This is a genomic window from Amycolatopsis sp. NPDC059021, from assembly GCF_042739895.1.
Lineage (GTDB): Bacteria > Actinomycetota > Actinomycetes > Mycobacteriales > Pseudonocardiaceae > Amycolatopsis.
This window is the reverse complement of sequence record NZ_JBHYIQ010000055.1, coordinates 1-52149: the sequence shown is the minus strand read 5'-3', so window position 1 is coordinate 52149 and position 52149 is coordinate 1. Positions and strand designations below refer to the sequence as shown.

Annotated in this window: 40 protein-coding genes; 18 read left to right on the top strand and 22 right to left on the bottom strand. The window is 70.6% G+C overall.

The window, feature by feature from the left end; genetic code table 11:
- Positions 1 to 194: 194 nt before the first annotated feature.
- The 3 genes from ACFWX1_RS28685 to ACFWX1_RS28675 are packed head-to-tail and all read right to left on the bottom strand — an operon-like array spanning position 195 to position 4035.
- Complete coding sequence (locus ACFWX1_RS28685; RefSeq protein ID WP_378392482.1) at positions 195 to 1391, bottom strand: MFS transporter; 1197 nt, start codon at positions 1389 to 1391, stop codon at positions 195 to 197.
- Positions 1388 to 2590 carry an alpha/beta hydrolase gene (locus ACFWX1_RS28680; RefSeq protein ID WP_378392480.1) on the bottom strand — a complete coding sequence of 401 codons (1203 nt, stop codon included), beginning with the start codon at positions 2588 to 2590 and terminating at the stop codon, positions 1388 to 1390. Before ACFWX1_RS28680 ends, ACFWX1_RS28685 begins: the two co-directional genes overlap by 4 nt.
- Positions 2587 to 4035, bottom strand: coding sequence for an AMP-binding protein (locus ACFWX1_RS28675; protein ID WP_378392478.1), 1449 nt, complete (start codon positions 4033 to 4035; stop codon positions 2587 to 2589). Before ACFWX1_RS28675 ends, ACFWX1_RS28680 begins: the two co-directional genes overlap by 4 nt.
- Before the next feature lie 135 nt (positions 4036 to 4170).
- Here ACFWX1_RS28675 and ACFWX1_RS28670 point away from each other — a divergent pair, with 135 nt between their 5' ends.
- Both ACFWX1_RS28670 and ACFWX1_RS28665 read left to right on the top strand, forming a co-directional pair.
- Positions 4171 to 5295: a PucR family transcriptional regulator gene (locus tag ACFWX1_RS28670; protein ID WP_378392476.1), complete on the top strand. Its 1125-nt coding sequence runs from the start codon at positions 4171 to 4173 to the stop codon at positions 5293 to 5295.
- Positions 5296 to 5575: 280 nt separating this feature from the next.
- Entirely contained in the window at positions 5576 to 7678 is a 2103-nt protein-coding gene (locus ACFWX1_RS28665) for an MMPL family transporter (protein ID WP_378392474.1), read from the top strand.
- Here the strand turns inward: ACFWX1_RS28665 and ACFWX1_RS28660 are convergent.
- On the bottom strand, positions 7598 to 8941 hold the full coding sequence (locus ACFWX1_RS28660; protein WP_378392472.1) for an MFS transporter: 1344 nt from the start codon (positions 8939 to 8941) through the stop codon (positions 7598 to 7600). The genes ACFWX1_RS28665 and ACFWX1_RS28660 overlap by 81 nt on opposite strands.
- Before the next feature lie 130 nt (positions 8942 to 9071).
- On the opposite strand from ACFWX1_RS28660, the gene ACFWX1_RS28655 reads away from it, so the two are divergent.
- The 4 genes from ACFWX1_RS28655 (at position 9072) to ACFWX1_RS28640 (ending at position 21245) form a co-directional block, all read left to right on the top strand.
- Positions 9072 to 9962 (top strand): alpha/beta hydrolase, encoded by an 891-nt coding sequence (locus ACFWX1_RS28655; protein ID WP_378392470.1) that lies wholly within the window; start codon positions 9072 to 9074, stop codon positions 9960 to 9962.
- A 420-nt stretch (positions 9963 to 10382) separates the two neighbouring features.
- Positions 10383 to 12113, top strand: a complete 1731-nt coding sequence (locus ACFWX1_RS28650; RefSeq protein WP_378392468.1) for a fatty acyl-AMP ligase — start codon at positions 10383 to 10385, stop codon at positions 12111 to 12113.
- Positions 12110 to 18559 carry a beta-ketoacyl synthase N-terminal-like domain-containing protein gene (locus ACFWX1_RS28645; RefSeq protein ID WP_378392466.1) on the top strand — a complete coding sequence of 2150 codons (6450 nt, stop codon included), beginning with the start codon at positions 12110 to 12112 and terminating at the stop codon, positions 18557 to 18559. Before ACFWX1_RS28650 ends, ACFWX1_RS28645 begins: the two co-directional genes overlap by 4 nt.
- 376 nt (positions 18560 to 18935) lie before the next feature.
- Entirely contained in the window at positions 18936 to 21245 is a 2310-nt protein-coding gene (locus tag ACFWX1_RS28640) for an ATP-binding protein (protein ID WP_378392464.1), read from the top strand.
- On the opposite strand, the gene ACFWX1_RS28635 is transcribed toward ACFWX1_RS28640, so the two are convergent.
- The 3 genes from ACFWX1_RS28635 to ACFWX1_RS28625 form a co-directional block, all read right to left on the bottom strand.
- Positions 21240 to 22439 carry a helix-turn-helix domain-containing protein gene (locus tag ACFWX1_RS28635; protein WP_378392463.1) on the bottom strand — a complete coding sequence of 400 codons (1200 nt, stop codon included), beginning with the start codon at positions 22437 to 22439 and terminating at the stop codon, positions 21240 to 21242. The genes ACFWX1_RS28640 and ACFWX1_RS28635 overlap by 6 nt on opposite strands.
- Before the next feature lie 124 nt (positions 22440 to 22563).
- On the bottom strand, positions 22564 to 23622 hold the full coding sequence (locus tag ACFWX1_RS28630; protein ID WP_378392461.1) for a S1 family peptidase: 1059 nt from the start codon (positions 23620 to 23622) through the stop codon (positions 22564 to 22566).
- Between the two features lie 185 nt (positions 23623 to 23807).
- Positions 23808 to 24683 (bottom strand): phosphotransferase family protein, encoded by an 876-nt coding sequence (locus ACFWX1_RS28625; RefSeq protein ID WP_378392459.1) that lies wholly within the window; start codon positions 24681 to 24683, stop codon positions 23808 to 23810.
- Positions 24684 to 24947: 264 nt separating this feature from the next.
- Between ACFWX1_RS28625 and ACFWX1_RS28620 the strand changes: the two genes are divergently transcribed.
- Positions 24948 to 25865 (top strand): nitroreductase/quinone reductase family protein, encoded by a 918-nt coding sequence (locus ACFWX1_RS28620; protein WP_378392457.1) that lies wholly within the window; start codon positions 24948 to 24950, stop codon positions 25863 to 25865.
- Positions 25866 to 25890: 25 nt separating this feature from the next.
- Here ACFWX1_RS28620 and ACFWX1_RS28615 read toward each other — a convergent pair whose 3' ends face one another.
- Complete coding sequence (locus tag ACFWX1_RS28615) at positions 25891 to 26349, bottom strand: MarR family winged helix-turn-helix transcriptional regulator (protein WP_378392455.1); 459 nt, start codon at positions 26347 to 26349, stop codon at positions 25891 to 25893.
- Positions 26350 to 26504: 155 nt separating this feature from the next.
- On the opposite strand from ACFWX1_RS28615, the gene ACFWX1_RS28610 reads away from it, so the two are divergent.
- Positions 26505 to 27335 (top strand): oxidoreductase, encoded by an 831-nt coding sequence (locus ACFWX1_RS28610; protein WP_378392453.1) that lies wholly within the window; start codon positions 26505 to 26507, stop codon positions 27333 to 27335.
- On the opposite strand, the gene ACFWX1_RS28605 is transcribed toward ACFWX1_RS28610, so the two are convergent.
- Entirely contained in the window at positions 27329 to 28591 is a 1263-nt protein-coding gene (locus ACFWX1_RS28605) for a transcriptional regulator (protein WP_378392451.1), read from the bottom strand. The two genes, ACFWX1_RS28610 and ACFWX1_RS28605, sit on opposite strands and share 7 nt — an antisense overlap.
- Before the next feature lie 152 nt (positions 28592 to 28743).
- On the opposite strand from ACFWX1_RS28605, the gene ACFWX1_RS28600 reads away from it, so the two are divergent.
- The 4 genes from ACFWX1_RS28600 (at position 28744) to ACFWX1_RS28585 (ending at position 33210) form a co-directional block, all read left to right on the top strand.
- Complete coding sequence (locus tag ACFWX1_RS28600) at positions 28744 to 30552, top strand: NAD(P)-binding domain-containing protein (protein WP_378392449.1); 1809 nt, start codon at positions 28744 to 28746, stop codon at positions 30550 to 30552.
- 70 nt (positions 30553 to 30622) lie between these two features.
- Positions 30623 to 31246, top strand: coding sequence for a TetR/AcrR family transcriptional regulator (locus ACFWX1_RS28595; RefSeq protein WP_378392447.1), 624 nt, complete (start codon positions 30623 to 30625; stop codon positions 31244 to 31246).
- A gap of 46 nt (positions 31247 to 31292) precedes the next feature.
- Positions 31293 to 32828, top strand: a complete 1536-nt coding sequence (locus tag ACFWX1_RS28590; protein WP_378392445.1) for an FAD-dependent monooxygenase — start codon at positions 31293 to 31295, stop codon at positions 32826 to 32828.
- 139 nt (positions 32829 to 32967) lie between these two features.
- Entirely contained in the window at positions 32968 to 33210 is a 243-nt protein-coding gene (locus tag ACFWX1_RS28585) for a hypothetical protein (protein ID WP_378392443.1), read from the top strand.
- A 111-nt stretch (positions 33211 to 33321) separates the two neighbouring features.
- Here the strand turns inward: ACFWX1_RS28585 and ACFWX1_RS28580 are convergent, their stop codons facing one another.
- From ACFWX1_RS28580 to ACFWX1_RS28550, 7 genes are all read right to left on the bottom strand, one after another.
- Positions 33322 to 34578: a peptidase S8/S53 subtilisin kexin sedolisin gene (locus ACFWX1_RS28580; RefSeq protein ID WP_378392441.1), complete on the bottom strand. Its 1257-nt coding sequence runs from the start codon at positions 34576 to 34578 to the stop codon at positions 33322 to 33324.
- A gap of 195 nt (positions 34579 to 34773) precedes the next feature.
- Positions 34774 to 36162 carry an MFS transporter gene (locus ACFWX1_RS28575; protein ID WP_378392439.1) on the bottom strand — a complete coding sequence of 463 codons (1389 nt, stop codon included), beginning with the start codon at positions 36160 to 36162 and terminating at the stop codon, positions 34774 to 34776.
- Between the two features lie 180 nt (positions 36163 to 36342).
- A complete protein-coding gene (locus ACFWX1_RS28570; RefSeq protein WP_378392437.1) occupies positions 36343 to 37161 on the bottom strand; it encodes a hypothetical protein in 819 nt (272 codons plus the stop codon).
- A complete protein-coding gene (locus ACFWX1_RS28565) occupies positions 37161 to 37787 on the bottom strand; it encodes a papain-like cysteine protease family protein (protein ID WP_378392435.1) in 627 nt (208 codons plus the stop codon). Before ACFWX1_RS28565 ends, ACFWX1_RS28570 begins: the two co-directional genes overlap by 1 nt.
- A gap of 111 nt (positions 37788 to 37898) precedes the next feature.
- Positions 37899 to 38906, bottom strand: coding sequence for a LysR substrate-binding domain-containing protein (locus ACFWX1_RS28560; RefSeq protein WP_378392433.1), 1008 nt, complete (start codon positions 38904 to 38906; stop codon positions 37899 to 37901).
- Positions 38907 to 38973: 67 nt separating this feature from the next.
- Positions 38974 to 39702 (bottom strand): hypothetical protein, encoded by a 729-nt coding sequence (locus ACFWX1_RS28555; protein WP_378392431.1) that lies wholly within the window; start codon positions 39700 to 39702, stop codon positions 38974 to 38976.
- A gap of 45 nt (positions 39703 to 39747) precedes the next feature.
- Positions 39748 to 40185, bottom strand: coding sequence for a hypothetical protein (locus tag ACFWX1_RS28550; RefSeq protein ID WP_378392429.1), 438 nt, complete (start codon positions 40183 to 40185; stop codon positions 39748 to 39750).
- Between the two features lie 207 nt (positions 40186 to 40392).
- Between ACFWX1_RS28550 and ACFWX1_RS28545 the strand changes: the two genes are divergently transcribed.
- Positions 40393 to 40788: a ribonuclease domain-containing protein gene (locus ACFWX1_RS28545; RefSeq protein ID WP_378392427.1), complete on the top strand. Its 396-nt coding sequence runs from the start codon at positions 40393 to 40395 to the stop codon at positions 40786 to 40788.
- 64 nt (positions 40789 to 40852) lie between these two features.
- Entirely contained in the window at positions 40853 to 41515 is a 663-nt protein-coding gene (locus ACFWX1_RS28540) for a YdcF family protein (RefSeq protein ID WP_378392425.1), read from the top strand.
- A 13-nt stretch (positions 41516 to 41528) separates the two neighbouring features.
- On the opposite strand, the gene ACFWX1_RS28535 is transcribed toward ACFWX1_RS28540, so the two are convergent.
- Positions 41529 to 42404 carry a sigma-70 family RNA polymerase sigma factor gene (locus ACFWX1_RS28535; protein WP_378392423.1) on the bottom strand — a complete coding sequence of 292 codons (876 nt, stop codon included), beginning with the start codon at positions 42402 to 42404 and terminating at the stop codon, positions 41529 to 41531.
- Between the two features lie 68 nt (positions 42405 to 42472).
- Here ACFWX1_RS28535 and ACFWX1_RS28530 point away from each other — a divergent pair, with 68 nt between their 5' ends.
- On the top strand, positions 42473 to 43201 hold the full coding sequence (locus ACFWX1_RS28530; protein WP_378392421.1) for an FMN-dependent NADH-azoreductase: 729 nt from the start codon (positions 42473 to 42475) through the stop codon (positions 43199 to 43201).
- Here ACFWX1_RS28530 and ACFWX1_RS28525 read toward each other — a convergent pair.
- On the bottom strand, positions 43196 to 44395 hold the full coding sequence (locus tag ACFWX1_RS28525; RefSeq protein WP_378392419.1) for an MFS transporter: 1200 nt from the start codon (positions 44393 to 44395) through the stop codon (positions 43196 to 43198). The genes ACFWX1_RS28530 and ACFWX1_RS28525 overlap by 6 nt on opposite strands.
- Before the next feature lie 63 nt (positions 44396 to 44458).
- Here ACFWX1_RS28525 and ACFWX1_RS28520 point away from each other — a divergent pair, with 63 nt between their 5' ends.
- The gene (locus tag ACFWX1_RS28520) at positions 44459 to 44827 is read left to right on the top strand and encodes a MerR family transcriptional regulator (RefSeq protein WP_378392417.1); all 369 of its coding nucleotides are present in this window, start codon (positions 44459 to 44461) and stop codon (positions 44825 to 44827) included.
- Here the strand turns inward: ACFWX1_RS28520 and ACFWX1_RS28515 are convergent.
- From ACFWX1_RS28515 to mdlC, 4 genes are all read right to left on the bottom strand, one after another.
- A complete protein-coding gene (locus ACFWX1_RS28515; RefSeq protein WP_378392415.1) occupies positions 44817 to 45914 on the bottom strand; it encodes a calcium:proton antiporter in 1098 nt (365 codons plus the stop codon). The genes ACFWX1_RS28520 and ACFWX1_RS28515 overlap by 11 nt on opposite strands.
- Before the next feature lie 67 nt (positions 45915 to 45981).
- The gene (locus ACFWX1_RS28510) at positions 45982 to 47217 is read right to left on the bottom strand and encodes an MFS transporter (RefSeq protein WP_378392413.1); all 1236 of its coding nucleotides are present in this window, start codon (positions 47215 to 47217) and stop codon (positions 45982 to 45984) included.
- Positions 47218 to 47255: 38 nt separating this feature from the next.
- Positions 47256 to 48713 carry a benzaldehyde dehydrogenase gene (locus ACFWX1_RS28505; protein ID WP_378392411.1) on the bottom strand — a complete coding sequence of 486 codons (1458 nt, stop codon included), beginning with the start codon at positions 48711 to 48713 and terminating at the stop codon, positions 47256 to 47258.
- Positions 48714 to 48715: 2 nt separating this feature from the next.
- Entirely contained in the window at positions 48716 to 50296 is a 1581-nt protein-coding gene (gene mdlC, locus ACFWX1_RS28500) for a benzoylformate decarboxylase (RefSeq protein WP_378392409.1), read from the bottom strand.
- Positions 50297 to 50393: 97 nt separating this feature from the next.
- On the opposite strand from mdlC, the gene ACFWX1_RS28495 reads away from it, so the two are divergent.
- Both ACFWX1_RS28495 and ACFWX1_RS28490 read left to right on the top strand, forming a co-directional pair.
- The gene (locus tag ACFWX1_RS28495) at positions 50394 to 51302 is read left to right on the top strand and encodes a LysR family transcriptional regulator (protein WP_378392407.1); all 909 of its coding nucleotides are present in this window, start codon (positions 50394 to 50396) and stop codon (positions 51300 to 51302) included.
- Positions 51303 to 51531: 229 nt separating this feature from the next.
- A complete protein-coding gene (locus tag ACFWX1_RS28490) occupies positions 51532 to 51849 on the top strand; it encodes a hypothetical protein (RefSeq protein ID WP_378392405.1) in 318 nt (105 codons plus the stop codon).
- Positions 51850 to 52149 lie beyond the last annotated feature (300 nt).

The following is a 52149-nucleotide window of genomic DNA, read 5'->3' as shown; positions in this document are numbered from 1 at the left end:
GGGTTCTTGGGTGATATCCTGTCGTCCGGGGGCGTCGCGGGGGCGCCCCGCGGAGTTATGTCCGTCGGCGACGCCCACGGGCGGCCTCGCGCACGTCGCCGCGGTGCTAAGTGTCCTTTGTAGACCGATGTCCGGCGAAGGGAACATCCGTGGCGTCCAGCGCTCTGAAGGCCCCCTTCAGAGCGTTCCGGGAATCACCGCACGGACCGCACCGGGGCGATCGCCGCCGCCCCTGCGAGCGCGCAGGCCGCGGCGAGCAGGTAGAGCGGTGAGTAGCCGCCGAGCTCGGCGATCACCACGCCCGCGATGGCCGGGGCGAGCGCTTGCGGGGCGGTGTTGGCGAGGTTGACGACGCCGAGGTCGCGCGCGTGCGCGTGGGCCGCGGGCAGTACCTGGGTGATGAGCGCGTTGTCCACGGCCAGGTAGACGCCGTAGCCCACGCCCATCAACGCGGCCGCGAACAGCGCGGCGGAGAACGTGTGCGCCAGCGAAAGCACCACCATCGCGGCGGCGACCACGGCCGAGGAGACCACGACGAACGGCTTCCGCAGTCCGCTGCGGTCCGACCACCGGCCCGCGACGACGCTGGTGAGCAGGATCCCGGCGGTGTAGACGACGATCAGCAGGAACACCGCCCGCGCCGGGTCCTCGTGGTGGACGACGTCGCGCAGGTAGTACAGCAGGTACAGCGTGCCGACGGCGTTGGCGAGCTGGATGCCGAGGCGGCAGCCGAAGGCCCAGCCGAGGTCGTGGGTGAACTTCGGCAGCCCGGCGGGGCCGTGCTCGAGCTTCGGCGTGTCCGTCGGCAGGAGCACGAAGGGGACGATGAGGATCAGCAGCAGTCCCGCCAGCAGGCAGTACCCGGCGACCCGGCCGGTCACCACCGAACTCACCAGAAAACTGCCCAGTATCAACGAAAGCGGCAGCGGAAGCCCGACGAACGCCGACACCACACCGCGTTGCCGCACCGGCACGAGATCAGGCACGGACGCGGTGAGCGCGGCGTACATCGCGTTGGTGCCCGCCTGCACCACGCACCAGGTCAGCGCCACACCGAGGATCGTGTGCTGGAAGCCGAGCAGCACGAGCCCGGCGGCACACACCAGGCCGCTGCCCAGCACCCACGGCCGCCGCCTGCCGAACCGCGAGGCCGTGCGGTCCGACAGCGCGCCCGCGACCGGGCACACCACCATGGAGAGCACCGCGGCGACGGCGGTGATCCAGCCGAGGTTCGCCACCTTGCGCGCCGGGTCGATCGCCTCGATCTGCAACGGCAGCAGCACCTGGATCGGCGTGAGCACCGCGATCGACATCCCGAGCGTCGCGGCCGACAGCGCGGCGATCCACCCGGGACGGACCGGCGCCGTCGGTTCGGTCACGACGCCGGTCATCGGATCTTCACCCACGCGGTGCCGTTGCGGTCGCCGAGCCGCAACGAGAACGACAGACGTCCTTCGCGGTCGGCCAGTACCGTGCCGGGCCGGGTACCCGAAGGATCTTCGACGTGGACGGTGTAGCGCAGGCCCGGCTCGTACCAGGCCGCCGTGCGCACCCGCGCCGTCCCGCTGCCGGTGAGCGCGAAACCTTCTCTGTCTACATGGGACAACGCCGAGAATTCCCGGTGGGAACGGGAAAAGGTCACCGTCCAGTCCCATACGGCGAACTCGGGTTCGGCCGAGGTGTAGGAGAACGGGTCCGGGGCGGACGGCGGGTCGGCGAGGGCCTCGGCCAGCAAGGGGACCGTCGCACGGAGGTCGTCTATCCACTGTGGCCAGTCGTGGACACCGCGCCGGTGGTGCCAGTGGTGGCCGATGCCCAGTGTGCCGAGTTTCCGGTGCATCCGCACCGACTGGTGGTACACGATCGCCTCCACCGGGTCGGGGCGGCGGTGCTCCCGCTCGGCGGGCATCCCGTTGCCGGTGCGCACGGCCAGCGTCATGCCCCGCAGGTTCTCCGCCAGATCCCACGGGTTGTGCGCGCGCCAGCGGGTCGCGCGGGTGAGCCGGTCGCCCCAGATCGCCCCGAAGCCGCCGCCGTCCCGCCGCGCCGCGATCTCGGTGATCCACGAGTACCGGTTCGTGTCGAGTACTCCGGAGAAACTCGCCGCCGCCACGAAAAGGTCCGGATGCCTTGCCGCGTAGGAGAACGCGCCGAACCCGCCCATGGAAAGACCCGCCGCCGCCCGTCCTTCGCGGCGCGCGATGGTGCGGAACGTGGCGTCGATCCACGGCAGCAGTTCGCCGAGATGGTAGGTCTCCCAGCGAGGCGTGCCGAGGCGGCCGGGTTTTTCCCAGTCCGAGTAGAAGCCGTTGCGGGCGTCCGGCATGACGACGATCAGCGGGAACTTCTCGGTCGTTTCGGCCGCCTCGCCCTTGTCCGTCCACGAGCGGTAGTCGTCGTCCCCGCCGTGCAGCAGGTAGAGCACCGGGAAGCGCCGATGGGTGTCCACTGTGTACTCGGCGGGGAAGAGGATGCGCAGGCTGGTCCGTCCGCCGACCGCCGCCGAGTCCACTGTGTACTCCACGAGCCGTGACCCCAGTGCCTGGCGGGAAACGACGGTCAGCCCGGTCCGCGTGGGCGCGGCCGTCACCGGTACGTGGCCAGGCGTTCGGCGCGCACGGCCGCGCGGCGGACCTTGCCCGCGTCGTCCCGTAGCGGCTCGTCCACCCGCTCGAAGCCACGAGGTAGCTTGTACGGTGCCAGCCGGGACTTGAGGTGTTCGAGCAGCGCCACCTCGTCGAGTGGCCCGTCGGTCTGCACCACGGCGTGCACGATGTTGCCGTAGTCCTCGTCGGGAAGCCCGATCACGCAGCTGGACAGGACCGACGGATGCTCGTCGAGCGCCGCCTCGACCTCGGCGGGGAACACGTTCGCGCCGCCGACCAGGATCATGTCCGGTTTGCGGTCGGCGAGGTAGAGATAGCCGTCGGCGTCGAACCGGCCGACGTCGCCCTGGGATTCCCAGCCGCCGGGCAGCGTCGTCGCGGTGTCGCCGAGATACCGGTAGGTCGCGGGCGCGCCGGGCGTGGACCGCATCCAGATTTCACCGGTCTCGCCGGCCGGGACGTCGCGGTGTTCGTCGTCGAGCACCCGGATTTCGCCCAGCGCCACCTTGCCGACGCTGCCGGGATGCGCGAGCCATTCCTCGCCGGTGATCAGGGTCCCCGCCTGCGCCTCGGTGCTCGCGTACAGCTCGTGCAGGCGCTGCGGGCCGATCCAGTCGAGCCACGCCTGCTTCAGCCAGACCGGGCACGGCGCGGCGCCGTGCAGCACGACCCGCAGGCTCGACAGATCGGCCGCGTCCCGCTCGGCCTCGGGCAGCCGCCACATCCGGTGCATCATCGTCGGCACCAGGAAAACCCAGTCCACGCGGTACTTTTCGATGGCACGCAAGGCTTCCGCCGCATCGAACCTCGGCAGCACCACGACATGGTTTCCGGTGAACAACGCCGACGCGGACATCATGAACGGCGCGTTGTGATACAGCGGCCCGGCGGCCAGATGCACGCCGTCCGGCGTCATCCCGAACAACGCCGCTACTCCGGCCAGGACATCGGCGTACGCGGCTTCTCCGGCGACGATGATCTTCGGACGGCCGGTGCTGCCACCGGACGCGGGCGCCTTCCACGGACCGGGTTCGACGGCGGGGAGCGGTGCGTGGTTCTCCGGCGGGGTGAACCCCGGTGGCACGTGCCGCCGTCCCGCCACCTCGGGCCCGACGACGAGTGCCGGATCGGCGAGCGCGAGCACGGCCTCCAGTTCGGCCGCCGGGAGCCGGTAGGACAGCGGCTGCGGGGTGGCGCCGAGCTTCCACGTCGCGAGCGCGGCGAGCACGAACTCGATCCCGTTGGGCAGCGCGATGGTCACCAGTGAGCCCGCACCGACCCCGAGATCCGCGTACGCGTGTGCGAGCGCGGTGCTGCGCAGGTCGAGTTCGCGGCGGCTCAGCGTCCGGCCCCCGCAGGTGAGCGCGGCGCGGCCGGGGTCGGCGGCGGTGAGGTCGGCGAGGCGGGCGGCCAGGGTCGTGCGGTCCATGCGGTCAAACTCCCCATCGTCACGTCGTCGTATCCTCCCGCCGATCATCGTCAGAATGGGATTTTGTGACAATGAAACCCGGGCAACGTTGGACCCGAGGTGCGTTTCCCCGCCCTTTCGCTGGAGGTTTCCACTATGACGGCTCCCGCACTGGACGAGCTGCTCGGCGATCCCGCGCGGCTCGACGCGATCGTCGGCCGGCTCGTCGCCCGCATCCGCGAGACGGTGCCCGAGTACGCCGCCGTCACCGACGAGGCGCTGCGGTCGGGGAACCGGCGCATCGTCGCCACAGCGCTGGCGCACCTGCGTGAGCATCGGCTGCCCGACGCGGCCGAACTGCGGGAAATCACCGAGATCGGGGTCGCGCGGGCGAGGCAGGGCGTCAGCCTCGCCGCGGTGCTCGCCGCCTACCGCGTCGCGGGGGAGGCCTGCTGGGATCTGATCGAGGCGCGGGCGCGGGAACACGGCGCGGACGACGCGGCGCTGCTCGCCACGCTGGGCCTGGTGTGGCGCTGGCTGGACGTCGTCACGGTCGCGGCGGCGACCGCGCATCACGAGGTCCAGCTGCGGGTCGCGCGGGAGGACGAACAGCGGATCGGGGACTCCCTGCGGGCGCTGCTCGCGCCGACGACGTCCCCGGCGTCGAGCCGCGCGCACCTCGTCGGTCTCGGCCTCGACCCGGACGGCAGGTACGCGGCGGTGCGCGGCAGGCTGGCGCCGGGCGTCACGGTGTCCGTGCTGCGGGAGTCGGCGCCCTCGGGGGCGGTGCTGGCCGCGGTCGGCAGGGAGGACGTGGCGGGCGTGCTCGCCGCCGGGGTGTCGCTGGAGACGTCGCTCGGTACGTTCGGGATCGGGCCGCTCGGCCCGCCCGAGGAGCTGCACCTGTCTGCACGCTCGGCGGGCAGGGCGCTGGCGGCGGCGTTCCGGCTCGGCATGGGCGGGACCCACGAACTCGCGACGTTACGGCTCGCGGCCGTCGCCTCCGCCGACGAGGAGCTGACCGCCATTCTCGCCGAGCGGCTGCTGAAACCCTTGCGGGACAAGGGACGTTACGGTATGGACATCTGGAGTTCGGTCGTCGGCTACCTGGAACACGGACTGCGGATCGACGAGGCCGCCGCCGCGTCGCCGGTGCACCCCAACACCTTGCGACGCAGGCTCGCCCACTTCGCCGAGTTCACCGGCGCGGATCTGCGCGACCCGGCGGACATCGCCGAGCTGTGGTGGCTCGTCCGGCTGGGCCGCACCCCGGCGCACTGACCCGCACGGGTGGGTGAGAGCCGGACCACAGCGTGTGATATTCACAGTTTCACAGTCGGCGTACTTGCTGGTGAAAGACCTGGCAGAGTGCGCTAAACGGAGTGCGCCGGTGACCGGGATGGGTACTCCCGTACCGGTCTGGGCGGGGAAACTTCCCGCTCGCAAGGTGCTGGCTGGTTGCTTGCCGCCGCACGCACCTGGTGAGCTGTGGCCTGTACGGGCGTCCCATTCTTGCAGTACTTCTCCGCCAACGCTTTCCGAGCTTCCCCGAGGTACTCCCATGAGTCTGCGGCTGGCCAACAAGAACGAGACCGGTGCCGGGCCCACGCGGGTGCGGCGGCGCTGGCTGCTCCCCGCGATCATCGCGCTCGCATGGCTGGCGTTCGGGGTGCTCGGCGGGAGTTTCCCCGGGCTGCTTTCGGAAGTGCAGACGAACGACGGCGCGTCGTTCCTGCCCGCAGGTGCCGAAGCGACCGAGGTCGCCCATCTGCAGGAACGCTTCGCCGGCGGCAAGATCCAGCCCGCGCTGGTCGTGTACAGCAGGGACACCGGCATCACCGGGGCCGACCGGGACGCGATCGCGCGTTCGGCGACGGCCGTGGGGAAGCTCGGCGGGCTCGCGGGCCCGGTCAGTCCGCCCATCGACTCCGACGACAAGAAGGCCGTCCAGCTGGTCGTCCCGGTGTCCGGTGTGGACGGTTTCGCCGCCGGGAAGACCGTGCGGGAGATGCGGGACGTCGTCCACGCCACGACGCCGCTGGGGCTGTCCGTCGCGATCACCGGGCCGGGCGGGTTCAACGCCGACTTCAGCGAGGTGTTCGGTGGCATCGACGGGAAGCTGCTGGTCATCACCGCGATCGCGGTGGTGGCGATCCTCGTGCTGGTCTACCGCAGCCCGCTGCTGCCCATCGTCGTGCTGGCCAGCGCCGGGTTCGCGCTGATCGCCGCGTCGGCGGTGGTCTACCCGCTGGCCAAGCACGGCGCGCTGACCCTCAACGGGCAGACGCAGGGCATCCTGTTCATCCTGGTTTTCGGCGCCTCGACCGATTACGCGCTCCTTCTGGTGGCGCGATATCGGGAGGAACTGGCCCGCAGAGACGACGCGCGCGCGGCGGTCGTGGTGGCGCTGCGTGCCTCGGCGGAGTCCATTGTGGCCTCCGCGGGAACCGTCGTGCTCGGCCTGCTCTGCATGTTGTTCAGCGAGCTGACGTCCAACCGTGGCCTCGGCCCGGTCGCCGCGATCGGCATCGCCGCTTCGTTGCTGACGTCGCTGACCTTCCTGCCCGCGATGCTCGCGTTGCTGGGCCGCGCCGCCTTCTGGCCCGTGCGGCCCGCGGCGGGGGCGCGGCACGGGCTGTGGTCGCGGATCGGGGCGCTGGTCGGCCGTCGCTACCGGTGGGTGTGGGCGGCGACGGCCGTGGTGCTCGCCGCGCTCGCCGCCTTCGCGCCCACCCTGAAATCCGACGGGGTGAGCCAGGCCGACGTCTTCCTCACCAAGGTCGAGGCGGTGACCGGTCAGGACACGCTCGCCGAGCATTTCCCCGGCGGGGCGGGCAATCCGGTGGTGATCGTGGCCCGGCAGGAGGCGGCCGAGCGGGTCGCCAAGGCCGTGGGCGCGGTGCCAGGGGTGGACGGCGGCGCGCGGGTGAACCTCGATCCCGCGACGGGGCAGCCGAAGGTGCTCGACGGGCTGGTCGAGATCGACGCGACCCTGCACGACCCGGCGGACTCCGCCGCCGCTATGTCCACAGTGGACAAGGTGCGGGACGCGGCGCGCGCGGTGCCGGGCGCGGAGGCGAAGGTCGGTGGTCAGACGGCGATCCAGCAGGAGATCCGCGACGCCGCCGAGCGGGACCGCGGGGTGATCATCCCGATCGTGCTGCTGGTCATCTTCGGCGTGCTGGCCCTGCTGCTGCGCTCACTGCTGGCGCCGCTCATGCTCATCGCGACGGTCGTGCTCTCCTTCGCCGCGACGCTGGGCGTCGGCGCTCTCGTGTTCAACCACGTGCTGGACTTCCCCGGTTCGGACCCGTCCGTGCCGCTCTACGCGTTCGTCTTCCTGGTGGCGCTGGGCATCGACTACAACATCTTCCTGATGACCCGTGTCCGCGAGGAGGCCTTCAACGACGGCACCCGGGCCGGCACGCTCGAGGCGCTCGCCGTCACCGGCGGGGTCATCACCTCGGCCGGGGTGGTGCTCGCCGCGACGTTCGCCGCGCTCTCGGTGCTGCCGATCCTGTTCATGGCACAGATCGCGTTCCTGGTCGCCTTCGGTGTCCTGCTCGACACCCTGCTCGTGCGGTCACTGCTGGTCCCGGCGCTCACCGTCCACATCGGACGCGGCGTGTGGTGGCCCGGCAGGCTCCGGCACGGGGCGGCCTGAGCGGATCCGGACCGCGACCACCGCACCGGCGATGACGACCACGGCCGCGACCGCCGCCGTCGCGGCGAACCCGGAAAGGAAGGCGACATGTGCCTTGCCGGGATCGGCGCCGACGGGAACCAGACCCTGGGTGACCGCTTCGTCGGGGAGGACTTCCTTGGCCCGCCACGACATCACCACACCGAGGACGACGATCCCGGCCACGCCGCCGAGCTGGGTGGCGACCTGCTGCAGCGCGGAGGCCAGGCCCGACATGGCGACCGGCGAACCACCGATGATCACCTGCGTCGAGGCGATCAGCGCGATCCCGGTGCCGAGGCCGAGCACCAGCGACGCGGGCAGCGCGTCGGTCCAGCCGGTGTCCACGTCGAGCAGCGTGAAGCCCAGCATGCCGACCGAGACCAGCACGAATCCCCAGATCGCGGGGCGGCGCGGGCCGAACCGCGCGGCGAGCGCGCCGCCCAGCGGGGCGCTGAGCACGACCACCACGGTCACCGGCAGCAGCCACAGCCCCGCCGCGACCGGGTCGAGGCCGCGCACGTTCTGCAGGTACAGCGTCAGGAAGAACAGGAGGCCGAACAATGAGAAGTAGCTCAGTACCGTGAGCACGGCACCGATGGCGACGCCGGGCGCGCGCAGCAGGGAGGTCACCCGGAGGCGGCCGCCCGCCGAGCGCGATTCGGCCACGGTGGCCAGCGTCAGCAGCGTGGTGAGCCCCGCGATCGGCGCGTTGACCAGGAACACCGCCTGCCAGCCCGACCACTGCACCAGCAGGCCGGCCACGATGGGCCCGGCCGCGATCGACGCCGCGGACGCCCCGCCCCAGACGCCGAGCGCCAGCTCCAGCCGGTGCGGCGGGAAGGCCATCCGCAGCAGCGCGAGCGCCGCGGGCTGCAACATCGCGCCGCAGATCCCCTGCAGCGCGCGGAGCACGATCAGCGCGGCCACCGTCGAGGCCATGGTGATGAGCACGGACACCGCGCCGAACCCGATGACCCCGGTGAGGAACACCGCCCGCCTGCCGTACCGGTCGGCGATCCGGCCGGCCGGGAACAACGCCAGCGCCAGTGCCAGCAGGTACGCGGTGGTGATCCACTGCAGGCCGGACAGGGACGCTCCGGTGTCCTTGCCGATCTCGGGGCCGGCGATCGTGAGTGCGGTCCCGTCGAGGCCGACCATCGCCCCGCCGAGCGAAACCGCCAGCAGCGTCCATCCGGGGTTACGCGAAAATCCCACCTTCTGGGAGGAGCCCGAATATGTCATGAAACGACCTTCCCGGTACCGGCGATGAGGGTGCCAGAAGCGGAAACACGTGTTCGGTGTCCGTTTCGGGCCCGCCTTGTTCCCACGATAGCGGCGACCGCTTTGCGGGCAAACAGGGAGACCGGAGAAAATGTATACGGACGATGAAATCGAGGTGACCGCCGAAACGTCGCCGTCGCCGAACCGGATCGACCTCCGGCTTGGTTCGCGCGCGCTCGGCAGAACCACGTCGGCGTTATTGCTGACGCCGCGTGACTGGTCCCCGGATTCCCGGCGGACCTGGCCGGTGCTCTATTTGCTGCACGGCGGCGACGACGGGCCGGAATGCTGGCTGACGCGGACCGACATCGCGCGGCGGGCGTTCGAGGACGACGTCCTCGTCGTGCTGCCGGACGGCGGCAGGGCGGGCTTCTACACGCGCTGGCGCGCGCCCGACCAGTTCGGCACGACCCCGGACTGGCCGCGATTTCACTTGGTGGAGCTGAGAAATCTCGTCGAGCGGTGGTATCGCGGCAGCGAGGTGCGCGCGGTCGCGGGTGTCTCGATGGGTGGATACGGCGCGCTCGTCTACGCCGCCGGGAACCCCGGCCTCTTCGCGGCCGCGGCCTCCTACAGCGGCATGGTGCACACCACGCGGCCCGGGACGCCGCTGCTGCTCCGGCGTTATCTGCACACCGTCGGCGAGCGGATGTCCGCGATGTGGGGCAGCCGCTGGATCGGCCGCGATCGCTGGCTGCGCAACGATCCCTACCACCTGGCCGACGGGCTCGTCGGCACGCCGGTCTATCTCGCGGCGGGGGACGGGAACCGTGTGCGAGGTGATCCGCCGGCGCCGGGGGACCGGCTGCTGGAACGGATAGTCGGCCCGGCGAGCCACGATCTCGCGCGGCGCCTGGCCTCGCTCAGCTGGCCCGCGACGACGAGTTTCGGCCAGGGAACCCACGATTGGCCGTCGTGGCAACGAGAACTCGCGCGCTCCTGGCCCTTTCTCCTGGACGCGCTGCGGTCGCCCGGCCCGTGACGGCCACGGGATCGGCGCAGCGTGTCCGCTGACGCGTTCGAGGCGCCCGCATTTTCGATCAGCCCAGCCCGAAACCGCGTTCGGGTATCGTTAATAACGAATGTGCGACGCCCCGAATACCGCGGCTGTGAATACTGTGAAAAAGCACCTACGGTCGTCTGATTTTCCGTTCGCTCCACTGGAGAAGCCGCCTTTCCGGTGCGGGTGGTTCGGCTCACAACAGTTGCGCCCTTGCGTGAGTAAAAGTGCGAACGGTAACGTCCCTGGCGCCTTGCAATGTCGCTTGCACACACAGGCTGTGAACCGGTCGATCGGCGTGTAGACACCGGCCGCCGTCCGCGGTTCACCGCTTTCACATCCGGAAGTCCGCTCGTCCGGCCATGCCGGGCGGATTCGCAGAACGCACAAGGTGGGAGCGTCATGTCCAACCAGGAAATCGATTTCGTGGCCGAATTCAGCCCGCTGACCGCCGCGCTGGCGGCCCGCCGGGACTCCGACCGGCCCGCCTTCACGTTCGTCGACTACGGCGACGAACGGGACGGGGTGGAGACGACGCTGACCTGGGCGGAGCTGGACCGGCGCGCCCGCGCCGTCGCGGCGAGGCTGAACCAGGTCACCGAGGCGGGTGAGCGGGTCGCGGTGCTGTGCCCGCAGAACCTGGACTACGTCGTCGGGTTCTTCGGCGCGCTGTACGCGGGTGTGATCGCGGTGCCGCTGTTCGCGCCGGAGGTGAGCTCGCACGGGGAACGCCTCGTGGGCGCGCTGGCCGACAGCGACCCCGAGGTGTGGCTCACCTCCAGCTCGGCCGTGCCCGGCATCAACGAGCTGATGAACGCGCATCCGGTGCCGCACCCGAAACAGCTCATCGCGGTGGACACTGTGGACAGTGCGCTGGCCGACGGGTTCGAGGCCCCCGCCGTCACGCCGGATCGGCCCGCCTACCTGCAGTACACCTCGGGCTCGACTCGCCGCCCGGCGGGTGCGGTGATCACGCATGGGGCGCTCGCGGCGAATGTGCGTCAGGTGGTGGCGGGTTTCGGCGTCGGCGAGGACAGCACCTGCGCGGGCTGGCTGCCGTTCTTCCACGACATGGGCCTGATCCAGCTCGTCGCGCTGCCGGCGCACACCGGGGCGCATTCGGTGTTCACCACGCCGTTCGCGTTCACCCGCCGCCCGGTGCGCTGGCTGAAGCTGATGAGCGGGCGCCACGATGTCATCACCGCCGCGCCCAACTTCGCCTTCGAGTACACCGCCGCGAAACTGTCCAAATCGGACGGAGTGGCGGACCTGGACCTGTCCGGTGTGCGTTCGGCGATCAACGGCAGCGAGCCCGTCCGCGCGGAGACCATCGCGGGATTCCTGGACGCCGCGGGCCCGCTCGGCTTCCGCGCCGAGGCGCACCGGCCCTCCTACGGGCTGGCCGAGGCGACGGTGTTCGTCAGCACCACGCCGCAGCGGCCGCCGCGGGTGGCGGTCCTGGACCGCGTGGAACTCGGTGCGGGACGGGCGGTTCCGGTGCCCGAGGGCGACGACCGCGCGCTGCGGCTCGTCTCGGCGGGGGTTCCGGTCGGCCAGCTGGTGCGGATCGCCGACCCGGCCATCGGCGCGCCCAGGATCGACGGCGAGGTCGGGGAGATCTGGATCCACGGTGCCAATGTCGCGGACGGGTATTGGCGCCAGCCGGAGCGTTCGGCGGAGACCTTCGACGGGCACCTCAGGGGCGCGACGCCGGAAGGGGGCTGGCTGCGCACCGGCGACCTCGGCGTGTTCCTCGACGGCGAGCTGTACATCACCGGCAGGCTCAAGGACCTGATCATCATCGACGGCAAGAACCACTACCCGCAGGACATCGAGGCGACCGCGCAGGAAGCGCATCCCGCACTGCGCCGCGACCGGCTCGCGGTCTTCAGCGTGCCCCACGACGGCCGCGAAGCACCGGTCGTGGTCGCCGAGTACTCCAACGGCGTGGCCGTCGAGGAACTGGACGCCGGCGAGGTCGAACGCGCCGTGCGCGCCGCCGTCGCCAAGCACCACGACCTGCGGCTGCACGCCTTCGTCCTCGTCCGGCCGGGCACCGTCCTGCGTACCTCGAGCGGCAAGATCGCCCGCTCGGCCACCCGGGCCCGCTACCTGAAGGGAGAGCTCGCATGACCAGAGCTCAACTGCGCCACTGGCTGGCGGGACGCCTCGCGGAGATCTGCGGGCTTCCAGTGTCCGAAGTGGACGTCGACCGCCCGCTGCGCGAGTACGGCCTCACCTCCCGCGACGCGGTCACGCTGACCGGTGAGCTGGAGGACGAACTGGACCGGGAGCTGCCCACCCAGCTGTTGTGGCAGCACCCCACGATCACCGCGCTGGCCGCCGCGCTGGTGCCGGAAGCCGAGGGCGAGACATCGATCTCGTCGGCGGCGTCGGCGAACATGGACGCCGCCGCCGCCGAGCCGATCGCGGTGATCGGCGTCGGCTGCCGCCTGCCCGGCGGCGTCAACGGTCCCGACGAACTGTGGCGGCTGCTGATGGCCGCGGAAAGCGCGATCTCGAAGGTGCCGGAGGGCCGCTGGGAGCAGTTCGGCCACGACTCGCCGGAGCAGGCCGAAGCACTGGCCCGCACCACCCGCTGGGGTGGCTTCCTCGACTCGGTTTCCGAGTTCGACGCCGAGTTCTTCGGGATCACGCCGCGCGAGGCGAGCGCCATGGACCCGCAGCAGCGGCTGCTGCTGGAGGTCGCGTGGGAGGCGCTGGAGCACGCCGGGATCGCGCCGGACCGCCTGCGCGGCAGTCCTGCCGGCGTGTTCGTCGGGATCAGCGGCAACGAGTACGGGCAGCTCACGTTCGGCGACGTCAGCCGGATCGACGCCTGGAGCGGGACCGGTTCCGCGCTGAGCATCGCGGCGAACCGGCTCTCGTACGTGCTCGATCTGCGCGGCCCGAGCGTGGCGGTCGACAGCGCGTGCTCGTCCTCGCTCGTCGCGGTACACCTCGCGATCCAGAGCCTGCGGGCGGGCGAGAGCGACGTCGCGCTCGCCGCCGGGGCGAACCTGTTGCTGAGCCCCGGGGTCACGGCCAACTTCGACCAGATGGGCATCACCTCGGCCGACGGGCTGTGCAAGCCGTTCGACGCCTCCGCCGACGGCATCGCGCGGGCCGAAGGCGCGGGCGTCGTCGTGCTCAAGCCGTTGAGCAAGGCCCAGCGCGACGGTGATCGCGTGCTGGCGGTGTTGCGGGGTTCCGCGGTGAACTCCGACGGCCGCTCCAACGGCCTCACCGCGCCGAACCCGGCCGCGCAGCAGGCGTTGCTGCGTGCCGCCTGCGCCGCGTCCGGCGTCCAACCGTCCGAAGTGGACTACGTCGAGGCGCACGGCACCGGGACCCTGCTCGGTGACCCGATCGAGGCGAGCGCGCTGGGCGCGGTGCTCGGCGAGGGACGTCCGGCGGACCGTCCGCTGCTGCTCGGTTCGGTGAAGTCGAACCTCGGCCACCTCGAAGCCGCCGCCGGGATCGCCGGCCTGATCAAGGTCGTGCTGGCGCTGGCGAACCGGCGCATCCCGGCGAGCCTGCACTTCACCGAGCCGAACCCGCACATCCCGTTCGAGGACCTGCGGTTGTCCGTGGTCGCCGAGCAGCAGCCGTGGCCGGGACAGGGCAGGCCCGCGCGTGCCGGGATCTCCGGGTTCGGCTTCGGCGGTACCAACGCGCACGTCATCGCCGAGCAGGCACCCGTCGCGCCGCACGAGGAACCGGTGTCCGGCGGGCCCGGCCAGTACCTGCTCGCCGCCGCTTCGCCGGAGCGCCTGCGCCTCGCCGCCGGACGGCTCGCCGACTGGCTGAGCGACTCCGGGAACCTTCCACTGTCCGATGTGGAACATTCGCTCGCCCGCCGCGCCAGCGGGCGGCACCGCGTCGTGGTGACCGCGGGCGACCACGACGAGCTGGTGTCGGGCCTGCGCGCGTTCGTCGCGGGCACGGTCGTCCCCGGCGTCTCGGCCGGCCGGTCCGATGCCGCCGGGCCGGTCTGGGTGTTCTCCGGGCAGGGCTCGCAGTGGGCGGGGATGGGACGGCGGTTGCTGGCCGACGAGCCCGCCTTCGCCGCCGCCGTGGACAAGGTCGACGAGGCGATGCGCGGTGAGGGCCGCTCGATCCGCGCCATGCTGGAGTCCGGGGTGGAGCCGGTGGGATTCGCCGCGCTGCAGCCGGTGCTGTTCGGGATCCAGGTCGCGCTCGCCGAGCTGTGGCGCCACTACGGCGCCGAGCCCGCCGCGGTGATCGGGCATTCGCTCGGCGAGGTCGCGGCCGCGGTCGTCGCCGGTGCCATTTCGCTGGCCGACGGCGCCCGCATCGCCGTGCGCCGGTCGAAGCTGCTGGCCACCACCGCGGGCAAGGGCACCATGGCCCTGCTGGAACTGCCCGCCGACGAGGTCACCGAACTGTTGCGGTACTACCCGGACGTCGATCTCGCCGTCTACAACGCGCCGGGCCAGACGGTCGTTTCCGGTGCGCCGGAACAGATCGCGTCGCTCGTCGAGACGGTCGGGCGCCGCGGGCTGCTGGCCAAGGCGATCAACGTCGACGTCGCCAGCCACTCGCGGATCATCGCCCCGGTCGTCCCCGAACTCGGCGCGGAACTGGCCAATGTCTTCGCGCACGAGCCGTCGGTGACGGTGTACCCGACGGCCGTCGAGGCCGGCGACGTGCGTTTCGACGCCGACTACTGGACGGCCAACGCGCGCAATCCGGTCCGGTTCACCCAGGCCGTCGAGAAGGCGATCGGCGACGGCTTCACCACGTTCGTCGAGATCTCGCCGCATCCGGTGCTGCACCACGCGATTCTCGAAACCGCGGGCGAGCGCGCGGTGACCGTGCTCGGCACGCTGCGCCGAGGCGAGGACGAACGCCGCCGGTTCCACATCAACCTCGGCGCCGCGCTGGCCGCGGGCGACCGGCGGCCGCGGACCGCGGGCAGGCTGCTCGATCCGCCGACCACGCCGTGGCAGCACCGCGAGCACTGGGCGCCGAAGCTCGCCCGGCCGGAGGTGGCCGGCACGCATCCGCTGCTCGGCGTGCACGTCGAACTGCCGGACGCCGACACCCACCTGTGGCAGGCGGACCTCGGTACGGAACGCCGGCCGTGGCTGGCCGATCACCGGATCGACGGCACCGCGATCCTGGCCGGAGCCTGCTACGTCGAGATGGCGTACACGGCGGCGTCGACCGCGCTGGGCCGCCCGCCGGAGCTGCTCGAACTGCGGGGCCTCGCGTTGCACGCGCCGCTGCCGCTCACCGAGCACACCCGCGTCACCACGACGTTCACCACCGCCGACGGCAAGCTCCGGGTGCACACCCGCGGCGAGGACGGCTGGATCCTGCACTGCAGCGTGACCGTGGCCGAAACCGAGGAGGCCGAGTCGGCCTGGGAGTCCGGGTGCGAACCGGAGACGTCGCTGGCGCCCGCGGAGCTGTACCACCGGCTGCGCTCGCTCGGTGTCGATTATGGACCGTCGTTCGCCGGCGTCCTCGACGTCAGCGTCGGCGAATGGTGCGCGACCGCGACCGTGGAGGCGCCGGAGGGCGTTGCGTCCGGTGGATTCTTCGTGCATCCGGTGGTGCTCGACTCGTGCCTCCAGACGTTTGCCGCCGCACTGTCCACAGTGGAGTCCGACGACGCTTACCTGCCGATGGAGTTCGGCACGGTGCGGGTCTTCGGGGATCCACGCACCGGCGTGACGAGCCACGTGTCGGTGGACGCGCCGGAGCCGGGTGCCGGTGGCGTGCTCGGCCAGCTGCGGCTGATGGACGCCGACGGCGTCGTCGTGCTGGAGATCGCGGACGTGTTCGCACGGAAGCTCCCCCGGAACTCCGCACCGCTGAAGGAAAAGCTCCTGGCCCACGAATGGCGTCCCGCCGAGCGCCCCGACCGGTGGCCGACCGGCCCGGTCGCCGTCCTCGGCGGTACGCCCCGGGCCGACGAGGCCGTGCGAGTCTTCACGGCGGCCGGGATCGAGGCTCGGCGCGTGGCCGACGCGACCGGGTGCGCCGGTGTCGATCACGTCGTCGTGCTGGTGGACGACGAGGCCGCCGAAGGCCCGGACGCCGGAGTGCGGGCAGTCGGTGAAGCTGCGGAGCTGATCCGCGTACTCGCCGAAGCCGTTGGCACGCCTCGGGTCTGGCTGGTGACGTCGTCGGCTGCGGCGGTCGAGTCGGGCGAACCCGGCAAGCCCGGCCTCGCCGCTTTGCGTGGCCTGGTGCGGGTGTCGGCCTTCGAGCACCCCGCACTGCGGGTGACCTGGCTCGACGTGGACACGTCCGAGGCGCTGGTCGGCGAGGTGGCCGGGCAGGCAGCCGACGATGAGGTCGCCTGGCGCGGCGAGCAGCGGTACGTCGCGAGGCTCGCGGCGACGTCGCTGCCCTCGCCGGGCGAGGAACCCATCGTGCGGCCGGACGGCGGCTACGTCGTGACCGGTGGTCTCGGCGGACTGGGCCTCACGCTCGCCGCGCGGATCGCCGCGCTCGGCGCCGCCAAGATCGTCCTCAATGGACGGTCGGCGCCGAAACCCGCTGCGCAGGCCGTGATCGAGGAACTCACCGCGGCGGGCACCCAGGTCGAGGTCGTGCTCGGGGACGTCGCCGAGCACGGGGTCGCCGAACGGCTGATCGCCGCGGCGGGCCAGGGCGCCCTAGCGCGCGGTGTGGTGCACGCGGCCGCCGTCTTCGACGACCGGACGGTGTCGCGTTTGGACGATGACACGCTGCGGAAGTCCTGGCTGCCCAAGGCGTATGGTGCCTGGCGGCTGCACGAGGCCACTGTGGACGCCGGGCTGGACTGGTGGCTCGGGTTCTCCTCGGCGGCCGCGCTGCACGGTCTTCCCGGGCAGCCCGCGTACGCCTCCGCGAACGCGTATCTGGACGCCGTCGTCGCGTTGCGGCGGGCGAGTGGTCTCCCAGGGGCCACGATCAACTGGGGGACCTGGGCCGAGGTCGGCGCCGCCGCCGGACTGGAGGTTCCCTGGCTCACCCCGATCGGCCCGGACGAGGGGCTCGGGCTGATCGAGGAGGTCCTCTCCGCCGGTGGCGGCGCTTTCGGCGCGGTGCGGCTGAACACCACCCGGCTCGCGACGGCGTTCCCCGACCTCGTCGCGGTGCCGTTCTTCGGCGAACTGCTCGCCGGGCACGCCGTTTCGGCGCCTTCGACCGACTGGCCGGGACTCGACGCCGTGCGCGATCGGGCACCCGCCGAGATCCGGGTGCTCGCCGGGGAACAGCTGCGGGCGCGGATCGCGTCCGTCATGGGCATGGAGCCCGGCGGGCTGGCCGAGGACGTGCCGCTCACCAGCCTCGGGGTCGATTCCCTGCTCGCGGTCCGCATCGGCAATGGCCTGCAACACGACTTCGCGGCCGTGCCGCCGGTGTCGCTGCTGTTGCGGGGCGCGTCGCTGGCCGATCTGCGCGAGTGGCTGTTCGGTGAGCTCGGTGTCGCGGGAGCGACGCTGCCGTCGCCGCGTCGGCCGGCTTCGGTGCGGGTGCCCCCGCGTGACGCGGCGGAGCGGCTCGTCGTGTCGGTGTGGGAAGAGGTGCTGGGCGAGCCGGTCGGGGTCACGCAGGAGTTCGGCGGGGACACCGCCGCGGCCGAGCGGGTCACCGAGCTGCTGAGTGTCCGCACCGGCCGTGCACTGAGCCGCGCCGAGCTGTTCGAGCGGCCGACGGCGGAGCTGATGGCCGAGCTCGTGCGGGACGCGGTCGCGCAGACCGGCCCGGTCCGGCTCCTGCGGGAGGGCGGCGCCGAACCCCCGGTGTTCTTCTTCCACCCCGGCGGCGGGGACACCGCGGTGTTCCGCCAGCTCGTCGACCTGCTGCCGGGCGACGTGCCCGCGTACGGCTTCGACCGCGTCGACGGCACCGGCACCGTGGAGGACCGTGTCGAGGCGTATCTGCCTCGGTTACGCAGCGTGCAGCCGTTCGGGCCGTACCGGCTCGCGGGCTGGTCGTTCGGCGGATTCCTGGCGTTCGAGGCGGCGCAGCGGCTCATCGCGGCGGGCGAGCAGGTGGAGCTGCTCGCCATGGTCGACCCGATCCTGCCGCTGCCGCAGGAATCCGGACTGTCCGAAGTGGACGAACTGGAGCGCCGGTTCGAGCGGTTCGGCGAGTTCCTGCGGACGAGCTACGGACGGCCGGTCGAGTTGCCCTACGCCGAACTGGCCCGCCTCGACGACGAGGGCCAGGCGGACCTGCTCATCGAGACGATCCTCGCCGCCGGCGTCATCGACTCGCGGGTGAGTGGCGCGATCCTGGCGCACCAGCGCAGCTCGTTCCTCGACGCGCGCCTGCTGGAGCGCTACCAGCCGTCGCCGTATCAGGGCCGGACGGTGTTCTACAGCGCCGCCGAGGCCGTCCCCGGTGGGCTGCGGGATCCGCGGTTCGACCGGTCCGACCCGGCGCGCGGCTGGGACGCGGTGTGCCGGGACCTGGAGGTGGTGACCGTGCCGGGGCATCACCTCTCGGTGCTCGACCCGCCGAACGTCGAGGTCATCGCGGCCCATCTGACCAGGGCACTGGCGAGCGGCGTAGCTCGGCAGCGTCCCGTCACGGCACGACGGGAGTCTTGAATCGCAGCTCGCGCCGTGTCGTGCAGGCCTCCTTCCCCGTGTCCCGCGCGGGGAAGGAGGCCTGTGTCATGCCGGTGGGACATGTCTCGAAAGCGTCGTTGAGGACGTTCAACGTCCCGTACGCGTCGTTCAGGACATCGCCTCGGCGCGCTGGTCCAGCGTGCGCATGTCGCGAACGACGCGTAAGAGACATTGAGCGTCTCGAACGCGTCGTTGGGGACGCGGACGGCCCAGTGGTCACCGTCCGAACGGCTCAGCGGTGAGGCGCACGTCACACCAATCCACCCGATGTGGTGAAAACGGAGTAACCCAGGCGGGTGCGGTGCAGTTGGGCCAGAATGATCCTCTGCCTATCGGCTGGGTGGTGATGGGACACGTGCTGCGTGCTGTTGACGTACCGAGGATTGCGGACTCGCTGCTGGTGGAGGTGACCACGTATGTGGGCCGCCAGGCGGAGCTGGCCGAGGCGGCGCGGCTGATCGAGACGGCGTCGCTGGTCACGCTCACCGGGCCGGGCGGGGTCGGCAAGACGCGCCTGGCCCAGCGGGTGGCCGAGGGCGCGCGCGGGTCGTTCCGGGACGGGGTGGTCTTCGTCGGGCTCGCGGAGCTGGGCGAGCCGCAGCTGCTGGTCAGCATGGTCGCCGACCGGCTGGGGCTGGGCGACCGGTCCTCGGGCCCGCCGATCGACCTGGTCGTGGACCAGTTGCGCGACCGGCGGCTGCTGCTGGTGCTGGACAACTGCGAACATCTGGTCGAGGCGTGCGGCAGGCTGGCCGACACGCTGGTCAGGTCGTGTCCCGACGTCGTGGTGCTGGCGACGAGCAGGCAGTCGCTCGGCGTCGAGGGGGAGCGGGTGCTGCCGGTGCCGCCGCTCGCCGTCCCGCCTGCGGGGGAGCCCGCCGAATCGGCGCGGTACGACGCGCTCCAGCTGTTCGTGGATCGCGCGACAGCGGTCGTGCCCTCGTTCGCTGTCACCCCGGACAACGCGGAGGATCTGGCCAGGCTGTGCCGCGCGCTGGACGGCCTGCCGCTGGCGATCGAGCTGGCCGCGGTCCGGCTGCGGTCGCTGTCGGTGCGTCAGCTCGCCGAGCGGCTCGATCACCGGTTCACCCTGCTGACCAGGGGCTACAAGGGCGGCCCGAGCAGGCACGAGACGTTGCGGGCGCTGATCGACTGGAGCCACGAGCTGTGCACCGAGCGCGAGCGGCTGTTCTGGTCGCGGGCGTCGGTGTTCTCCGGGAGTTTCGATCTCGACGCCGCCGAAGAGGTGTGCTCGGGCGATGGTCTCGACCGCGCCGCGGTTCTCGACGTCATCGACGGGTTGATCGACAAGTCGTTGCTGCTCCGCGAGGAGGAGCAGGGCGTCGCGCGCTACCGGATGCTGCAGACGGTCCGGCAGTACGGCGAGGACCGGCTGCGGGCCGACGACGATCTCACCCGGTGGCGGCGCCGGCATCGCGACTGGTGCCGGGAGCTGACCAAGGGGTTCGAGGCGGGCTGGTTCGGGAGCGAGCAGGGTGCCTGGCTCGCCAAGCTCCGGGAGGAGCACGCCAACCTGCGGGCCGCGCTGGACTTCTGCACCGACGACGCCGAGGAGGCGATCGTCGGGCTGCGGATGGTGTACGAGGTCAAGGAGTACTGGGTCCGCAGCCTCAACACCGAAGGCCGGATGTGGCTGAGCAAGCTGCTGGCGGCCGCGCCACCGGACGCGCCGGGACGCGCGGCGGCGCTGTGGATGTACGCCTTCCTCGCGCTGGTCCAAGCCGACCGGGACGCGTTCGAGAGCGCGCTGGCCAAAGCCGCCGAAATCGCCGAACGCACCGGCGACGCGAAAGCGCTCGCTTTCGTCGACCACGTCCGCGCCTACTCCCTGTTGATCGACAACCGCAGCGAGTGCGCCGCGTCGTTGTTCGGCGCCGCCGCCGAGCGGTTCCGCGAGCTGGGCGACGAGGCCGCGGAGCTGTGGTCGACCTACAACTACGGGCTGGCGGTGAGCCTGACCGGCGATCGTGACCACGGCCGTCGCGTGCTCCAAGAGTGCATCGAGCGCTACGCCGCGCGCGGTGAGATCTCCTGGCGGTGCTGGGCGCTGTGGTCCCTCAGCGCGGCCGAATACCTGCACGGGGACATGGAAGCGGCGACCGCGGCGGGGCTGGAGCTGCTGCGGCTGCAACCCGGGGGCGACCGGACGATCGTCGCGTTCGCGCTGACCGTCATGGCGGGCTGCGCCACGCACACCGGGCAGCCGCGCCGGGCGGCCAGGATGTTCGGCGCCGCGGCCGAAATCTGGCGTTCGGTCGGGGCCTCGCTGAACACCTACGCGGCCTTCGAAGAGCCGATGCAACGCGACATCCAGCTGGTGACCGCCGAACTCGGTCTCGAGGAGGCGGCGCAGGAGTTCCTGCGCGGGACCGCGCTCACGATGGACGAGGCGGTGGCCTACGTACTCGAAACCGGGCCGCCCGACGACGACCCGCGGCCCGCGGACAACGCCGGCGTCGTGCTCACCAAACGCGAGGCGCAGGTCGCCGAACTGGTGGCCGAGGGCATGACGAACCGGGAGATCGCCGAGAAGCTGGTGATCGCCCGCCGCACCGCCGAGACCCACGTGGACCACATCCTGACCAAACTGGGCTTCAGCAGCCGTGCCCAGATCGCCGTCTGGGTGGTTTCCCGCCGGTCATGACGCCGTGCCCAGCCGCAGCAGTTCGACCCGCACGGCGATCTCCAGCTCGAACCGGGCTTCGGCGCACGCGAGACTTTCGGTGAGCTGATCGCTGAGCTTGGTGACGCGGTGCCGCAGCGTCTGCGGGTGGACGCCGAGCCGCCGCGCCGCCTCGGCGATGTTTCCCCTGGCCGCCAGCCATTCGCGCAGGGTCACCAGCTGCGCGGTGCGGTCGCGGCCGCTCAGTCCGTCCAGCGGTGCGAGCCGTTGCTCGGTGAGCCTGCCGAGCAGCGCGTCGTCGGCGAGGAGGATCAGCGTCTGCAGGTGATCCGCGCAGTCGATCAGCAGCTGGGCGGGGAGCAGGCCGCGGTTGGCGAGGTCGAGGGCCCGCCGGGCGACGCGGAACGCCGCGGCCGCTTGGGCGAGCGGCGCCGCCGGGCCGACGGCGATCCGCCAGCCGGGCAGCGCGGCGGCGATCTCCCCGGTGTCGAGCCGGTCCGCCGCCATGAGCAGCGCGGGCCGCGCGGACGCGAGGTCGGCGAGCACCGCGCCGTCGAAAGCACTGGGGGGCAAGGAATCCGTGTCGGCCGGTGGCTGGAGCGCGACCACGACGACCCGTTCGGGCAGCGGCCATCCGGCGGCTGCCGCGGCTTCGGCGAGGTCGGTCTCGCCGGGGGGCTGCTCCGCCACGGCCAGGCGGAGCAGCCGGATCCGGGGGGTGGTCGTGGCGGCCTCGGCCGCCGCGTGCCCTTCCTCCGCCCACGAGGACAGCATGCGGACGTGCAGGGAGATCGCCTCGGCGCAGCGGGACAGCGTTTCGGTGCTCAGGCCGTGGTGCCGGGCGTGATCGGAGAGGCAGCGCCAGGCGATCTGGCCGCCGACCCGGCAGGCCGTCCGGAGCGCCTTCGGCGAATGGCCGCGAGCGAACTCGGCGCGGCCGAGATCGCGGAACAGCGCGGCCGACTCCTGGCCGGCACCGGGCCGCGAGGGCGCGTCGAGGCAGCGGACCAGCAGGGTCTCGACGGCGGTGGTGAACACGCCGCCGAGCGGCCCTTCGAGGAGGCTCGTGTACTCGGGGACCGACCGCCGGATACCACCGATGATCGACCGGGCCAGCGTCCCCGCCTGCGCCCGCAGTGCGTCGACCACGGAGGGCGGAAGCAGGGCCCTGCCGTGGTCGACGGGTCGGTCATCGACACGCTGCGCTGTCTTCACGTCATGCAGAGTGCCCGTCCGGCGGCCGGGCATCATCCGTAGATCTACGGAGAACGCTACGTATTCAGTACTCGGGGGCGTCCCGGACCACTGAAATCGGTCCAGAACGCCCCCGAGTGGGTGCTCAGGGCAGGGTCAGCCCGTAAGCGGACAATGCCGCCGGGACCGGCTGGAAGAACGTCTCGCCGCCCGAGTTGCAGTCACCGCTGCCGCCGGAGGTGAGACCGAGGGCGGTGGAGCCGTCGTACAGCGAGCCGCCGCTGTCGCCGGGCTCGGCGCAGACGGTGGTGTCGATCAGGCCGGTGACGGTGCCTTCCTCGTAGTTCACCGTCGCGTTGAGCGCGGTGACCGAACCGGAGTGGACCCCGGTGGTGGAGCCGCTGCGGGTCACGTTCTCCCCGACCGTGGCCTCACCGGCGCTGGTGATCCGCGTACCGTCGTTGACCGCGCTCGGCGCGTCGACGCCGGGGTCGTAGGACGCCCACGAGTAGTCGTGGCCGGGGAAACTCGCGTCCTGCGTCTGGGCGATGTGCTGGGAGTTCCCGGAGTCCTCCCACCAGTCGTTGGTCGCCACGCCGCAGTGCCCGGCGGTCAGCAGCGCGGGGTTGCCGCTGCGATCGTGGACGTTGAAGCCGAGCGAGCACCGCAGGCCCTGGCCCCAGATCGCGTCGCCGCCGCTGATGAACGGCCGTAGCTTCCCGGCGGTCCGCTTCAGCTGGGCCTTGGCCCCGAAGCCGTTGACGACGCCGGTCAGTTTCGCCAGGCCGTCGCCCGTGACCGTCGAGTCGGCGGTCACCAGGACGTGCCCGGAGCGGGGATCGACGCGCCACGCCGTGCCGGGGATCCTGGCCGAGCGGTCGAGCTCGCCGGTGACGGCGGCCAGCTCGGAGGCCCGGTACGCGACGATCTTCGGCACCGCGCCCGCCGCGCGGACCTGGTCGGCACCGGCGGCGTCGGTGACGGTGACGATCAGCCGCGAACTCGCTTGGTCGTAGTAGGAGCCGACGGTCCGGTCACCGAGACCGGACGTGACCTTGGCGGACAACGCCGTGGCGCCGCGGGCGTCGAGCGGACCCGCCGCCGCCGGACCGGGTGCGGCGAGCACCACGCCGGTGACGAGTCCCGCGGCGGCACAGACGACGATCCCTCGTCTGGCCCGCCGGTGGATGCGTGCTGTGGACATGGTCATCTCCGTCCTCTGGGGATTCGAGCGATGACACACCGGTGCGGACAAGCGGATTTGCGCGCGACGACAAGGTTACGGTTTCACGAAATACCGCTCCACCCACGAAAGTCGCGAACCCCACCGGTTCGCACAACGTGCGAAGTTTTCGGTTTTTCCTTGCCTGTCATGGATTTTGTCCGATTCTAAGCCCTGCCGGGGTTTTCCCGGTAGAGGTCCGGCGTGGTCTCCCAGGCGCGGGCGAGCTGGGCGCGCAGCAACGGAAGCGGGCTGTCGTCGGTCCCGTATACGCGGTCCGCGAGCCGGGTCAGCGTGTCGCAGCGGGCCAGCAGGAGTGCCCGCGCGCACAGTTCGGGCCCGTGCCCGGCGAGCCGCGCCACCCGCAGGGCCGCGGCGGCGCCGACGGAGATGACGAGGCCGGCGACGTCCTCGGCCGGGTCGCCGAGAATCGCGTCCGTCCAATCGAGAACGCCGCTCACCCGTCCCGCGCCGGTGACCAGGAGATGCTCGCCCTTGAGATCGTGGTGCAGCAGCGTGGCCGGGGCCGCCGGGGGCAGCGGGCCGGTGAGCCGGTGCGCGAGATCGGGGCCGGCGGCGCCGTCCTCGGCGAGCCGGACGGCGGCGCGCACGGCCTCCCCGGTGAGTTCGGGCAAGGATCGCGCGGCGGCCGCCGGTACGTCCACCGTGGCCGCCGGGACCGAGCGCAGTCCGGTCAGCAGGACGGCCAGGTCCTCTTCGCCCGCCGCGGAGACCGCCTGTTTTTCGGCCGATATCCCGGGAAGCCGCGTGTCCAGGGTGTAACCGAGTCCGGGTGCCCACTCGCCGTGGGCGACGCTGCGGGGCACGGCGATCGCCAGATGAGGACGGATCGCTTCGCGCAGCGCGATTTCCCGGCGCTGGCCGGCGGTGCCGTCGATGTCCCGCGCCATCCGCAGGACGTGGCCGGTGCCGACCAGCCAGGTGGCGTGATCGCCGCCTTCGTCGACGCGGCTGATTCGTGGTTCTCCTGGCAGTACGCGGCGGAGCAGGCGCCGCACGGCCGCGGGTTCAGGTGAGGTCATGACGGATCGATCATGGCATCGCTCACACGGCTTCGCGAACGGTTTGCGGCCTCGGCGAAGCCCGTGCTAGCTTTTTCCCGAGCCCCGTATGGGCCTACTCATGGAGGTAGTGGTTTCCCCGCGGCGCATGCCGCACAATCACCTTGGTGAACGGCACGGTCTTCCCGTGTCCACTGCTCTCCTCCGCACGTAGGCCACGGGGTTTTCCTGTGTCCGTTCCCGGGTGCCACCCTCCGATCTTTCATCGGATCCGGAAAGGACTCAATGACCGAGGAAAAACCAAGCGAGACCTTCGACGCCGGTGCCTTCCAGCGCCGGGTCATCGACGAATTCCGCGCCAACGCGGGAAAAGTCGCCCTGTTCGGCGAGGACGCCTCGCTGGCGCTGGTGACCACCACCGGGGCGCGCAGCGGACTGCCCCGCACCGTTCCGTTGTCCTATGTGGACGTCAAGGGGCAGAAGGTGATCGTCGCCTCCGCGATGGGCGCGCCCCGGAATCCCGCCTGGTACCACAACATCCGGAAGAACGCGCGGGTGACCGTCGAGACCGGCACCGAGACGTTCGAGGCGCTCGCCGCGATCCCGGACGGGCCGGAGCGGGACGCGTTGTTCGCCGAGGTGGTCGCGATCGAGCCGGGTTTCGGGGAATACCAGGCGAAAACCACGCGGCCGATCCCGGTGGTCACACTGCATCACCTCGACGAGGGCGCCGACCGGGTGCGGGGGATGGGCGACTTCGTCGTCGATGCCCACGACTGGCTGCGCAAGGAACTCGCCGAACTGCGCGGCCAGGCGGACGAGATCGCGGACGGCAAGGCCACGACGTTCACCAGGACTGCCGACCTCGGCCGGGAACTGCGCGAGCACTGCCTGACCTTCTGCGGTGCGCTGAAACGACATCACCTGGGGGAGGACACGGTCGCGTTCCCGATGCTGGCCGCCCGTTTCCCGTCGCTCGCGCCCGCGCTGGAGAAGCTCGCCGCGGAGCACGTCGTGGTCGCCCGCGCGCAGGAGCGGATCCGTGAACTCGTCGAAGGCTACGTTCCCGGGGAGGGCGATCCGGTCCGGCTGCGGGAGGAGCTCGACCGGCTGGCCACCGACCTCGAAGCCCATTTCGCCTACGAGGAACGGTCGATCGTGACCGCCCTCAACGCACTGGCGCCCGCGCCGGACATCCCCTGACGCCGTCGCGTCTTCCCCTGCCGGGTCACTCCTTCCCGGCGGGGGAGGACAGCGTCGTGATCGCCCGCCGCAACAGGGTGCGCAGGGTTTCCTCCTCCTCGGCGGTGAACGCCGCGGAGAGCCGGGCCTCGGCGGCGAGCGCGGCCTCGTTCGCCTTGCGGAAGGTCGCGTGGCCCGACCGTGTCAGCCTGGTCACCAGTACCTGGTTGTGCACATCGGACGGGGTGCGCTCGATCAGCTTCTTGGATTCCAATGTGGACAGTAGTGACGCCATGCTCTGCGGCGTCACGTAACAGATCCGGGCCAGCTGGGCGCCGGAGAGCGGTGCCTGGGACAGTGCGAGCAGCGCGGCGTACTGCGGGACGGACAGGCCGAACGGCTTCAGCACGCGGGTCTTCTCCGCCATCAGCGCCTGCTCGCCTCGCTTGAGGAACGTGCCCAGCCGCGCTTCGAGGCCTTCCATGATCTGTTCTTCGACGCCCATGCGACCTCCCTGTCGTCCCCAAAGTATCAGGGTTCTCATCGAGGACAGGAACCTTGTGCTTGACGAGGACCGTCCTCTGATGCTTCCATGCCTGATGTGCATCAGGGTTCTGATGCACATCAGGCTTAGTGGGCAACTCAGGGGGTACAGCAGTCATGACAGCACGCGTTTGGCTCATCACCGGCGCTTCCTCCGGCTTCGGCCGCACGATCGCCGAGGCCGCGCTCGCCGCGGGGGACACCGTCGTCGCGGCGGTCCGCCGCCCCGAATCGGTGGCCGGCCTGGTGGCCGTCGCACCGGACCGGGTCACCGCCGTCCGGCTCGACATCACCGATCACGATCGGATCCCGCCGGTGGTCGAGGAGGTCATCGAGCGGTACGGCCGGATCGACGTCCTGGTCAACAACGCAGGCCGCGGCCTGATCGGCGCGGCCGAGGTGATCACCGACGAGGCGCTGCGCGGCCTCATGGACCTTCACCTGTTCGGCCCGGCGGCGCTCACACGAGCCGTCCTGCCGACGATGCGCGCGCGGCGGTCCGGCGCGATCGTCCAGATGAGCAGCCAGGCCGGGCGGTACTCCTTCGGCGGCGTCAGCGCGTATTCCGCGACGAAGTTCGCGCTGGAGGGCTGGTCCGAAGGGCTGGCGGCCGAGGTCGGGCCGTTCGGCATCCAGGTGATGATCGTCGAGCCCGGCGCCTTCCGGACCTCCTTCAACGAGCCGGGCGTCCTGCTGTTCACCGAGGACGACGGCCCCTACCGGGAGATCCTCGAACCGGTCCGCACCGCGCTGGCCGACGTCGACGGCAAGCAGCCCGGCGACCCGGTCAAAGCGGCGGAAGCCATCCTCGCGGCACTGGACTCCGGGAAGCCGCCATTGCGGCTGGCGCTGGGCACCGACGCGGCGGACACCATCGCGGCGAGCCTCGACAAGGCACGCGCCGAACTGGCCGAATGGGAATCGCTGAGCCGCGGGACGGACTACTGACCCACGAGTGCCCGCACGCTGGACGAGGCCGAGTCCCGTACGAACGCACAGTCGGCGGGCCGTCCGGCGTCGCCGAGTTCGAGCCGCAGTTCGACGCCGTCCGCCACCCGGTACGGGCGGGTGTCGATCACCGTGCCGAGGAGCTTGCGCAGCCGCGACACCTCCGCACGCGCGGTGATCACGTGGTCGGCGTCGCCGTAGAGGGCCTTGCTCAGCATCGCGGCGGTCAGCCCGCCGGGCCCGGCGAGGTGCAGCAGCAGGAGGATCTCGGCGTGCCGGACGGTCAGCGGGCTGCGCCACGGCGTCCCGCCGCCGCTCACCTCGATCCGCGGCGGCCCGGAGAGGTCGAGCAGCAGCCGCACGGTGGTGTCGGCGCTGTTCGGCCGGACCAGCCAGCCGCCGGCGACCGGCTCCGGCAGGCACAGCCCGAGGCCGGGCACGGTGATCGCGCGGTCGCCGTGCGGGCGCGCGATCCGGTCCCTGGTCGCGATCCCGGCGCTGTGCGCGACCCAGCCGTGCTCGTCGACGAGCAGAAGCGGCCCTTCGACCCCGGCCAGCCACGGCGCGGCCGAGGTGCGTAACTGCTCCAGCGTGTGCTGGTGATGGCGCCACAACAGGAGTTCCGCGAGGCGGACCGCGGTCTCGATGAGCGCGCCGATGGTCGGATGAAGAGTCAGCGCCGGTCCGCTTACGTCCACGATGCCGAGCAGTTCGCCGGTGCGCGGATCGTGGATCGGCGCCGCCGTGCAGTACCAGGGATGCTGCGGTTGTTCGAAGTGCTCGGCGGAGAACAACTGCACCGGGGCGGCCTCCGCGATCGCGGTCCCGATGGCGTTGGTGCCGACCGCCGCCTCGGTCCACACCGCGCCGTCGACGAAGCCGAGGCGGTCCGCGCGCAGCCGCGTGCCCGCCGCGCCCTCCCGCCACAGGATGACGCCGTCGCCGTTCGTGATCACGAGCAGGAACTGCGAGGCGTCCGCGACCGACGAGATCAGCCGTTTGATCTCGTCGACGACGAAGCTCAGCGGGGATTCCCGGCGCAGCCGCTCGATCTCGTCGAAGGGCAGCGGCGTCCGGCTGTTGCGGCCGTCCGGGTCGAGTCCGAGCGCGAGCACGCGTTGCCATGATCTGGCGACCAGGTCGCGGGGCCGCATGGCGGGCCGGGAGCCGCCGAGGACGGCGTCATACGTCCTGGTCAGAGCGCGTGCATACGTCTGCAGGTCCATGCCATGCTCGATCGCTTGGAAGGCGCTCACGATCACCGGCTCCGTCGCTGGGGTGCCAGTGACCATAACTCCGTATCCGCGACGGACGCCATAGCTCCTTCGGCCTGCAATGCGCCGCAACCCTTGTCGGCCCCTTCCTTCGTCCGATGTGCTGTGAGTCACACGAGGTGAAAGGAAGTGCGATGACCGCGACCGTGGAGAGCAGGCTGACACCGCAGGAACGGGTCGACACCTGGCTCGGCGAGTTCGAAGCCGCGCTGGCTGCCCGTGACGTGCCGCGGGCCGCCGGGATGTTCGCCGTCGACAGCTTCTGGCGCGACCTGATCGCGTTCACCTGGAACATCAAGACGGTCGAAGGACGCGAGGGTGTCGCCGAGATGCTGACCGCGCAACTGGAGGCCACCGACCCGTCGGGGTTCAAGACCACCGAGCCCGCGGAGGAGGCCGATGGCGTGACGTCGGCGTGGATCGAGTTCGAGACCGCCGTCGGCCGGGGGCTCGGTCATCTGCGCCTCAAGGACGAGGGGGCCTGGACGTTCCTCACCACGATGCACGAGCTGAAGGGCCACGAGGAACCGCGCGGGTTCAACCGGCCGAAGGGCACGGCGCACGGTGCGGACCCGAACCGCCGGACCTGGACCGATCAGCGCGTCGCGGAGGAAACCGAGCTGGGCTATACACGGCAGCCGTACGTCGTCGTGGTGGGCGGGGGACAGGGTGGCATCGCGCTCGGCGCGCGGCTGCGTCAGCTCGGGGTGCCGGCGATCGTGCTCGAACGCAATCCACGCGCGGGCGACTCGTGGCGCAACCGGTACAAGACGCTCTGCCTGCACGACCCCGTGTGGTACGACCACCTGCCGTACCTGCCCTTCCCGGACACCTGGCCGGTTTTCGCGCCGAAGGACAAGATCGGGGACTGGCTCGAGATGTACACCCGGGTGATGGAGATCCCGTACTGGACGTCGGCCACCTGCCTGTCGGCGTCCTACGACGAGTCCACAAAGGAATGGACGGTCGAGGTGGACCGGGCGGGCGAGCGCGTTACGTTGCGCCCCAAGCAACTCGTGCTCGCCACCGGGATGTCGGGCAAGCCGAACCTGCCGTCCTTCCCCGGCCAGGACCGGTTCACCGGCGACCAGCACCACTCGAGCGCGCACCCCGGCCCCGAGGCCTACGCGGGCAAACGCGCGGTGGTGATCGGCTCGAACAACTCGGCCCACGACATCTGCGGCGCGCTGTGGGAGGCGGGCGCCGACGTCACGATGGTGCAGCGTTCCTCGACGCACGTGGTGAAGTCCGATTCGCTGATGGAACTGGGACTCGGCGACCTCTACTCGCAGCGCGCGGTGGCCGCCGGGGTCACCACGCAGAAGGCGGATCTCACGTTCGCCTCGCTGCCGTACCGGATCATGCACGAGTTCCAGACCCCGGTGTACCAGGCGATCGCCGAACGCGACGCGGACTTCTACGACCGGCTGGAGAAGGCGGGCTTCCGGCACGACTGGGGTGACGACGGCTCCGGTCTGTTCATGAAGTACCTGCGCCGCGGCTCCGGCTACTACATCGACGTCGGCGCGTCGGAACTCGTGGCGAACGGTGACATCAAGCTGGCCCACGGCGGTGTGCGCGAGCTGACGGAGGACTCGGTGGTGCTGGAGGACGGCACCGAACTCCCGGCGGACCTCGTCGTCTACGCCACCGGCTACGGCTCGATGAACGGCTGGGCCGCCGACCTGATCGGCCAGGACGTCGCGGACAAGGTCGGCAAATGCTGGGGCCTCGGCTCGGGCACCACGAAGGACCCCGGGCCGTGGGAGGGCGAGCAGCGGAACATGTGGAAGCCGACCCGGCAGGACGGCCTGTGGTTCCACGGCGGGAACCTGCACCAGTCACGGCACTACTCGCTGTACCTGGCCTTGCAGCTCAAGGCGCGCTGCGAGGGCATCCCGACCCCGGTCTACGGCCTGCAGGAGGTCCACCACCTGAGCTGATCGGTGACCACCGAACTTGCCCGCTGAGAAAAGTTGCTCAGTGGGCAAGTTTGTGTGTATCGTCGGGGACATGGCAGAGGACGGGGAGCTGGGCCTGCGGGAGCGCAAGAAGCTGAACACTCGCAGGGCGCTGAGCGACGCGGCGTTGGAACTGGTCCTCGAAGGAGGGCTGGAGAACGTCCGGCGAGAGGACATCGCGGCACGGGCCGGGGTGTCGATCCGGACGTTCAACAACTACTTCGCGAGCAAGTACGAGGCGCTCGCCTACCGGCAGATCGAGCGGATGAAGCGCAGCGTCGAGATCCTGCGGTCGCGTCCGGCAGGCGAGCCGCTCTGGACGGCGATCGCGGAGGCGTGCGCCCGGCCGCTGGAGGACGAAGGCGGAGCGGACAGGGTGCCGAGCCGGGAACAGCTGGCCGCGGTACGCGAAGTGATGACCGCGCCGGAGATGCACGGCGCGGTGCAGAAGGCAGTGCTCGGCGCGGACGGCGAACTGGTCGCGGTGATCGCCGGGCGCACGGGAACCGACCCCGCCCGCGATCTGTATCCCCGGCTGGTGGCGAGCGCGATCGGGGCCGCTTGGCAGGCGGCGGCCGATCTGTACCTGCGCGCCGATCCGCCGGTGCCGATCGTCTCCCTGCTCCGGCGCGCGATCGACCAGATCGCCGCCGGGCTGCCCGATCCGTCCGCCTGAACGACTCCGAAGTAATCGAGACACGGAAACAGGGGGTTTCTTCGTCATGCCCGAAAACATCAAGTCAGAAAACGCCGAGGTGGTCATTTCCGGCGCGGGGCCGAACGGGCTCATGCTCGCCGCGGAACTCGCACTGGCCGGAGTCCGGCCGATCATGCTGGAGCGGCTGCCCGAGCCCAGCGACGAACCGAAGGCGAACGGAATGGTCGGTCAGATCGTGCGGTTCCTGGATCAGCGGGGACTGTACGAGGAGATCAGCGGCAGGGCCGGCCCGCCGCAACCCGCTCCGGCGTTCTTCTTCGGCGGGATGACGTTGTCGTTCGCCGAAGTCGTGGACAACCCGGTCCACCTGCTTCCCGTGCCGCAGCCGAAACTCGTGCGCCTGCTGGACAAGCGCGCACTCGGCCTCGGCGTGGAGATCCGGCGGAGCCACGAGCTGACCGGACTCGTCCAGGACGAGGGCGGCGTAACCCTCACCGTGTCCGGGCCACAGGGCGAATACGAGCTGCGCACCCGGTTCCTGGTCGGCGCGGACGGCGGGAAGAGCCTGGTGCGCAAGCAAACCGGCATCGCGTTCCCCGGGACCACCGACACCAGGGGTGTCACGCGGATGGCGCAGGTCAGCCTGCCGGACCTGCGGCGGACGCCGGACGGCGGCATCGACATCCCGGGCGTCGGACCGCTCGGTTTCGGGTTCAACCGGTTGGAGCGCGGCACGTTCGTTTTCGCGGAACTCCAGCCGGGCAAGACGGTGATCGCGACCGGCGAACTCCGCACCGAGCCGATTCCCGAGGACATGCCCCTGACGCTGGACGAACTCCGGGACAGCGTTCGCCGCGTGCTCGGCGTCGACCTGGCGTTCGGGCCGCCGGCGGGACCCGGTCCGCATCCGCTGCGCAGGATCACCACGCAGAACACCCGGCAGGCCGAAAACTACCGCGCGGGCAACGTCTTCCTCATCGGCGACGCGGCACACGTGCATTCCGGGATGGGCGGCCCCGGGCTCAACCTCGGCATGCAGGACGTGGCGAACCTGGGCTGGAAACTCGCGGCGCACCTTCGCGGCCGGGCGCCCGAAAGCCTGCTCGACACCTACCAGAGCGAGCGTCATCCCGTCGGGGAACGCGTCATGATGCACTCGCTCGCGCAGGCGGCCCTCATCGCACCCGGCTCCGATGTCACCGCGCTCCGGCAGCTGTTCGGGGAAATGGTGCGCAAGCCGGAGAACGCCGCGTTCATCGCGCACCTGATGGCCGGATCGGACGTCCGGTACGACATCGGGGACACGCATCCGCTGTCCGGCCGGATGGTCCCGGAGCTCGCGGTCGGCTCGCGGCGCGTCACCGAACTCCTGCGTGCCGCGCGGCCGGTACTCGTCGACTTCACCGGCGGCACGGAGATCGCCGCGGCCGCGGCGGGCTGGGCCGATCGCGTCGACCTGGTCAGCGAGTCCACTTCGGACACACCGGTCGCGGCGGTGCTGATCCGCCCCGACGGCTACGTCGCCTGGGCCACCGACAGTCCACAAGAGACGGATGGCCTCCAGGAGGCGCTGACCCGCTGGTTCGGGGACGCGGCGTAGCTGTCGTCGGTCTGCCGGGAAGAGTATTTCGGGCATACCCCGGTGATCGGAACGCCTTTCAGCCCCATGCGCGCCAGGGAACGTCACTACCTTCGGGAAGCAAGCGAAGATCAGCTGCTAGCAGTACTGGAGATATTCGATGATGCGTAAGCTTGCCACCGGTTTCGGCATTGCCCTGCTCGCGTTCGGCGGCGCGGTTTCCGCGGCCGGAACGGCGTCGGCCAGTCCGGTCACCGCGCAGTCCTACAAGGTCGTCATGATGTGGGCCGGAACCACGGACAAGCAGGCAGAGCAGTGTGAAACGTACCGGGCGGTCATCCTCCACGGCCAGGGCGAATGCATGTTCTACAACGGCAACACCGAGCTGAGGGTCCCGGCCTGAGAAGGTCCGTGGGGCCTCCTCGAGGGTCCATCCATGCCCGCCGCAACTCGCGACGGAGGCGCCGGCGCGCCGGTATGGATTCAAGTCCCTCGGGGAGGCCCCCACGGAACGTCAGCGGAGTTGCTTGAGCAAGGCGGGGACGAACGCGGCGGCGTCGACGGTGCCCCAGCCGGACACGATGTCGAAGCCCTTGCCCGCGGAGAACCCGGGAACGCCGTTGTAGCTGTTGTTCCCGCTGGTCACGTCCACGATGCCGGACGCGGTACCGCCGGAACCGAGCTTGTACAGCGCGGGGTTGATGAAGCCGAGGCCCTTGCCCGCCTGCTGCGAGGCGAGGTCGACCACCGCGGCGAACAGCGGCGACGACTGCGACGTGCCGGACGTGCCCAGCAGCGAGATGTCCGGCAGCGAGCGGCCCTTGGCGTGGGTCACCTTGCCGACTTCCTTCTGCCAGTCGGGTATGCCGTACTCGTGCGAGACGCCGCCGCCCGAGCGCGACCACAGGTCGTCCGGGGACTTACGGGTGCCGTCCGGGTTGAGGTGCAGCACGGTGCCACCGACCGCGGTGACGTAGGAGTTGGCGGCGGGGAAGCTCACCACCTGCTTGCCCCACTCGCTGCCGTCCTTCTTCTTGCCCGTCGAACCGTCGTCCCCGCTGGACGCCGTGACGGTGATCCCCGCGTCGACCGCCTTCTTGAAGTGCGCGTCGAGATCGTGCAGCTGCTGCGAGTTGTCGAAATCGTCTTCCGGCGTGCCGAGGCTCATCGAAATGACGTTGGCCGCCTTGTGGTCGGCGAGGTAGTCGATGGCCTTCATCATGTCCGGGAAGCCGTCGATGCCCTGGGTTTCCGAGGTCGGCGTGGCCACGACGAGGATCTTCGCCTTCGGCGCGAGCGTGTGGAACATCGCGACGTCGAGATCGGTCTCGCCGCCCCAGCTGGAGCAGTCGGCGGGCACGCCGGGGTCGTCGCACGAGGGCACGTGGCCGGCGGGCTCGAGGATCTGCACGTCCGCCGGGGGCAGGCCGTGCGAGCGCGAATAGCTGTCGATGTAGGCCTTGATGTTCTTGTCGCCGTAGGAGACGATCGTCGCCAGCGCCGTGCCGGTACCGTCGATTCCCTTGTCGTACAACGGTTTCGTGTGATACGCGGTCTGCAGGTTGTTCCCGGCCGCCGCGATGGCCTTGTCGGTCAGCGCGGCGCGCTCGTCGGCGTTCTTCGTGGCGCCGAGCAGCTTCGCAGCTTCACTGAAATGATGTTGTTTGGCGGTCGCGTGTGCCTGGCCCGCGGGTGCGGCACTCGCCGCGCCGACGCCGCACATCGTGACCGCGACGGCCGCGCTCGCGGCGAAGGTGAGTGCCGTCCGCACGCGGCTCGGACCTCGGACTCGGCTGAACCCAGCAGACATTCGGTGTTCCTCCAGCTCGGCTGTGTCGGGGTGGCTACGGTGCGCTCCTGTGCCGGATTAAAGCCTCGCGGGAGCCGGTCCTGCCACGGCCATTGGTCGTGGATGCGGTGATACGCCCAGGAAACCGGCGTTCCGCGCGAACCGGGGTAAAAGGGATCACCGTTGCCGGGTCAAAGGCCGCGTGACCAGCACACCCAGCAGGACGAGCACCGCCATTCCGCCGAACATCAGCCGCGCCGATCCCGTATCCGCGTCGCCGCCGAGATTCACCAGAAGGCCCGCCAGCGCCGAACCGAAAGCGTTGGACACGAGTTGCACGGTGTTGATCGCCGCGGACGCGCGATCCGCCTCGACGCCGCCGGGTTCGACGCTCATCGCCTTCGTCGCCAGATGCGGCCACGCGATCCCGATCCCGCTGCCCGCCACCAGCAGACCGGCGATCCACACCACGATCAGCCCGAGGCCGGCGTCCTTCTGCTGAGTGAGCGCGAGGACGGCCAGGCCGCCGCCGAGCAGCAGGGGCGCCGCGACGAGAATCCGCCGGATCGCCGTCGCGCGCGTCGCGTTGGCCGCCGGGATCTCCCCGATCGTCCAGCCCGCCGCGAGCGCCGCGCCGAGGAACCCGGCGGCGATCGGTGCCAGCCCGCCGAGCCGCTGCCCGAACAGCGGAACGAACGCCTCCGTCGTCGAACCGATCGCCAGCACCACGATGAACAGGTAGATCCACTTCGTCGGCGCTCCACTGTGGAAGGTCGAGCGCGGCAGGACGCGGGCACGGGCGCCGCGTTCCCGCGTGACGAAACCGATGACCAGAACCGCCGCCACGACAAGGAAAACGATTCGCAGGGTGGTCTGCTCGGCGACCCCGGCGACGCTCACCAGGAGCACGGCCGCCGAAAGCAGGAGCATCGAAACCATCGGCGCGGGCATGATCGCGCCTTCGGGACGGTCGCGGGGCAATGCCCGCGGGACGAGGACGGCGAGCCCGAGCCCGGCGGCGGCGAGTGCGAAGAACGCCACCTGCCACAGCCGCAGCTGGCCGAACAGCCCGCCGAGCGCGGGGCCGGCGAGCGTGCCGACGCCCCACATCGCGGAGATCAGCGCCGAAGCCCGCGCCCACAACGCTTCCGGCAGGCTCGACCGGATCAGCGCGTACCCGAGCCCGGACAGCAGGCCACCGCCGATGCCCTGCACCGCCCGGCCGATCAGCAGCACCGCCATCGCGGGGGAGACGGCGCAGAGCACGGACCCGGCGACGAAGAAGCCCAGCGCCAGCACGTACGAACCCCGGGCCCCGAACCGCGCGACGGCCTTGCCGACCACCACCGAGGACGAAACCGACGCGACCAGGAAAACCGTGGTGCTCCAGGCATAGAACCGCTCACCGCCGATGTCGGCCACGATCGTGGGCAGCATGCTCGCGGTGAGGTAGATGTTGGTGGCGTAGAGCGCGACGCCGCCCGCCAGTACCACGATCGCGCCGAGATGGCGCTTGCCGAACAGGTCCCGCCACGATCCGGCGACGGGGCTCGCAACAGTTGTCATACCGCCGACGCTAAAAGCTCCAGTTCGCTGGAGGTCAACCTCGGCATGGCCCGGATCACCTTGCGACGTAAGAAATCGCGGAGGTGCCCGCGGACCAGCAGGCACCTCCGCGACATGGTGGCGGAGCCGGGGGGCGCTCATTTTTCGGCGAAAGAGGCCCACCGCCGGCACCGCCCTGGTTCAGTGCGTGCGACCCGCGCGTCGACGCCGAACCACGATCACACCGGCCAATCCGGCGACGAGGGCGAAACCGGATGCGGCGATCCAGTCCAGTGCCGTGTTGCCGGGGACAGGCGACTGCGCCTCGGCGGGGTTGGCCGCCGGGGCCGGATCGAAGCCACCCAGCCTGCCCTTGCGGGCATAGTCCGAGCCGGGCATCTTGTCGGCGTACTTGCCGTGCACGATCCGCTGGTAATCCGCGAGCGTCGTGCCCGACGGGCCGACCACACGCTTCGCTACGTCGTTGAGCCCGACGACGCGGCCTTCGTGTACCCGGTACCAGGCGTTGACCTGCGGTTCGGTGAAGACCGTATCGCCGCCCGCCTGCGCGGGATAGGTGATTTCTTCGGTACCTGTGGTGATATTGCTGGCTTCCCAGCCGCTGCCCGCACGGGTCAGCCAGACCGAGGCGTCCTGGCCGCTGGCCGAACGGGCGTGCACGGCGTAGTAACCGAACGTCGCGACGTCCTGGGACGCGCCGGTGACGAACGCCGGGTTGAGCGTGTGCACCTCGAGCGGCGACCCGAGGATCTGCGGCGCCTTCGCCGCCGCGGCAGCGCTTTCCTCGGCCTTGCTCATCATCGACGAGGGCTCGCCCGCCGCGTGGCGGTCGGCGCCGACGAAGAAGTGCGCGATGAAGTCGGTCGTCTGCGGGGTGGTGGCGGCTTGTCCCGCGGCGTCGCGATCAGGGGAAGCGCTTGCCGAGGCAGTGCCCAGCAGCAGCGCGAAGCCGGCGATGGCCGAGCCGGTGAGCATCCGTGTCGTCTTGTTCATCGCCATCACTTCTCCCCGTAGAGAGATTCGGCCCACCGGAACTGGCCATTCGACACATAGGACTGGTGACGCATCTGGCTGTAGCGCGGGCTGGACGGCCACGGGTCGCCGTAGGACAGCGTCTGGGTCGAGCTGTCGTAGCCGTAGATCACCTGCGCGTGGCCGCCGCCCGCCGTCCAGTAGATGCCGGTCTCGATCGGCGAGTTGCCGTCGATCGACTGTTGGACCTGGGAGAAGCTGAGTGAGCCGCCGATGCGCCCGCCGGTGATGCCGAGCTTCTGGAACGCCGTCTGCACCCACTGCAGGTAGCCCGCCTGGTTCGGGCACCGCTGGCCCTGCGGGTAACCCCGGGCGATGTTGCAGAAGTCGTTCTGGCTGATGCCCTTGTCCTTCTGCAGGTACTTGGCGATGGTCAAGCCGCTTCCCGCCCAGCACCACTGGTTCTGCTCCTGGACCTGCTGGCTGATGTTGAGCTGCTTGCTCGCGGCCGGTCCGGCGGGGGCGGCCGAAGCGACGGTGACGGGGGCGAGCACGCCCACCGCCAGTACACCCGCCGCGAGCACGGCGGACCGCCGCAGGCGGCTCACCGCCGATCTCCGCGCGCCGCGAGGCGGCGCACTCGTGCTGGGCATGGTTGCTCCTTTCGGCCCGACCGCGGAGGCCGGATTCGGGGAACGAGGACCATGCGAAGCATCGGCCGAACGGCCGGAACGGGGGTAATCCCATCGGGGATAACACGCACGTTATGGGTAGACGATCTCACTCTCGGTCATGTCCGACAGGATCGCGTCGACCTCTCGATGCGCCTCCGGGTGACTGTCCCACCAACGCCGGTAATGCACGTTGTTGTCCGCGACGTTCCGGTAGGCGAGCGCGGCGCAGCGGAACAGCTCGTCCATCGAGTTCAGCAGGACGTCGTTGGCGCGCATGGCGAACAACAGGTCGGCGAGTACCGGGTCGCCGCGCAGCGGATAGGCCGAAACCCCGCCGCTGGGCCGGAACGACGCCGACGCCATGACCACGCAGCCCGCCTTGATCAGCGTGCGCGCGGTGATCGCGTCGGACGTGTAATGCCGCACCTTCGGGGTGAAACCCGCGGCTTCGCAGGCCGCGAGCAGCCGCATCCGCACCCCGTTCTCGTGCGGCGGTGGCAGCACCCACTCCTCGTCCGCGAGATCGGCGAGGTCGATGACGCCGTCCTTGATCGCGGGATGCCCGTCGGCCACCCCGGCGAAGATCGGCTCGGTGCCCAGCGTCCGCACGGTCAGCCCGGCCAGGTGATACGGCTCGATACCGTCGAACCGCTCCAGCAGCGCGACGTCGACCCGGTGCGTGGCCAGCAGCTTGAGCAGCACCGGCGCGGAGGGCTCCACCCAGGTCTGCACGTCGAGTTCGGTGGCACGCAGGTGCAGCTGCTCGACGAAGCCGCCGAGCATGGTCAGCGGGATACTGCCGACCCGCAGCACCGAGCGCCCGTTCGCCTGCCCGCGTTCCTTGGCCGTGACGACGAGTGCCTGCAGATCGGCCAGCAGTGCCTCGGCACGGTTGAGCACGAACTTGCCGAGGTCGGTCGGCTTGGTACCCTGCGAGCCGCGTTCGAACAACTGCCCGCCGAGAATCCGTTCGATGCGTTTGAGCTGCGCGGTCAACGCGGGCTGGCTGACGCCGAGCAGGGTCGCCGCCCTGCTCACGCTGCCCGCCTCCGCGACAGCGCGTACCGCACGAAGATGACGCAGTTCGAGCTCCGCCATCCGCCGATGTTATACCCCTATCGGGTGGGGAGATAGCCTTGCGCCGTAATTGGTTCGGACCATTCTTTCAGAGTGAGAAAGCGCTCGTCGGCGCGTCCGGTGACAGGACATAGGAGAACCGCCGGATCTTCGGTACCCACAGCTGGAAACAGGACAGATCGGGGAGGGTGACCGCGTCCGACACCGTGATCAGGCCCCGGTGCAGCCAGGCCCACGTCCTGGCGTCGTCGTCGGTGAGCGGGCCGACGAGCTGGTTCGCCCAATCCCGGCCGGATCGCCGTGGCTCGAATCCCGCGACGAACAGCTCCCAGCTGTCCTCCGGCGCGCGGTGCATGAGACCGCCCTCGATCGCGCCGGCCGGATCGGGCGCGGTGTCGAGTGCCCGGCCGAGCAGCCGCGGGTGCGCGGTGAGCAGGCCCAGCAGCACGATCACCGCCTGGTACTCGCCGGGCTGGTCGTCGTCCCCGAGGAATCGCGACGCTTCGGAGAGATCGCGCGTGGCCCGCAGCATCCGGTAGAGATTGAACAGCCGCTTGGCCTGGCGCGGTGTGCCCACGAGCGGGTCGAGCGCCGCGAGAAGGTCGATCTCCGGTTCGGTGAGCGGACGCGGGAGCACGTCCGGCTGTCCCGTGCCGAGTTGGAGCGCCACCTCGGAACCGCGCTCGATCGAGAACGACGGCGTCCGGACGGCGGATTCCGCGGCGGTCCGCGGCCGCGTGCTGCCCGGCGCGTCGGCGGGGGAGTTCGCCGGTGCGGATCGTAGCGCGGGGGACAATGCCGTGAAGGCCTCCTTCACAGCGCTCAACGCTGTGAAGGAGGCCTTCACGGACAGGCGACTCGGTCAGTGCGTGACCAGCAGGGTCACCCCGGCCTCGCCGCCGCAGTCGACCAGGACCGGGCCGACGCCGTTCCCGATGTGCTGGGCGACGTTCGCCTTCGCGAGGAAGCCGTTCGGGTCGGACTTCAGGATCCGGATGTTCTCCAGCACCGGGTTCTCCGGGGAGTTGCCGATGACCTGCTTGAGGCCGGTGCCGCCACCGCAGTTCCCGGTGATGGTCACCTCTTCACCGCGCTTGGTGGTCGGGTTGGGGCTCACCTCGACGACGGCGCGCGCCCCCTTCGGCGGCTGCTTCTGGACGTTCTCGGCGCTCACCTTCTGGACGTTCTCCGTGCTCGCCGACGCGCTGTTCAGGCCGGCGATCCCGGCGGCCGCCGCCGCGACCAAGCCCGCCGAAGCGGTGAAGCCGATCAGCGTGCGGACGGTCTTGCGGTTCCCCATGACGTTCTCCCTTTCCCCACTGTCCTTTTCGGACACTCGTGCACCCCGCGGAGTCCGCGGGATCACCGGGTAAGTCGCCACGACGGGTACCCGGGGTTCTCGGAAGATCGAAAAGTGACCCAGGTCACTCGAACTCGACGTGACCATCCGGTGAACGTGCACGGTGACCGGGTACTCCGCTGCGTATCGGCGGCGATACTCGGTGGCATGACTTCACTTCGCCGGTTCGCCCGCGTCAGTGCGCTCATCACCCTCGCTTCGGGCCTGCTGCTCGGCCCTGCGACGGCCGCCGTCGCGTCGCCCGTCTCCGTTGCTTCGGTCGGCAGCATCTGCACCTCGGACCTGCCTGACGAGGCCCACGAGACGCTGGACCTGATCGCCAGCGACGGGCCCTTCCCCTACCCGCAGGACGGTACCGTCTTCTCGAACCGCGAGGGCATCCTGCCGTCGCGGCCTTCGGGCTACTACCACGAATACACCGTGGAAACCCCGGGCAGCGAAACCCGCGGCGCCCGGCGGATCGTCACCGGCGAACGGGCGCAGGAGGACTACTACACCGCCGATCACTACGAGTCCTTCGACCTCGTCGACTTCACCTGCTGAACCAGGCATCCCGGGCTCCGTGGTCGGCTATCTTCGAGATCCCCGACCGACCACGGAGAACCGGATGCCCGAACGTGTCACCGTACTGCCGGACGACCTCCGCGCCGACGTCGAAACCCTGTGGCGCTACCACGATCTGCGTCATGAGCTTCGCGTGTCCGACGTCGGGATCGGGCTGGGCAGCCACGATCTCGGCGTCGCGACCCATACCGCGGAACTCTTTCGCGACGGTAGGTTCCCGCGCATCGTCTTCACCGGGGCGAACGCCCCGACCACGGTCGAACGCTTTCCGCGCGGCGAAGCCGTCCACTACCGCGAGCACGCTCTCCAACTCGGCGTGCCCGGCGACGCGATTCTCCTGGAGCCCGAAGCAAGGAACACGGGGGAGAACATCACGTTCACCCGTCGCCTGCTCGCGGAGAACGGCATCGCGGTCGAAACCGTGACGCTCGTTTCCAAGCCGTATCAGCAGCGCCGGGCGTACGCGACCTGCAAGAAGCTCTGGCCCGAGGTCGACGTCCGCTGCGCGTCGCGGCCGCTCCCGCTCGACGACTACATCGACACCATCGGAGACGCCGACCGCGTCGTCACCATGCTCGTCGGCGACACCCAGCGCATCACCGAGTACGCCAAGCGCGGCTTCGCCGTGCCGCAGGACGTGCTGGAAAGCGTTCAGGATTCCTACCGGCGCCTGGTCGCCGCCGGATACACCCGTCGCCTGATCTGACCGTGTCCGCCGATCAGTCCACAAGGGACAGATCGAGCCGCCGCAGCCGCGCCGGGTCGGAGATCACCTCGTAGGCGGCGATCCGGTCGTCCTCGACGGTGATGGTGAGCGCGAGCACCAGCCGTCCGTACGGGGCGACGACGAGGCCGACGGAACCGTCGACCAGCGCGGGTTCCGCGACCTGCGAGTTCCGCCGCAGGACGATGGTCTCCTCCGCGACGGCCCGCGCGCCCCGGACCTCCGCCGCGACACCCGGCGGCAGCGTGGCGGGATCGGCCCGGCGCACGACGCCGGGGGCGAGCACGGCCAGCAGCGCGTCCAGGTCGCCGCTGCGCGCGGCGGCGAGGAAGGCTTCGACGACGTGCCGGTTCCGGGTGAGGTCGGCGGCCGGCACCTCGGGGGTGCCCTTGACCTTCTGACGGGCGCGGCTGGCGAGCTTCTTCGTGGTGACGGTGGTCCGTCCGACGATCGGGCCGATCTCGTCGAACGGCACGGCGAACAGATCGTGGAGCACGAACGCGACCCGTTCGGCCGGGCCCAGGGTGTCGAGCACGACGAGCAGCGCGCGGCCGACCGACTCGGCCTGGACGGCTTCGTCCTGCGGATCCCGTTCGTCGCCGGCCACGTCGGGGATCGCGCCGACCGGATCTTCCCGGCGCGTCTTGCGGGAACGCAGCATGTCGAGGCACACGCGGGAGACGATCGTCCGCAGCCACGCCGCCAGGTTCTCGACGTCGTCCGTCTCGGCGCGGGAAGCCCGTAGCCAGGCCTCCTGGACGGCGTCCTCCGCTTCGGCCGACGAGCCCAGCATCCGGTACGCGACCGCCCGCAGGTGGTCGCGATGGGCCTCGAACCGCGAGGTCAGCGCGTTCTGCTCGTACCTGGTCACCTTTTTCCTCCGGGCTCCGTCGATTCGGGTGAGAGACGAACACAGCCGAATCCCGAGGAGAAAAGCCGTTGATCGAAAGCCTAGTCCAGCGACCGGTGCCGTCCCTGCTGCACCTCGACTCCAGCGCCGACGCGGGTTCGGTCAGCAAGCGGCTGACCACGGTGTTCGCCGATATCTGGCGGAACGCGCACGGCGCGGCCGGCTACCGCTACCGCGACCTGTCCGCCGACCCGGTTCCGCTGGTGGGCCCGGCCTACGTCGCGCTCGGCACCCGGGTGGAGCGGCACGGCGTCGTCCCGGCCTCCCGGGTGGCGGAGCTGATCGAGGATGCCGCCGAGGAACGAGAGTGGGCGCTGACCCGGTCCCTGATCGAGCAGGTGCTGGCCGCCGACGTCCTGCTGTTCGGCGTCCCGATGTACAACCTGTCGATCCCGGCCACGCTCAAGGCGTGGATCGACCGGGTCACCTTTCCCGGGATGTTCACCGACCCGGACACCGGCGACAGTCTGTTGCGGGACACCCGGGTCGTGGTGGTCATGGCGCGGGGTGGCAGCTACGGCCCCGGGGCGCCCCGCGAGGGCCTCGATTTCCAGACTCCCTATCTGCGCGCGTATTTCCGGAACCTCGGCGTGGCCGAGGAGAACCTGCACTTCGTCGCGGCCGAGCTGACCAGGGCAGGGGACATTCCCGCGCTGGCCGGTTTCCAGGAAATGGCGGGGAAATCGCTGGCGGCGGCGCGCGAAGCGGTGACCGCGCTGGCCACGCGGCTGGCCGAGCCGAGCATGGCGACGTCATGATTTCGCTCGCCTGCCAGGAAAGCCGTGTGTGCGGGCGGCGAGCACCACGACGAACGCGGGCAGCAGGAGCACCAGCACACTCCACGGGAACGCGCGGGGGCCGAAGACGCCGAGCAGGATCCCGCCTGCGACACCGCCGCCCGCCATGGCCGCGTTCCACAGCGTGACGAGCATGGCCTGCGCGAGATCGGCGGCCTCACCACCCGCGGTGCCCACCGCCGTCTGCAGCAACGTCGGGACGCCACCCCAGCCGAGTCCCCACAACGCGGCCGCGACGTAGACGAGCGCGGGACTTCCGGCCAGTACCGCGAAGATCGCGGCCGCCACGGCGACCAGGACGGTGCCGGCGACGAGGAGGGCGCGGAGGTGACGGTCGATCCGCGCGCCCACGACCGCGATGCTCACCATCGACGCGATCCCGAACACCAGCAGCACGACGTCGACGGAGCCGCCCATGCCGAGCCGGTCGAGGAACGTCGCGATGTAGGTGTAGAGGATGTTGTGGGCCAGCACGAAGGCGAGGGTGACGAACAGGACCGGCGCCACCCCGGGAATCGCCAGGGTCCGCAGCACCCGGACGCGGCTGCCGCGGTCCTGCCCGGGGTGGTCCGGGACCGTCACCAGTATCCAGCCGACGAGGACCACCGCCAGCGCCGACATGATCCCGAACGTCACCTGCCAGCCGAGCACCCCGCCGAGGAACGTCCCCGCCGGGATGCCCAGCGAAAGCGCGAGCGGGATCCCGGCCATGACGATCGCGATCGCCTTGCCGCGCAGGTGTTCCGGCGCCAGGCGGCCGGCGTATCCGGCCAGCAGCGCCCAGACCACGCCCGCGGCCACCCCGGCGACGAACCGGGCGGCCATGGTCAGCGGGAAGTTCGCCGAGACGGCGGTGACCGTGTTGGCGACGGCGAAGCCCGCCACCCCGGTCAGCAGTAAGCGCTTACGGCGCCAGCCCGCGGTGGCCGCGGAGAGCGGGATCGCGGTGAGCGCGGTCCCGATCGCGTAGATGGTGACGGCCTGTCCGGTGGCGGACTCGCTGACGTGCAGGCCGGCGCTCATCGCGGGCAGCACGCCCGCGGGCAGTGCCTCGGTCAGGACGGTGACGAAGGCGGCGGTGGTCAGCGCGAGGAGCGCGCCGAGGGGGAGCCGGGTGGCTACATCGTGGGAGATCGATGCGGTGCTTGAGGACATGCACGTATGCTCAAACCCTCACATAAATGTGAAGGTCAACTCGCCTGGGGTGAGGTCGAGCACATGCGCATCGGAGAGCTTTCGGAGCGGACCGGCACGTCCCGCCGTCTGCTCCGGTACTACGAGGAACAGGGGCTGATCGTCTCGCAGCGTTGCGAGAACGGCTACCGTTCCTACGACGAGTCCACTGTGGACCGTGTCATGCAGGTGCGGGGGCTGCTCGACGCGGGGTTGCCCACCAGGATCATCAAACAGATCCTGCCGTGTCTCGACAAGCCCCGCGTCATCCACTTCCGCGACGCGACCCCGGAGATGCTCGCCACGCTGGAACACGAGCGTGACCGCATGACCGAGCGCGCGAACTTCCTGCTGCGCAACCGGGACGCGATTTCCGAGTACCTCGAGGCGGTGCGCGCGGGCGTCAGGGATTGATGGCGAGGAACAGGAACGCCGCCATCAGCACCAGATGCACCCCGCCCTGCAGCCGGGTCGCCCGGCCCGGCACCACCGTCAGCACGCTGACCAGGACCGTGAGCGCGAGCAGCACCATGTGGGTCGGTTCGAGGCCCAGCTCCAGCGGCCCCTTCAGCCAGACCGACGCGAGCGCGATCGCCGGGATGGTCAGCCCGATGCTCGCCATGGCCGAGCCGTAGCCCAGGTTGAGGCTGATCTGCACTCGCTCCCGCAGCGCCGCCCGTGACGCGGCGAGGGTTTCCGGGAGCAGCACGAGCATCGCGATCACCACACCGACGAAGGACGGCGGGAAGCCGGCGGCCCGCACCCCGGCCTCGATGGCGGGGGACTCGACCTTCGCCAGGCCGACGACGGCGACCAGCGCGATCAAGAGCAGAACGAGGCTGGTCAGGGCGGCTTTCTTGCTCGGCGGCGAAGCGTGTTCCTCCTCTTCGACCACGCCCTCCTCGGTGACCGGGAGGAAGAAATCGCGATGACGCACCGTCTGGGTGAACACGAACATCGCGTACAGCGCCAGCGAGGCCAGCGCGGCGAACGTGAGCTGGGCCGGGGAGAACTCGGGCCCGGGGTGGCTGGTGGTGAACGTCGGCAGCACCATGCTCAGGGTGGCCAGTGTCGCCACGGTCGCCAGCGCGGCGCCGGTGCCCTCGGAGTTGAACAGCGTGACGCCGTAGCGCAGCGCGCCCAGCAGCAGCGAGATGCCGACGATGCCGTTCGCGGTGATCATCACGGCGGCGAACACCGTGTCCCGCGCCAGCGTGGCGGCGTCGGGCCCGCCGGAGAGCATCAGCGTGACGATCAGCGCGACCTCGATGATCGTCACCGCGACCGCCAGCACGAGTGACCCGAGCGGTTCACCCACCCGGTGCGCGACGACCTCGGCGTGGTGCACGGCGGCGAGCACCGTGGCGCCGAGGACGAGGGCGACGAGGACGACCAGCACGACGCCGAGGTCGTGGCCCCAGGACACGGCCAGCACGACGAGGGCGAGCACCGGGACGATGGCTGTCCAGGACAGCAGCGGTGAACGATTCTTCGCGATCACCGCCTCACCCTGACACAAACCGGCCGTCCGCACCCTTCGGCGCGGACGGCCGGGTGGCCATGACCACTCACGCGCCGACGGGCTGCTCCTCGACGATCGCGGTGCCCGCGGTACGGACGCGGCCTGCCACGAACAGCATCGCGAGCAGGCCGAGTACCGCCACCGCGGCGAAGAACCAGAAACCCCACGGATAGGCGATTCCGGCGGTGACCAGCGCGCCGGTGACGAACGGGCCGAGGATCGAGCCGAGCCTGCCGATCGCGGAGGTCAGCCCGAGCGCCGTCCCGCGCGCGTTGGCGGGGAAGGTCTTCGCCACGTACCCGAAGATCAGCACCTGGGCGGAGAACACGAACACCCCGGTCAGCAGCACGACCAGGTTGAGCAGCAGGCTGCTGCCGATGCGCATGCTGAGCGCGGCCAGCAACAGCGCTCCCGCGCCGAACCAGAGGACCGCGACCGGCTTGATGCCGAAGCGGTCGGCGACGGCACCCGCCACGAGCAGGCCGAGGACACCGCCGGCGTTGAGCACCAGCAGCAGGGTGACCGACGTCGAGATCGGGTAGCCCGCGGTGCGCATCAGCTGCGGCAGCCAGGTGTTGAGGCCGTAGACCAGCAGCAGGCCCATGAACGAGCCGGTCCAGACCAGCAGGCTGGTGCGGCGGTACCGGGCGCCGAGCAGATCGCGCAGGCCGATCTTCTCGGCGGCGGGCTCCTGTTTGGCGGCGAGGAACGCGGCGGACTCCGGCAGCTTCCACCACATCACCGGCACCACGAGCAGGCCGACGGTACCGCCGCCGTAGAACAGCAGGTGCCAGTTGTCCGTGCCCGCCGAAAGCGCGAGCACCGAGGTGAGGACCGCGCCGACGTGGTAGCCGGTCATGGTCACCGTGCTCGCGCTGGCGCGGCGGTGCTCCGGCAGGTGCTCCGACATCGTGGTCAGCGCGACCGGCATGCACGCGCCGAGGCCGAGGCCCGCGACGAACCGGAGCACGGCGAACACCGCGACACTCGGCGCGAGCGGCGTCACCAGGGTGAACACCGAGAACAGCAGGACCGAGCCGATCAGCATCCCGCGCCTGCCGAACCGGTCGGTGATCGGGCCGACGCAGGCGGCGCCGACCGCGACCCCGATCAGCGAGACCGTGGCGACCAGGGTCGCCCCGGCCGCGGTGAAGCCGAGGTGATGGGTCTTCAGCAGGGTCGGGATCGTCGCGCCGAGCGCGACCAGGTCGTAGCCCTCGAGCAGGACCGTCAGCCAGCAGAGCACCGCCGTCCATACCGATCGGCGGGGTGACGTCGTCATTGCCGTGCTCCTTGCACAGTTCATGAAACAGGGGCTTTTCAGAAGGGGTAGCCGGCGATGTCGGACCGGACGGTGAGCCACTGGGTTTCGGTGAACGCCTCGATGTTCGCTTGCGCGCCACCGAAGCGGGAGCCGTTGCCCGAGTCCTTCCAGCCGCCGAAGGGTGCCGTCGGCTCGTCCCCGACGGTCTGCTCGTTGATGTGCACCTTGCCCGAGTGCACCAGATCGGCCAGCTTCATCGCGGTGCCGACATCGCCGAGGATGCCGACCGACAGCCCGTATTCGGAGTCGTTGACGATCCGGGCCGCTTCGTCGAGGTCGCGGTAGGCGATCACCGGGGCGACCGGGCCGAAGATTTCCTCGCGCCAGGCGGGGTTTTCCGCGTCGAGTCCACTGAGGACGGTCGGAGCGTAGAACGGCCCGTCGGCCTTGCCGCCCGCTTCGACCTTCGCCCCGGCTGCGACGGCGTCGGTCACGACGCGGTCGATGTGCGCGAGCTGCTTGTCGTCGATGATCGGGCCGAGCGCGACATCCCCGGCCGCGGGGTCGCCGACCGGCAGTGCGCGGGCCTTCTCCGCCAGCGCCGCCACGTATTCGTCCACAAGGGACTCGTGCACCAGATGACGTCCGGTGGTCATGCAGATCTGGCCCTGGTGCAGGAACGAACCGAACGCCCCGGCGGAGGCGGCCGCGGCGACGTCGGCGCCGGGCAGCACCACGAGGGCGTTGTTCCCGCCCAGCTCCAGGTGGACGCGCTTGAGTGCGCGCGCGGCGGCTTCGCCGACCTTGCGGCCCGCCGCGGTGGAGCCGGTGAACGAGACCACCGAGACCTCGGGCGCGTCGACCACCGCGGCGCCGACGGCGGCGTCACCGGGCAGCAACTGCAGGAGACCCGCCGGAAGACCGGCCTCCTCGAACACGCGGACCAGCGTCACGCCGCCGGAAACGGCGGTGCGCAGATCCGGCTTGAGCAGCACCGCGTTGCCGAGCGCCAGCGCGGGCGCCACCGAGCGGATGGACAGGATCAGCGGGAAGTTGAACGGCGCGATCACCGAGACGACGCCGACCGGCAGCCGTCGCGCGAACGACCAGCGCGGCTCGGACGTGCTGAGCACCTCGCCGCGCGGGTGGGTCGGCAGCGCGGCCGCCTCGAAGCAGATCCCGGCCGCCATCTCGGTTTCGATCGCGGCCTTGGCACGCACCGAGCCTGCCTCGCGGACGAGCCAGTCCTGGACCTCGTCAGCGTGCTTTTCCCATAGCTCTCCGGCTTTGCGTAGCACGGCGGCCCGTTCGGTGGGCTTCTTCGCCGCCCATTCCTTCTGCGCTTCGGCGGCACGGGCCGCCGCGCGGGCGACGTCGTCCGGCGTCGCGTTGCCGACCGCGGCGAGCTGCTTGCCGGTGGCGCGTTCGGTCACCGGGTAGGTGCCGCCGGAACCGGCGGTCCAGCCGTCGAGGTAGAGCTTTTCCCGCCAGATCGCGGTGTCGAGCAAGGTCATGATCACTCCGGTGTGGTCAGTTGCGTGTCGACCTGGATCAGCCTCGGACCGTCCGAAGTGGACTTCAGCTGAGCGTGCAGGTCGTCGAGTTCGGTGACCGAGGTGGCGGGAACGCCGTAGCCCTCGGCGATACGGGTGAAGTCGAGCCCGGGGATCTCGGTGCCCGGGACGTTCTCGGTGCCCAGCAGCGTGCCGAACCACTGCAGCGCGCCATAGGCGCCGTTGCGCAGGATCACGAACGTGACCGGCACGCGGTAGTGGGCCGCGGTCCACAGCGCGGTGATGCCGTAGTTCGCGGAGCCGTCGCCGATCACGCCGACGACCGGGCGATCGGGGCGGCCCATCGCCATCCCGACCGCGGCGGGCAGGCCGAAGCCGAGCCCGCCGGACGCGGGGAAGAAGTACGAGCTCTCGTGGCGCAGATCCATCTGCCGCCACCACGCCGAGTTGGTCGAAGTGGACTCGACGACGTAGGTGGTGTCGGCGGGTTGCGTGTCGCGCAGCGCCGCGAAGACCTGCTCGGGGTGCAGCGCGCCCTTGGCCGTCGCGGGCTCCGGGTTCGGGACGAAGCGCTCAGCGGCGTCCGCGGCGCGGGACTCGATCCGGGCCAGCAACGCTTCGAGCACCACGCCGGGATCGGCGACGAGCGCCTCGCCCATCGGCGCGCGCGCCGCCGCGCCGGCGTCATCGGTGACCTGCACCAGCTTGCTGCCTTCCGGCAGATACCGGCCAGGGACGTACTGGTGGTAGCGGAACACTGGCGCGCCGAGCACCAGGATCAGATCGTGCCCGGCCAGCGCGGTGGAGATCGAGGCGATCCCGGCGGGGAGGACGCCGCGGAAGAGCCGGTGCCGGTTCGGGAAAGGCAGCCGGAACGGCGAGGGCGCCACCCAGGCCGGCAGCTCGAGGTGCTCGGCGAGCGCGACCGCGCGGTCGAACAGCCCCGCGGTGTCGATGTCGCCGCCGAGGACGAGAGCCGGGTTGCGGGCGGCCCTGACCTGCTCGACCAGGTCGTTCAGCTGGTCTTCGCTCGGGGTGAGACCACGCCGGACCTCGCGGTCCAGGGTCGCGGCGGCGTTCGCGTCGAGCTCGGCCGACCAGTCGTCGTAGGGCACGGAGAGGTAGGTCGGGCAGCGCCGCAACTCGGCCTCGAACACCGCCTGCGCCAGCGAGCGCGGCACGTCGGCGGCGCAGCTGGGCTCGCCGGCCCAGCCCGCCAGCGGGCGCATCAGCTGCGTGGCGTCGACGTTGGAGAGCATGGCCTCCATGCCCATCGCGGGCCGGACCTGCTGGCCCGCGGTCAGCACCAGCGGGGAGCGGGAGTAGACCGCGTTGGTCAGCGCGCCCATCGCGTTGCCGGAACCGGCGGCGGCATGCAGGTTGACCAGCACGGGCCTGCCGGTCGCCTGGGCGTAACCGTCGGCCATCCCGACGACCACGCCTTCGTGGAGGCCGAGCACGTAGCGGAACGAATCGGGCAGTTCGGCGAGGAACGGGAGCTCGTTGGAGCCGGGGTTGCCGAAGATCGTGGTCAGGCCACGGCGTTCCAGGAACTCGTGGGCGATCCGGCGGGCGGTGGGCATGGGGCTGGGTCCTCCTCGGGGATGTGGGACAGAACCTAGGGCTCGTCCGTGACTGTGTTCCAATAAATGTTGCCGACCTTCGATATCGACGGGATCTATGATGCGGGACTTCGACCTGAACCTCGTGCGCACGTTCGTGCTGCTGTACGAGACCCGCAGCGTCACCGCGACCGCGGAGTCGATGCACCTCACCCAGCCGACGATCAGTTACAGCCTGCAGAAACTCCGGCGCCGCTTCGGCGACGAGCTGTTCCGCCGCACCAGGACCGGCCTGATGCCGACCACCACGGCCCGCGAGCTGTACGAGCCGCTGCACGCCGCGCTCACCGGGATCGAGGCCGCGGTGAGCGGCTCCCGGCACTTCGACCCCGCCACCGCGCACAACGCGTTCACCCTGTGCCTGTCCGACCTCGGCGAGGTGTCGCTGCTTCCTCGGCTGATGGCGGCCCTGCCGGACCAGGCGCCGGGCGTCACCCTGACGGTCCGGCCGCTGGACGTCGTCAACGTCGTCGACCAGCTGGGCCGCGGCGAGATCGACGCGTTCATCGCCACACCCCTGCTGAGTTCGCAGCGCGTGGCGCGGATCCCGCTGTTCACCGAGGGATACTTCGGCATGGTGGCCGAGGACCACCCACGGCTGCGCGGTGGCCGCGTCACCCGGGCCGCGCTCGCCGCCGAACGGCACGTCACGGTGTTCGGCCCGGCCGGGCAGGAAGGGCCGCGCAAGGCGCTGGAGGCGTCCGGCCTGCTCGACCGCGTGGCCCTCGAGGTGACCCGCTTCGCGACGCTGCCTTATCTGGTGCAGCAAGGAGAACTGGTCGCCATCGTCCCCCGCAACGTCGCCGAGGTGTTCGCCGCCGAGCATCGTGTGCGGTTGCTGGAGCTGCCGCTGGACATCGAACCCGCGCAGGTCGCGTTGTATGCCCGGCACGCACACGCACGCAGCCCGGCGCAGCACTGGCTGGTCGGCTTCATGCACGAAGTCCTCGCCGAAATCGCGGAATAGCGACGGCCTTGTTTTCGCGTTGACTGATTATCGTTGCCGGGGCACAATTTGTTGATTCTTGGCGCCCGGTAACGGACAGTCACCGTCGACTGTCCGGAATATCTTCTTTGACCGTTCCTGGTGTGGTGTCGGGGAGACTACTGGGTGATTGTGACCGTGTCGGCCTTGAGCTGCCTTCGGTCCTCACCGATCGTAGATGTTGGGAAGTCGTTGTCGGGGAGGAAGTTTCATGTCCGCGCGGATAGATGTGCGTCGTACGGCCGGTGGTCTGCGGCTGCTGGTGCCCGCCTACGGAGTGCCACGCCGGTCGATCCGGCTCAGCTACGCACAGGCGGGTGATCTCATCACCGCGATCCGGGCGGGCCAGGTCCGGTCGGTGGCGGGCGACGTCGCGGTCGCGCCGTTCACCGAACACGCCGAGGACGCCGGGCCGTGCGCGGTGCTGGCCGACGCCTGTGCCGGAACCTACTTGCGGGAACAGGATTTGCGTGCACTCGGCAACGATCTGTGTGCCCATATGCCCGACCGCATGACCCCGCTGCCCTAGGTCCGGCCGGCGGTGTCGCGAACGCTCCGTTCGCGACGATGAACGTCCCCAGCGACGCGTTCGAGACACCGCTCCGGCCGGTCGAGTCCTCGGCGCACGATCTTCTGGCCTGGCCGGGAGATTCTCACCGCGTTGCCAGTGTGGTGAGCCCTGTTTCGCGGCTTAGGTTCTGAGGTGGATGGTGTTGCGTCGTGGTGTGCGGGTCGCGTCGAGCCAGGCGGGTGGGATGAATTCGGGGAGTCCGTCGGTGGTGATGCGGACTTCCCATTCGGAGTGGTGGATGAGCTTGTGGTGGACGGA

Bases quoted from the DNA above. Each gene is read 5' to 3' on its own strand.
- mdlC (WP_378392409.1), bottom strand. From the start codon at position 50,296: ATGCCCACCGCCCGCCGGATCGCCCACGAGTTCCTGGAACGCCGTGGC.
- ACFWX1_RS28560 (WP_378392433.1), bottom strand. From the start codon at position 38,906: ATGGCGGAGCTCGAACTGCGTCATCTTCGTGCGGTACGCGCTGTCGCG.
- ACFWX1_RS28585 (WP_378392443.1), top strand. From the start codon at position 32,968: ATGATGCGTAAGCTTGCCACCGGTTTCGGCATTGCCCTGCTCGCGTTC.
- ACFWX1_RS28545 (WP_378392427.1), top strand. From the start codon at position 40,393: ATGACTTCACTTCGCCGGTTCGCCCGCGTCAGTGCGCTCATCACCCTC.
- ACFWX1_RS28675 (WP_378392478.1), bottom strand. From the start codon at position 4,035: ATGGACCGCACGACCCTGGCCGCCCGCCTCGCCGACCTCACCGCCGCC.
- ACFWX1_RS28660 (WP_378392472.1), bottom strand. From the start codon at position 8,941: ATGACATATTCGGGCTCCTCCCAGAAGGTGGGATTTTCGCGTAACCCC.
- ACFWX1_RS28630 (WP_378392461.1), bottom strand. From the start codon at position 23,622: ATGTCCACAGCACGCATCCACCGGCGGGCCAGACGAGGGATCGTCGTC.
- ACFWX1_RS28670 (WP_378392476.1), top strand. From the start codon at position 4,171: ATGACGGCTCCCGCACTGGACGAGCTGCTCGGCGATCCCGCGCGGCTC.
- ACFWX1_RS28550 (WP_378392429.1), bottom strand. From the start codon at position 40,185: ATGGGGAACCGCAAGACCGTCCGCACGCTGATCGGCTTCACCGCTTCG.
- ACFWX1_RS28510 (WP_378392413.1), bottom strand. From the start codon at position 47,217: ATGACGACGTCACCCCGCCGATCGGTATGGACGGCGGTGCTCTGCTGG.
- ACFWX1_RS28595 (WP_378392447.1), top strand. From the start codon at position 30,623: ATGGCAGAGGACGGGGAGCTGGGCCTGCGGGAGCGCAAGAAGCTGAAC.
- ACFWX1_RS28645 (WP_378392466.1), top strand. From the start codon at position 12,110: ATGACCAGAGCTCAACTGCGCCACTGGCTGGCGGGACGCCTCGCGGAG.
- ACFWX1_RS28490 (WP_378392405.1), top strand. From the start codon at position 51,532: ATGTCCGCGCGGATAGATGTGCGTCGTACGGCCGGTGGTCTGCGGCTG.
- ACFWX1_RS28685 (WP_378392482.1), bottom strand. From the start codon at position 1,391: ATGACCGGCGTCGTGACCGAACCGACGGCGCCGGTCCGTCCCGGGTGG.
- ACFWX1_RS28540 (WP_378392425.1), top strand. From the start codon at position 40,853: ATGCCCGAACGTGTCACCGTACTGCCGGACGACCTCCGCGCCGACGTC.
- ACFWX1_RS28520 (WP_378392417.1), top strand. From the start codon at position 44,459: ATGCGCATCGGAGAGCTTTCGGAGCGGACCGGCACGTCCCGCCGTCTG.
- ACFWX1_RS28650 (WP_378392468.1), top strand. From the start codon at position 10,383: ATGTCCAACCAGGAAATCGATTTCGTGGCCGAATTCAGCCCGCTGACC.
- ACFWX1_RS28625 (WP_378392459.1), bottom strand. From the start codon at position 24,683: ATGACCTCACCTGAACCCGCGGCCGTGCGGCGCCTGCTCCGCCGCGTA.
- ACFWX1_RS28590 (WP_378392445.1), top strand. From the start codon at position 31,293: ATGCCCGAAAACATCAAGTCAGAAAACGCCGAGGTGGTCATTTCCGGC.
- ACFWX1_RS28505 (WP_378392411.1), bottom strand. From the start codon at position 48,713: ATGACCTTGCTCGACACCGCGATCTGGCGGGAAAAGCTCTACCTCGAC.
- ACFWX1_RS28655 (WP_378392470.1), top strand. From the start codon at position 9,072: ATGTATACGGACGATGAAATCGAGGTGACCGCCGAAACGTCGCCGTCG.
- ACFWX1_RS28495 (WP_378392407.1), top strand. From the start codon at position 50,394: ATGATGCGGGACTTCGACCTGAACCTCGTGCGCACGTTCGTGCTGCTG.
- ACFWX1_RS28565 (WP_378392435.1), bottom strand. From the start codon at position 37,787: ATGCCCAGCACGAGTGCGCCGCCTCGCGGCGCGCGGAGATCGGCGGTG.
- ACFWX1_RS28610 (WP_378392453.1), top strand. From the start codon at position 26,505: ATGACAGCACGCGTTTGGCTCATCACCGGCGCTTCCTCCGGCTTCGGC.
- ACFWX1_RS28575 (WP_378392439.1), bottom strand. From the start codon at position 36,162: ATGACAACTGTTGCGAGCCCCGTCGCCGGATCGTGGCGGGACCTGTTC.
- ACFWX1_RS28615 (WP_378392455.1), bottom strand. From the start codon at position 26,349: ATGGGCGTCGAAGAACAGATCATGGAAGGCCTCGAAGCGCGGCTGGGC.
- ACFWX1_RS28620 (WP_378392457.1), top strand. From the start codon at position 24,948: ATGACCGAGGAAAAACCAAGCGAGACCTTCGACGCCGGTGCCTTCCAG.
- ACFWX1_RS28525 (WP_378392419.1), bottom strand. From the start codon at position 44,395: ATGTCCTCAAGCACCGCATCGATCTCCCACGATGTAGCCACCCGGCTC.
- ACFWX1_RS28600 (WP_378392449.1), top strand. From the start codon at position 28,744: ATGACCGCGACCGTGGAGAGCAGGCTGACACCGCAGGAACGGGTCGAC.
- ACFWX1_RS28570 (WP_378392437.1), bottom strand. From the start codon at position 37,161: ATGGCGATGAACAAGACGACACGGATGCTCACCGGCTCGGCCATCGCC.
- ACFWX1_RS28665 (WP_378392474.1), top strand. From the start codon at position 5,576: ATGAGTCTGCGGCTGGCCAACAAGAACGAGACCGGTGCCGGGCCCACG.